Here is a 57,671-nt window from a genome sequence, read left to right on the forward strand (position 1 = left end):
CTGGCTCTGGCTCTGGCTCTGGCTCTGGCTCTGGCTCTGGCTCTGGCTCTGGAGCAGCATCTTTATGCCCAGACACCACTGTCAAATCCATCGATGGATTTTCCGGCGCCGATGGTTCGGGAAGTACTTGCCCAACCTCTGGGCCCACGGTAATACTCCTGCGCACAGGTTCAGCGTCTGCCTCAAGGCCGGCATGCCTCTGAACGACGCTTTCATACTGCTGCGACACGAACCACCATGAGGCCCCAAGAAGCAATACCGCAATCGCAGGCCACCGAAAGCGCTCCAGCCGAAGCCTTTTTCCAGTAGATGCCGTCGCGGAAGGAGGAACCATATCGAGCCAAACACCGGGAGCCACCCGCTTGAGCCGACCAAAACTACCCTGACTCAGGACATGCAGCTTCTTCAGTCTCGATAATGAAAGCAGTTCGGACAGCGCCCCCCCCGACAAATGAACCCTGGGCTCCAGATAGGCCTTTATATCATCCCGGGTCAATGGAGGAAGCGATACATGATGCACGTGGGCAGAATCGAGACGCGACTCCACCTCCCCCCATAACGAGTCAGCACCCGCCATGACCGGAATCGCAGCCACCGAACGATCTGAGGCCACGAAGCCTGACACAAGAAGATTCAGAACATCCGGCTCGACTCTATCGGCGTCATCAACCAGCAGAATCTGTCGATGCCCCCGCCTCAGAGCAGACTCAGACCATCGGAAAAAGCGGTATATGGCTTCCCTGGGTTCGGCGTCCTGAGGCACCCCGGATCTTGCCAACTGTTTCAGATAACGGGACAACGCCTGAGCGCTGGTAAGCGCTGCGGTTGGTATCCTATGAAAATCGAGCCTTGCTGACTCGCTACGAACAAGTTCTGCCAGGACCCGGGTTTTACCAGCCCCCGGCGCTCCGGTGAGCACCAGCGCCATATCGCCAAATCCGCAGAGGTGCCTCAACGTCTCCAACGCATGCTGTCGCATGGCATCCGGAAAGAAAGGCGCATCCATCTCAAGAGGATTTTCCCGCAGACCATACCTTTGCTGAAGCCGGGAGAATAGCCCCCCTCCGTCGGCACTGTTCAAAGTTTCCCGAGTCACACGTCGTCCCTGCTCTCAACCCCCGAAGACTATCATTCCGCCTTCGGCAGAAACGCCTTCAAGGTATCGCGAATGTTGTCTGAGGACGCCGCCTCTGTGACAAAAGCGTCGCCAATGGCTTTGAGCAAAACCAGACGAAGGCGACCATCTACATTTTTTTTATCAACGGACATCAGGTTCATAAAATCCTCATCCGTCATTGCTTCGGGCGCCGCTTCCGGCAACCTGGCACGCTGTATCAACGCAGTGACCCGGGCTTTGTCATCCGATGAGATCAATCCCTCTCGAACGGACAGATCTGCGGCCATCATCATTCCGGTACCGACGGCCTCTCCATGAAGCCAGTTTCCGTAACCGGCAAAGGTCTCTATGGCATGGCCAAAGGTATGGCCCAGATTCAGAATCGCCCGGATGCCTCCCTCCTTCTCATCCTGAGCAACCACCTCCGCCTTGCAGGCACAGGAACGATAGATCGCCTCTCCCAGAGTGTCAGCATCAAGCCCGAGGAGCTTCTCTATGGCTCCTTCCAGCCAGGCCAGAAACGGCTCATCCTGAATCAAGCCGTACTTGATGACTTCGGCCAGCCCCGCGGACACTTCCCTTGGCGGCAAGGTCTTCAACGTATCAGTATCGATGAGTACCGCTTGCGGCTGATGAAACGCGCCCACCATGTTTTTGCCAAGCGGATGATTAACGCCGGTCTTCCCCCCCACCGAGGAGTCAACCTGAGAGAGTAGCGTGGTCGGAACCTGAATGAAGGGAACCCCGCGCTGATAACTGGCTGCGGCAAAGCCCGCCATATCGCCAACGACCCCACCCCCCAATGCAACAATGGTGGTTTTCCGGGTATGACGCTTCTCCAAAAGCGCATCAAATATCAGGTTCAGCGTCTGCCAATCCTTGAACTGCTCGCCATCCGGCAGGATAACCACATCAACGACCTTGCCAGGGAAGCAGCGTTTCACCTTTTCCAGATACAAAGGACCGACCGTATCATTGGTGACAATCATCACCTGCTGCCCAGCCACCCAAGGCGTCAGGTCAATTGAGCCCAGCAACCCCTGACCAATGATGATGGGGTAGCTACGCTCTCCCAGATCAACCTTGAGCTCTCGTAATACCTTGTGCATTCTGCCTTCCCTCTTTTCGCCTCTGCCTTCTATGCCGGGGTGTCTTCGGGTTAATTCGATTAACCAATTGCCGAACGACCAGCCTCGGGCTTTTCCGGTCGGTATACATAACAATGTCGGCCAACTCGGTATACAGCGGGTCTCTCACCGCAAACAGTCGCCTCAACACAGCCTCAGGATCCTCGTTCTGCAGCAACGGCCGGTTTCGGTCCTTACGGGTACGCTCCACCTGCTGCTCAATGGACGTTTTGAGATAAACAACAACGGAGCTCTTTTTCAGCAAACCATGGTTCTCTGCCCGCATGACAGCGCCACCGCCCGTTGCCAACACCACACCAACCTCATTGGACAACTCATCCAGCATAGCGGTTTCCCGCTGCCGAAAGCCCAGCTCTCCTTCAACGTCAAAAATCCAGGGTATGTTGGCACCGCAACGCTCTTCGATAATCCGGTCAGAGTCCAGAAAACGATACCCCAATTCCTTGGCTAACATCCGGCCAATGGTCGTTTTCCCAGCCCCCATGGGCCCAACCAGAACAACTCGTTTGGGCAAAGACATAATTTCCGCTCAACAGGTTTCAGGCGGGTGAGAATAGCACAAGGGCATACAATCCATAAGCAGACAAAAGCCGTCAGAACCCACTGAACAAAAAAAACCGCCGGGGTTAGCGGCGGTTTTTTAAGACGATCCCAGACTTACTGCAGGATGTCGTTCTTGATGATCTTCGGCGTGATGAAGATCAGCAGCTCACTGCGCTCATCAATATGCTCAGTGCGCTTGAAAAGACGACCAAGGTACGGGATATCACCAAGGAACGGGGTCTTCGTGGTCTGAGTTGCAACTTCCGACTGGAAGATCCCACCCAGTACCACTGTCTCGCCATTTGCCACCAGAACCTGGGTAGTCACTTCATTGGTATTGATAGAAGGAATGCCCGCTGTGACTTCACCCCGGGAATCCTGATTCACCACAAGATCCATGATGATCTTATCGTCAGGCGTGATCTGAGGAGTCACTTCCAGGGACAACACCGCTTCTTTGAACGAAACGGAAGTTGCTCCACTGGAAGAGGCTTCCTGATAAGGAATTTCCTCACCCGACTTAATGGAAGCAGACTGCCTGTCAGCCGTGACAACCCGCGGTTGAGAAACCACTTCGGCACGTCCATCGCTCTCCAGAGCAGACAACTCCAAGTCAATCAGGAAGTCGTCACTACCCCAACCGATCGCGAAAGAAGATGCTCCTTCTCCGCTTACACCAAGATCGACACCCAGAGCACCCGGGAACGTAATAGTGTTACTACCACCACCCGCAGCATCCCGGGCTTCCTGAAGCGTGCCAAGCGAGCCGCCAACGGTGAACACGTCATCACCACTCACATCATAGGCTGCACCACCCCAACGGACACCCAAGTCTTCCGCCACGTTGGTTTGAGCCCGGACAATCCTTGCTTCAATGGATACCTGACGCACCGGAACGTCCCAAGTGGCCACGAGGCGTCGAATTTCTTCCAGCTTCTCTGCGGTTTCCCGAACGCTGATGGTATTGGTTCTTACATCTGATGAGACAAACCCGCGGGAAGAGATCAGCTCCTCATCCGCCTGAATGAGTGCAACAACGTCAGCCGCTTTAGCATAGTTCACCTGGATAATGTCCAGACGAACCGGAGCCAATTCAGCAATCTGCTTATTCGTCTCAAGCTCCAGCTTTTCGCGGGCAGCAATTTCTTCCGCTGGTGCGACCAGCAGCACGTTACCAATCTGACGCTTATCCAGCCCTTTGGTTTTGAGAATCAGATCCAGTGCCTGATCCCAGGGAACGTTCTGCAACCGCAGAGTAATACTTCCGCCGACGGTATCACTGGCAACAAGGTTAAGGCCGGTGAAATCCGCGATCAGCTGGAGCACAGAACGCACCTCAATGTCCTGGAAATTCAGCGACAGCTTCTCACCGGTATACGGGAACTTCTCTTCCCGACGCGCCTCGGCCTCTTCCTGAGTCAGTTCCTCAACACTAACCGTAAACTCTCTGCCGGACTGATAGGCGATATAGTCATAATCCCCTTCCGGACGGATTTCGACAATGGCGCTGCCATCTTCCACAAAGGTGTCAATTCGGGTAACCGGCGTCGCGAAGTCCGTTACATCCAGACGCCGACGCAGATCTGCAGGCACAACAAGATCCGGCATCGTCAGCCTGATCCGACCGCCCAACTCATTCAGGTTAACCGTGGCGGTACTGCTGCCAAGATCGACGATGACACGCCCTTCCCCGGCCTTACCACGGCGGAAATCAACCCCAGCCAGGGCATTCCCGCCCTCAGAGCCTCCGGATGCAGAAGTGGCGGCCCGCTGCTGAGCGGCCATCGCGCTGCCACCACCATCGGCCTCCCCTCCAATCGTCATGACCAGAGAATTACTCGTGCGCACGGTGTCGTGAGGTACCAATTCCACCAGGTTAAAAATCAGACGGGTCCGGTCTTTGGTCTCAACAACCGTTACGCTCTGGGCATTACCCGTACCAAGAGGAATACTGCGCTGATTCAGAGCACTGGCTGTATCCTTGAGGTCAACCGCAATTCTGGCCGGACGCTCAATGGTGTAACCGGATGGTTCTGGCGGCGTTCCATCAAACTGCATGGTCACTTCCAGGCGCTCACCCGGCAGCGACGAAAACGACAAGTCTTGCAGCGTGACCGCGCTGGCCAGGCCGCTCCATAACCCGATGGCAATAACGCCCACGCAGACATTGAGTTTTTTGAACATCGCTAGCCTCGACCCTGACCTTGTTTTTTCGTGCATTTTTCTTTCGTTCATACCGTTACCGCTCCTTAGCCCTCATCCAAAGACAGGGAGCGCGGGCGTTCGACCCAACCACCCCGGCCATTCGGAACGATTTCAATCAGCTCAATGCGGGTTTCACCGACCCCCACAATGCGACCATAGTTCTGCCCCATGTAATTGCCGGAACGGACTCGGTGAATCCCTCCGGCATCATCACGGACCAAGGCAAACAAATTGCCTTCAATGCCCTGAAGTGTGCCGACCATGGACAGCGACTTAAGGTCAAAATTCTCCAGCACCTCCCGTGGACGATCCAGATCCGGCTCTACATCACTGACCGGCTGCTCATCTACCATGGTCAACTGCACATCGACCGGAGGCTCAAACGGTGCCCGCCGATCCGCTGCAGAATAACTGAACGCTTCATAAGCCTTGAACTCGGGCAAGGGCTCTACGTGCCCTCGGGGTTTGGCCCGGGTATCCGCCATAAACTTGTCGAGATCTGAAAAGCTGTTTCCCTGGGAACAAGCCGTCAACAAAGACGCCAGACACACACCCAGCCAGGCTTTTCCCGCATGCTTTCCTGTCATGCTCATTCTCCAGCCCGGTAGCGATAAGTACGGGCAACCACCTGCATATCGAGCTGGTCACCGTCTCCGCCAATTGGTTTGATGGTTAAGTCATGCAACGTAACAATACGCGGCAGGCTTGCCACACTGCTCACAAACGATGCCAACTCATGATAGGAGCCAGACACCCGTATATTGATCGGAAGCTCGGAATAGAAATCTCGCTGCTGTTCCGGCTGAAGTTTGACTTCCTGCAATGCCAGGCCGCTTCCCAACGCCGTATTGGTGATATCTTCCAGCAAACCAGGCACCTCGGTTTCACTGGGCAACTGGCGCACGAGAGCCCCGAAGGTCTCTTCCATTTCAGCCATCTGCGCCTTGAAAACCTCCAGGTTGGCCACCTGATACGCCTTTTGCTCATAACGCTGCTTCAGGTCTCTTTCCTGCTGCTCAACCCGGTCGAGCTGCGCATACTGGTCCTTGATAAAAAACCAGTACCCGCCTCCGAGAATCAAACCAAAAACAAGCAAAGCAACAATGGCCTTGACCGGCGCAGGCCAGATACCTGCGTTGTTGAGGTCCAGATCATTAATGTCAAATTCGTTCAGGCTTTTCAGTGAGTCCGCGAGGCTCATTGTTCATCCTCCCCTTCGGGCTCTGGAGTCCGTTGCTGGACAGAGAGATTGAATTGGCTGTAACCGGCCCGCGCACTGTCAGCCGCAGCCACATTCGTCAGATTAGGGTTTGAGAACCAGTCCGACTCATCAAAGTGCCGCATCAGATTAGAAATACGACTGTTTGACTCCGCCATACCGACGATATCCAATCGGTTGCCCGCTTTTTTCAGGTCCAGATAAAACAGTCCATCAGGAAGCGTTCGCACCAACTCGTCGAATACGCGGACGATGACCGGACGCTTGCCCTGAAGATCCTGAATAACCTGCATACGAGCCAGCAGCTCATCACGCTGGCGTTTGAGGTTTTCAATTTCTTTGATCTGTTTATCCAACGCCTTTGTCGCCGTTTCGATATATGCGTTACGGGACTGCTGGTAGGCAATGCGATTGTCCATATCGGACTTCCAGAGAAAAGCCAGACCTGCAGCAATGATCACGGCTCCCAGAATCAGGACCACGAACTGTTTCTGCTTCTCCGCCCGAAGCTCTTCCCGCCAAGGCCTGAGGTTAATTTTTGCCATCAGTCAAAACTCCTCATTGCCAGACCACAAGCAATCATCAATGAGGGGGCATCATTACTCAGTGCAGAGGCATTCACTCGCGAACCAACGGACATGCTGGCAAACGGATTTGCCACCAGCGTTGGCGTTCCGGTTTTCTCCTCAACCATTTCTGTGAGCCCCTGGATGGACGCTGTTCCGCCGGCAAGGACAACATAGTCAACGGCATTGTACTGACTGGCCCCGAAGAAGAACTGGAGAGCCCTTGCCACCTGCTGGACAACCGCTTCACGGAACGGCGTCAAAACTTCCTCATCGTAATCGTCAGGCAAGCCGCCCTGCTTCTTCGCCAGGCCGGCCTCTTCGAGGGACAGGCCGTAGCGACGCTGAATTTCTTCTGTCAGTTGCTTGCCGCCGAAAATCTGCTCTCGGGTATAAACCGTTTTACCTTCGGCCAGAACACTCAGGGTGGTCATGGTCGCACCAACGTCGACAACAGCGACCACCATCTCTTCACCCTGGGAATCCAGCTGCGATTCAATCAGGCAATAGGCCCGCTCCAGCGCATACGCTTCCACATCGACGATCCTGGTGTTCAGGCCGGCAATTTCCAAAGCGTCTTCCCGAATATCAACATTCTCCTTACGACATGCCGCAAGAAGGACGTCAACCTGATCAGGATTGGATTCGGAAGGCCCCTGCACCTCAAAATCAATGGCCACTTCATCGAGGGGATAAGGAATGTACTGATCAGCCTCAAGCGCGATCTGATCCTCCATCTCAAACTCATTGAGACCACCATCCATCTGTATAACCTTGGTGATCACAGCAGAGCCAGAGACGGCAACAGCAACCTGCTTAAGACTGGTGCGAGACTTGGATGCTACACGCTTGAGAACCTCCCCAACCGCTTCCACATCGGTGATGTTTTTTTCAACAACTGCATTGACCGGCAACGGTTCCACCGCATAGCTCTCGACTTTATACCGATCACCATGTTTTGACAGTTCTAGCAGCTTTACCGAACTGGAGCTGATATCCACTCCCAGCACGGCATTGGATTTTTTTCCTGATAATCCGAACACGCGCTCACCCTATACCTGGTTAAATGCACCCGGCGTTGGAACCCCTGAACCACTCCCTGTAAAGGCGATCATTTCAGAGGCGTTCTATGTATTTTTTATGTAAGAGAATTTCTTGTTTTTTCCGTCTACAATGCAAGCTCTCGATTTACGGGAGACATTGCAGACAGCGAGGCGACCGAACCTTCCTAAAGCAATTTCTCAAATAATAGACCTATATCCAACAGTTGTCAGAAAAAAATGTCTCATTTGTTGCGTACATCTCGCGTTTTCGCCTGGTTCTTTCTAACCGGCCTGAGTGTCGCCATCATCATTGCCTCAAGCCTGTATCTTTATCTTCGGCCCAACCTGCCACCAGTTGAACAGCTGCTGGACGTCAGATTGCAAACGCCCCTGAGGGTATATAGCAAAGACAACAGATTAATAGCAGAATTCGGTGAAAAGAGAAGGGCACCGATCACAATAGAACAGATCCCTACAATTCAGTTACAAGCCTTTCTGGCCGCGGAAGACGCTCGTTTTTACGATCACCCGGGAGTCGACATCAAAGGCCTGACGCGGGCTGCCGTGGAACTGATCACGACCGGATCCATCCAGTCTGGCGGCAGCACCATCACGATGCAGGTTGCAAAAAATTACTTTTTGTCACGAGATCGGACCTTCATTCGAAAGTTCAACGAGATACTACTGGCTCTTCAGATTGAACGTGAACTCGACAAAAACCACATCCTTGAGCTCTACCTGAACAAAATCTACCTTGGCAACCGCGCATACGGCATTGCAGCCGCAGCCCAGGTTTACTATGACAAACCGGTTAAGGAGCTCTCGCTCGCCCAGATGGCCATGCTGGCAGGGCTACCCAAAGCCCCCTCAGCCTTCAACCCACTGGCAAACCCTGAGCGGGCACTGATTCGCCGGAACTGGATTCTTGGCCGAATGAGAGACCTGGGCTACATAACTGAAGACGCCTGGTCACTGGCAGCAAACGCTCCGTTAACCGCGACCTACAACACACGCGAAGCGGAAGTGGATGCCGACTATGTTGCAGAGATGGCCAGAGCAGAAATGGTTCGTCGCTTTGGAGAGGACGCCTACACGGAGGGCTATAGCGTCACCCTAACCGTTGACAGCACCCGACAACAGGCTGCCACAGACACCCTGAGATCCGGGCTGGAGGCTTACGATCGCCGCCATGGATTCCGGGGCCCTATTGGCCAGATCGACATTGAGAACCTGACACCGGCAGAGCTGTCTGACCAACTACTCAGCTATTCTCGCATTGAAGCCCTGGTGCCAGCCGTTGTGACCAGCGTAGACGACGAAAAGAACGAAGCCCAGGTACACACCCGACGCTTTGGCCCCGGCATCATGCCATTCGAAACCATGACCTGGGCGCGACGCTACCGCACCGAACGCTATACCGGCCCAGAGCCCAAAGCCCCCTCCGACGTGGTCAGCGCAGGAGATGTCGTCTACGTGAAAATTGACCAACTCCCGCAGGTCACGAACACCGAGGCCGACCCAAGCGAGCAACCAAACGAGGAGACAGCCCCCTCAGAACTGCGCGTGTCACTCACTCAGGCACCGGATGTGGAAGGCGCCCTGATCTCCCTGACCGCGAAAACCGGCGCCATTGAAGCCCTTGCTGGCGGCTACAGCTTCAATCAAAGCAAATACAACCGAGCCACACAGGCTAACCGCCAACCAGGCTCGACGTTCAAGCCTTTCCTCTACCTGTCCGCTCTCGAGAATGGAAGAACGCCCGCCACCATATACAACGATGCCCCAATCGTCTTTGAAGACTCCAGCCTGGAGACCTCCTGGCGGCCACAGAATTCTTCCGGCCAGTTTTATGGCCCCACAACCTTGCGCAAAGGCCTGTACCGTTCCCGCAACCTGGTCTCCATCCGCCTGCTCAGGGACATTGGCATCAACACCACACTGGACTACCTGAAGCGTCTCAAACTGCCGACAGAGAACATGCCCGCCAACCTGTCACTGTCTCTGGGCAGCGGACTTCTGACCCCAATGGATCTCGCACGGGGCTTTGCCGTAGTGGCAAACGGCGGCTACGACGTCCAGCCTTACCTGATTGAGCGCATTGAAGAGGCTGACGGCTCTATCGTTTATGAGGCTCCGGAAACCATACTCTGCGATAGAAACTGCCCAACCTCGCCCCGCCAATCGGAGCCCGTCGACATTGCCGGTGACACAGAGGGAATGACACTTCCAGCAGCCCAGGCTGAAGAAACATCAGATGAACCCAGAGTCATGCCCCGCCTGGCTGACGAACGCTCGGTCTACATCATGCACTCAATGCTGCAGGATGTCGTGAAACGCGGCACAGGCCGGCGCGCCCTCGCCCTTAATCGCAGCGACCTGGCTGGCAAGACCGGCACAACCAACGAACAGAAAGACACCTGGTTTGCAGGCTTCAACCATGACGTTGCTACCACTGTCTGGGTCGGTTTTGACCAGCCAGCCCCCCTTGGCCGCGGCGAATACGGCGCAAGCACAGCCCTGCCCATCTGGGTTGAATATATGAAAGTTGCGCTGAAAGACAGACCAAGCGCCACCATGCCCAGACCCAACGGCATCGCAAACATTCGCATCAACCCGGAAACGGGCGAACGGGCGCGCCCCGGAGAAGACGGCATTTTTGAGCTGTTCAAGCAAGAGGAGGCGCCCGCCCCCCTGCCCGCGCAAGGTAACGGCACACATACAGACAACGGCAACGGCGATGACCTGTCCCGACAGATTTTCTGATCTGTCGGCAAATACCGCCTGACATAAAGGCACAAAAAAACCGACGGGATCTCCGTCGGTTTTTTTATCTACCAGACAACATCTCGATCAGATAATGTCATCCATGGACTTCAGCGGGTAGTGCGCAGGGTACGGATTGCGCGCAACACCGGAATCAACAGCCGCGCGAGCCACGGCCGCCGGAACAACCTCCAGCAGGCGAACATCCATCGGCTTCGGAATGATATAGTCCTTACCAAACGCCAACGCCTCAACGCCATAAGCTTCGCAGATTTCCTGAGGCACCGACTCTTTGGCCAGCTCACGGATAGCGTTGACCGCTGCCACCTTCATCTCTTCGTTGATCGCGGTTGCACGAACGTCCAACGCACCACGGAAGATGAACGGGAATCCAAGAACGTTGTTTACCTGGTTCGGATAATCGGAACGACCGGTCGCCATGATCAAATCATCACGAGTAGCCATGGCCAGCTCATAATTGATCTCAGGGTCCGGGTTTGAACAAGCAAACACGATCGGATTCGGAGCCATCTTCTTCAGCTGATCCGCTCCCAGCAGGTCCGGACCGGACAGCCCCAGGAATACGTCTGCACCGTCGATGGCATCATCCAGAGTGCGCTTATCCGTGTCGTTCGCGAACATCGCTTTGTATTGGTTCAGATCGTCACGACCAGAGTGGATCACACCCTTACGGTCGAGCATGAAAATGTTCTCAGAGCGCATCCCGCAACTGATCAGCAATTTCACGCAAGCACTGGCGGCCGCACCGGCACCCAGACAAACCACCGTTGCTTCTTCGATTTTCTTGCCCTGCAACTCAAGAGCATTGATCATGCCTGCTGCAGTAACAATCGCTGTACCATGCTGGTCATCATGGAAAATCGGCACATTACATTTTTCGATCAGCGCGCGCTCAATCTCGAAACACTCCGGAGCCTTGATGTCTTCGAGGTTGATACCACCAAAGGTATCAGCGATACGCTCAACCGTTTCAATAAACGCTTGCGGGCTTTCGGAATTCACTTCGATGTCAAAAACATCAATTCCGGCAAAGCGCTTGAACAGTACGCCCTTGCCTTCCATAACCGGCTTGCTCGCCAGAGGGCCGAGATTACCCAGACCCAGGATGGCAGTACCGTCAGAAATCACGGCAACCAGGTTACCCTTGGCTGTGTACTTGTATGCATTCTCGGGGTCCTTCGCGATCTCGCGGACCGGCTCGGCAACCCCGGGGCTGTACGCCAGGGAAAGGTCGCGGGACGTCTGGGTCGGCTTGGTGATTTCTACACTCAGCTTACCCGGCCGCGGTTTGGCGTGATATTCAAGGGCTGCTTCTTTCAGATCTTGAGACATTGCCACTGTTCCGTTTGTCACGTTTAAAAGTAAATCCCGCCGATGCAAGGAACCCCCTGACCAGCGGAGCGCGCCATTATGGCGCGCTCGTCCTGAAACGACAAGCCGAAATCGAATATTTTATGATCAGTCAATAGTGCATTTCGCGTATACAAGGTTTTATTTTGCCTCCGGACACAAAAAAAGCGCCCGAAGGCGCTTTTTTTGCAAACTTTCCGATCCGAATCAGGCTTTCTTGCCAGCGATGCGGCCGCCGAAACGCTTGTTGAAACGATCAATACGACCACCGGTGTCCATAACCTTCTGCTTACCAGTGTAAAACGGGTGGCACTGTGAGCAAACGTCCAGCTGCAGATCGCGACCAATGGTAGAGCGGGTCTTGATCACATTACCGCAGGAACAGGTTGCAGTAATGTCTTCGTACTTCGGGTGAATACCTTCTTTCATGGCGAACCTCTTTCGGTCATGCCGCTACCTGGTCATCTTGCCAAAACTCGACACGCTTGCCAGGCACCGCATATTTGAATCAATTAAAAAGACCGGGCACAATCAAGCCCGGCCAGAAACAGACCGCGAATCTTACTGACAAACCCGACCACAGGCAAGTATCTTGGTGCGTTGTAATCCCCGGATGACATGCCTCTGGCCCACATTCGCCCGCTTTCAGGATACGCAGTTACCGTGACAAGGCCCTCCACCGCCCGCATCGCCCTGAATCGCCCGCTCAGGCGACTCTTTGACTACCTGATCCCGGACAATCTGTCGGTCTCCCCCGGCCAACGCGTCAAGGTTCCGTTCGGTCGTCAGATCCTGACAGGCCTTGTTGTTGAAACGGGTGTAACGCCCCCCGGGCACGTTACACTGAAGCCCATTCTCGATATCCACGAACCCTGGCCAGCGCTGCCGGACACCACTTTTCACTTGCTAAGCTGGGCCAGCGACTACTATCAACACCCACTGGGAGAATGCCTGTTCACCGCTCTGCCTCCGGCACTGCGTAAAGGCCGTCCATCACAGAGGAAGCAGGAGGAACACTGGGTCGCAAGTGACGCCTCAGCAGCAGAGCTGCCTTCCAACGCCCATCGCCAGAAACAGCTATTGAACACCCTTCAGGCATCTCCCGGCTTGTCAACAAGCGAGCTGGTCCAGGCGGGCTTTACCCGCTCACAACTCAGAGCACTCCAAGACAAAGCCCTCATACACCAAGCCGACGCAACAACACCCGCACAAACCCACTCCCCGACTGCCGCTCCCCCGCCCAAACTTTCAGGTGCCCAGACAACGGCGGCAGAAGCACTGCCATCCTCCACCAACAGGTTTCAGGCTGCCCTGCTATATGGCATTACCGGGAGTGGCAAGACCGAGCTCTATCTTCATTTCCTGAAGCAAAAGTTACAGGAAGACCAGCAAGCTCTGATCCTGGTCCCCGAAATCAACCTGACCCCCCAAACACTCGCTCGCTTCAGGCAGTATTTCGGCAGCAGAATCGTCGCCTGGCACTCAGCGCTGAGCGACGGCGAACGCCTGGACACCTGGCTGAGAATCCGCAACGGCGAACCTGTCATCCTTATTGGCACCCGCTCGGCTGTTCTGCTGCCTTTTACCAACCTGCGCTCCATCATTGTGGACGAGGAACACGACAGCTCCTATAAACAGGGAGACGGATTTCGCTATTCGGCACGCGATGTTGCCGTTTACCGAGCACACGTAAACCACTGCCCCGTCATTCTGGGCTCCGCCACCCCATCACTGGAATCCTGGCACAACGCCCGGCAGGGTAAATACACCCTCGTAAGACTTGAGCAACGAGCAGGCAAAGCAAAGCCGCCAGAAGTGTCCCTGCTGGACATTCGTAGCAGACCACTGGAAGCCGGCCTCTCTCGCCCGACACTGTCGGCCATAAGAGACACACTAAACCGGGGCGAACAGGCACTGGTGTTCGTCAATCGGCGCGGATTTGCCCCCATCATGATGTGCTTCGACTGCGGGCATATGGAAGAGTGCCCCCGTTGCGACACCCGGCTAACCTACCACCGTCGTGATCGCGCCATGCGCTGTCATCATTGCGATTTCCAGAAGGCCGCCAGCAACCACTGCCCCAAATGCCAGAGCGACAACTTCAAACCCGTTGGGCAGGGCACGGAGCGCACCGAAGACGTGCTGGCCGAACACTTCCCGGAAACCCCGGTTGTCCGGGTAGACAGGGACAGCACCCAGCGCAAAGGCAGCATTCAGTCCATACTGGAGAAAGTGAACAGCGGGGCCCCATGCATTCTTGTCGGCACCCAAATGCTGGCGAAAGGTCATGACTTCCCGAACGTTACGCTGGTGGCGGTGGTAAACGCCGACGGCGGTCTGTTCAGCGTCGATTTTCGCGCGCCAGAACAGATGCTGCAAACCCTGCTGCAAGTCAGCGGTCGCGCAGGCCGGGGCGCCAAGCCCGGAAAAGTGCTAATCCAGACCTGCCACAGCGACCACCCGCTTCTCAAGGCCCTCTGCCATGGCAATTACGCACAACTCGCCGAACAACTCCTGGCAGACCGCAAAGCCGGCGACCTCCCCCCCTTCCGGGCCATGGCCGTGCTGCGCGCGGAATCTGATACCATGCAACGAAGCCTGCAATTGCTGGACAGCATCAAGCCAATGATGGCTGTCGAAGGCATTGAAATCTGGGGACCGCTCCCCGCCGTGATTGCCCGAAAAGCAGACCGCCACCGGGCACAGTTGATTGTCTGCAGCAACAACCGCAAACGGCTAAACCGGGTACTCTCTCGCCTGTGCCAATATCTGGACCAGAGCAAACTGCCCGCCAACACCAAGTGGATTATTGATGTAGACCCTCAGGAAACGGGCTGACAAATCGTGACCCCGTGCATAGTCTGCAAATCTTTACAATCTTTTTCATAATTACCCAATCATTAGCATTTCGTTAGGATTGGTTGTGCTATGCTTTTCAGCACTATAACCAACAAACCTAGAAAAGAACCTGAGGTTGCGGTTCTCGAGCAGGGAATGCGCAGCGAAAAGGCTTTTGCTGTACACAAAAACTGGAGATATATAATGTCAGGGAAATTCCTTGTGCGTGCGTCAGCGTTGTCGCTGGCTCTTATCTTGGCCGCGTGTGGGGGAGATGATAGCTCTACTCCCTTAGCAGGAGGGAGTAATAGCAACGGAGGCGGTGACGAAACTCCCCCGCCTACCCAAGACGTTACAGTTGGCTCAGTCCAACTAATTACGAGCACTCCAACCATAGACTCTGCCGGCCAAGATAAAGCAGTTATCACGGCCTTGGTTCGAGATTCAAACGGAGTACTCGCCCCGGACCTAAATGTCACCTTTCAAGCATCCAATAACGGATCACTCAACGTAATAGAACCTACCACCTCTGCATCAGGCCAAGCCAGCGCGGAGCTATCAACACAAGGTGACGCCCGAAACCGGACAATATCAGTAACTGCGTCCGCCGGATCCATTTCTAACTCCGTAGACGTTTCTGTTTCTGGAACCATTTTGAACCTAACCGGCCCCTCGGCCATAAGCAATGGTGCATCTGCAAGCTATGAAGCGCGCCTGCTTGACTCATCAGGCAAGGGCATCGGGAACACAACGGTCGAAATCACCAGCAAAAACAACACCGTATCAGCCGGATCATTGAGCACAGATTCATCGGGTAGAGTTCAATTTACCCTCAATTCAATTAGTGGCGGCACCGACACCTTATCTGTCTCAGCCTACGAGGGAGAGTCCCGCGTGTCAGCTCAACTTCAGTTAAACATTTCTGCCGACAGTTTCATTTTTGATGACCTCGCTGCAAGTGAAGTTGAAATTGCTCCGTTTGATCAGAGCATATCAATTAATTGGACTCAAAACGGCTCCGCTGTTGTTGGAAAAGAAGTGAAGTTTTCCACTACTCGCGGCTCCCTTTCTGCTCCTTCAGCGATAACCAACGGCCAAGGGATCGCGAAGGTGACAGTCAGCTCCGCAGACATAGGAATTGCTGAAGTTACTGCTACAGCAGAGAGCTCTGAAGGTAGCCAGATTCGAGCAAGTCAGACTTTTGAGTTCGTTTCTTCAAAGCCTTACGACTTGAATGTCAGAGCCTCGAAAACACAGATTTCCACAAATGACGAGGCCAGCATCATCACCACAGTCAGAGACGCAAATGGAAATCGGGTAAAAAATGCTACCGTTGAGTTTAATCTGACGGATCCGACAGGAGGTGAGCTTTCACCGGGAACAGCCAATACTGACAGTCAGGGCAGAGCCATTACAACATACCGCTCAACTGACAGCATCAGCGATAAAGATGGCATATTAATAACTGCAACCATTACTCGTGAAGACACCACAACGGAATCGAAATCGATTACATTAACGGTCGCCGGGCGAGCTCTAACGCTAATTTTGGGCACCGGCAATACCATTTCAGCTCCAAAAGAGACCCTCTATGACATGCCTTGGAGCATCCTTGTGAGCGACGCCAATGGTAACCCGAGCACCAGCCAGTCAGTTCAACTGAGCGTTCTTCCACTTGAGTTCAGCAAAGGAGCCTACATCTGGGATGAGGGCAAGTGGACCGCCGCAACGACGGAAATATGCCAGACAAATTACACTGATGAAAACAACGGGACAGAAATAGCCAACCCAGTGATAGCACCTGCATCCGTTGTCACGGATGAGAATGGCTCATTTGAGTTCAACATCAGATATCAAAAAGAGCAATGCCGGTGGGTCAAAGTTCGCTTGACAGCAACCTCAAACGTAGAGGGATTTTCAAGCTCCAACTCTCGTGAATTCACTCTTCCATGCCTTGCAGAAGATCTGAACAGTGAGAAAGTAGATCCTCCGGGGAATCCAAGCCCGTATAACGAACAAGTTTGCAACTAAGCATACTTTTACAAAAACATTCCGGCCACAAACGGGGCCGGAATGTTCCTCCTAACCCACGTCTTTGCTTGCAGCCGAACTTTCCGCGATAATACGCCCCTTCTATTTCCAACGGGCTCCCAGCCCTGACACCCATTCTTCTGCAACCCGAGTCATCTGACAGCATGAAAGAGACCGTATCCGAGCTTCTCCAGTCTGCACTGGCGGCCTTGCAGTCTGAAGGCACATTGCCGACAGACCAGACCTTCACTCCTCAGGTTGGCAACACCAAGGACAAAACCCATGGCGATTACGCCTGCAACATTGCCCTGGTTGCCTCAAAAGCCGCCGGTTGCCCGCCCCGAAAGCTGGCGGAAGCCCTGGTGGAGGCCTTGCCAGCCAGTGCTGCGGTGGAGAAGGTTGAGATTGCCGGGCCCGGCTTTATAAACTTTTTCATGAGTACCGCCAGCGCTTTCGGAATCGTGAGCACCATTCTGGAGGAAGCTGGCCAGTTCGGGCGTAACAACACTGGCAACGGCGAGAAGGTTCAGGTGGAGTTTGTATCTGCCAACCCCACCGGCCCGTTGCATGTGGGTCATGGCCGTGGGGCTGCCATCGGCGACTGCCTGTGCCGCTTGCTGGAAGCCAATGGCTACGACGTTACCCGGGAGTTTTACTACAATGACGCCGGCGCCCAGATCAACAACCTGGCCCTGTCGGTTCAGGCCCGCGTTAAAGGGCTGACGCCTGACCACGAGAGCTGGCCGGCAGACGGGTACCGGGGCGACTACATTATTGATGTAGCGAACGCTTACCTCGCGGGCGAAACCGTAGTCGCAGACGACCGGGAAGTCACCGCCAAGGCTGACCCGGACAATCAGGAGGCTATCCGAGAGTTTGCCGTGGCTTACCTGCGCCGCGAACAGGACCTGGACCTGAAGGCCTTCGGTGTTCAGTTCGACGTCTATTTCCTGGAATCTTCCCTATACGAAGACGGAAAAGTCGAAGCCACCGTTGAGCGCCTGAAGGCCAACAACTATACCTACGAGCAAGACGGCGCCATGTGGCTGAAAACCACCGAGTTCGGCGACGACAAAGACCGCGTCATGCGTAAAAAGGACGGTGGCTACACCTACTTCCTGCCAGACGTGGCCTACCACCTGGACAAATGGCAACGCGGTTTTACCACCGTGATCAATGAGCAAGGGGCCGATCACCACTCCACGGTAACCCGCGTACGCGCTGGCCTGCAGGCTTTGAACGCAGGAATTCCAAAGGGCTGGCCGGACTATGTCCTCCACCAGATGGTGATGGTAACCCGCTCCGGTCAGGAGGTAAAAATCTCCAAACGGGCGGGCAGCTATGTCACAGTGAGGGACCTCATTGATGAGGTCGGGCGCGATGCCACCCGGTTCTTCCTCGCAGCACGCAGAGTTGACTCCCAGTTGACCTTCGACATTGATCTGGCCCGCTCACAGACCAATGAAAACCCGGTGTATTACATTCAGTATGCCCATGCCCGGATCTGCAGTGTTCTGCGCAAACTGGCGGCCGAGGGTATTCAGAGAGGCATGCACGAGTGCGCAGGTAACCTGAGCCTGCTGACTCTGGACGAAGAGAAAGAGCTGGCGAACCAGCTGGCCAAGTATCCTGAACTGATCGCCAACTCCGCCGCCCAGCGCGAGCCACACCACCTGACTCACTATCTGCGTGAGCTGGCTGGCCAGTTCCACACGTACTACAACGCCCATAAGGTGTTGATTCAAGATACTGAACTGCGGGATGCCAGGGTCAGTCTTTACCTGGCGGTCCGCCAGGTGATTGCCAACGGCCTTGAGCTGCTTGGCGTGAGCGCACCAGAGGAGATGTAATCAGGCCATGGCCAGAGATTACGCCAGGAAAGACCGCCCGTCGGGCAAAGGGGCCGCCAGCAAGCCTGCAGGCAGGCCCCGAAAGTCGAGCAAACCCAGAAGGAGTGAACCCTCGCACTCACAGCACGGCGCGTTGTCTATGAAAAGCATCCTGTCTCTGGCTGCCGTGGGCGGCTTTATTGGCTTTATTATTTACCTGAACACTCTGCCGGGCAGTCCGGACCCGGCTCCTCAAAGCCCGGCTCAACAACAGCAACACACTGAACCCAAAGCGCCTCCGGCGAACACAGCCCGGCAGGATTCACGCCCCAAAGAACAGAACTTCCGGTTCTATGAAATGCTGCCGGAATCGGAAGTGGTCCCCCCGAAAGTGAATGAATACACCCCTGGCCCCGCCGCGCAGGAGTTTGATTACGTGGTGCAGTCGGGCTCTTTCAGGAGTAAGGACGACGCCGAAAGACAGCGAGCCCAGATTGCCTTCCAGGGCCTGCGCGCCCAGGTTCAGCGCATTGATCTGGAAAGCGGCAGCGTTTGGTACCGGGTAAATGTCGGGCCGTTCAGCTCCCGAAGCCAAATGAACTCGGCGGTCGACAAGCTCGTTACCATCAACATTCAGCCCCTGGTACGCAAAATTCCCAAAAAAGGGTAACCCGTCAGAGCAAGACCGGCTCTTGAAATCCAGCCCAATGCCTCCATTAAGCCAAAATACAAATTCAAACAGGCAACTGGAGCCACAATGACCACGATAGTTTCCGTACGCCGGGAAGACGAAGTCGCCATGGGTGGTGACGGCCAGGTATCTCTTGGCAACACCGTCATGAAAGGCAACGCCCGCAAAGTTCGCCGCCTCTACAACGGCCAGGTAATTGCAGGGTTTGCCGGTGGCACCGCAGACGCTTTCACCTTGTTCGAGCGCTTCGAAGCCCAACTGGAGAAACACCAGGGCAATCTGACACGGGCAGCGGTCGAACTGGCCAAGGACTGGCGTACCGACCGGGCTCTGCGAAAGCTGGAAGCCCTGCTCGCCGTCGCCGATAAAACCGCCTCCCTGATCATTACGGGGAATGGCGACGTGATCGAGCCGGAACAGGGGCTGATAGCCATTGGCTCTGGCGGGCCTTTCGCACAGGCAGCAGCCCGCGCCCTGCTTGAGAACACCGATCTCAGCGCCCATGAAGTTGCCGAAAAAGCCCTGGAAATTGCAGGTGACATCTGCATCTACACCAACCAGAACCGCACTCTGGAAGTGCTGCCCATCAAAGACTGACGACCGGAGCGACCATGTCTGCAATGACTCCCCGAGAGATTGTCCACGAGCTCAACAAACACATCGTGGGCCAGGAAGAAGCCAAACGCGCCGTCGCCATTGCCTTGCGGAACCGCTGGCGCCGCATGCAGCTCGACAGCAGCCTGCGAGATGAGATTACACCAAAGAACATCCTGATGATTGGCCCAACAGGGGTCGGGAAGACCGAAATAGCCCGCCGCCTGGCCAAACTGGCAGATGCCCCGTTCCTCAAAGTGGAAGCCACCAAGTTTACCGAAGTGGGGTATGTCGGCCGGGACGTTGAATCCATTATCCGTGACTTGGCCGACATGGCCGTCAAAATGCTGCGTGAGCATGAAATGACACGACACGAGAACCTCGCTCTGGATGCAGCAGAAGATCGCATTCTGGATGCCTTACTGCCCCCGGCCCGGGATTTCAGTGAAGACAGCCAGCGCACCAGCTCTGATTCGTCAACTCGTCAGCTGTTCCGCAAGAAGCTGAGGGAGGGGGAACTGGACGACAAAGAGATCGAGATCGACCTGCGTAACAGCAGCGCCGGTGTCGAGATCATGGCACCTCCCGGCATGGAAGAAATGACGTCTCAACTGCAGAGCATGTTTTCCAACCTATCGTCCGACAAGCGCAAAACCCGGAAGATGAAAGTGTCAGAAGCCATGAAGCGGGTCAAGGAAGAAGAAGCCGCAAAGCTGGTCAACGAGGAAGAGATCAAGCAGAAGGCGATTCAGGCCGTTGAACAGAACGGGATTGTCTTTATCGACGAGATCGACAAAGTCGCCAAGCGCTCCGAGAACACGTCCTCAGATGTCTCCCGGGAAGGTGTTCAGCGCGACCTTCTGCCCCTGATTGAAGGCAGCACCGTCAGCACCAAATATGGCTCTATCCGGACGGACCACATTCTGTTCATCGCTTCCGGAGCCTTCCACCTGTCCAAGCCTTCAGATCTGATTCCGGAACTTCAGGGCCGGCTGCCAATCCGAGTGGAACTTCAGGCATTGAGCCCGGATGATTTCAAGCGGATTCTGACCGAGCCCGACGCCTCTCTGGTGCAACAGTATGAAGCCCTGATGGGAACCGAAGGCGTTAAACTCGTCTTTGCCGAAGACGCCATCACCCGCATTGCAGAGGTGGCCTGGAAGGTAAACGAGACAACCGAAAACATCGGAGCCCGGCGCCTGCACACCGTTCTTGAACGCTTGCTGGAAAGCCTCTCCTACGACGCGGGCGACCAGGTAACCGACACGTTCGAGGTGACAGCGGATTACGTGAACGAGAAACTCGGCGAGCTATCTGAAGATGAAGATCTGAGCCGGTATATCCTCTGACCGCCTCTTAGCGCACAGATACCGCCTCTGTTTCTATGAAAAAGCCGGACGGGGCCCCGTCCGGCTTTTCTATTCCACGCCTCAGCCGCCCCGGCTACTCGGCTTTTGAAAACAAGTGGCCAACGCTGCTTAAACCGGTCGCAATCCGGCCCTTCTCACTCCGAGAGCGCCGCCCCTTGGCCACATACAGTGGCAGCATTTCACCATAAAGGCTCGTGCTGATCGTCCTCTGCTCATCTTCCAGTCGATCCCGGCGCAGAGTGATGCCGTATTTACGCAGCCTGGGCTCCAGTTCGTCCGCTCGTCGCAGCAGATCACGACGGGTCATCTGATAGGCATGCTCGCACACCATTCGCCGGCTTTGAAAACTGAAGACATTCGAGAAAAACAGCTTTGCATCGTCCCGGGTGGGCTCAAAAAGCAGAATGTCCTTGTCAGGATAGTCGCGGGCATACTGTGCAATGCCAGACTGCATTCGTGAATAGACCATGGTGCGGTATGTCTGCGACAGCAGATTTGGCATGCCCGAGCGGGTCAGCTCCCCCGGCTTCATAGTGCCCGCGCGCACGGCTGCGCTGGCATCTATCGGAACCTGAGGATTCACAGCCAGCACCAGATCGGCCCCATCCTCAAACGCAACCGAGGCGTGTAACCCTTTCCTGAGCGTGCCGTCCACGTAGTAACGCCCGTCTATCTCAACCGGAACGTAGAGCCCGGGTGAGGAGGTGCTGGCCTGAACCGCTCGGGAAATCGGCACATGATCATAGCCAGGAGCCCCGAAACAGATGGCCTCGGTGCTTTCGACATCGGCCGCCACCACATAGAGGCTCCGCCGGAGCTGGCGAAAGTCATTCGTGCGCCCAAGCATGGTGAATGCCCGACGTAAATACTCGTGCAGGCCCTCATTATCGAAAAGCCCCGAGGGAGCAGCCTGCGCAAGGATCGTCATGGCTTCCAACAGGCTCTGATCATAAGGGTTGTTCACAAACCGGCTGACCGCAGTGGAGATCAGCCCCGGAACCGCCAGCAGGCGATGACCTATTTCCCGGAAAGCCGGCCGATAGAACACTTCCGGATGAAACGGGTGAACCTCCGCTTCGTTTCGCACAAAAATACGACAAAGCTGGGCGGTGGTCATCTGGTTTGCCAGGTTGGCAGCCACAAAGGAGCCGGCATTCACGCCGACATAGACATCGATACTGTTGAAATCCAGGCCGTCCAGCGCCTCATCCAGAGCCCTCAGGGCTCCGATCTCGTAGATGCCGCCCAGCGGACCGCCTCCCCCCAGGGCAAGACCGATTCGCGGTGCTGGCTTGAGCCCGGTCGCTGTTGTCATCGCCTGTCCTTATCGGATACTGCAGCAGGATTTCAGTGAACCACTAAATTACCAGCTGAATTTAGAGTAAACACACTATAACGCCAGCGATCATCAGGAAACAGCCTGTTCAGCCAGAGCGGCTGTCGACGTACGGGCAGGCCGTAAATAGCGCCCGAACCCTGCATTTCGCAACGCCAGATCGACACAGCTTTTGATCACGTGAGGGGAGTCCAGCAACAACACATCTTCGAGCAGCTGAATGGCCCACTCCCGATCGACGCTGCGGATCACAGACTTCACCTTTGGCAGGCTGGCCGCGTTCATTGACAAAGAATCGTAGCCCATGGCCATCAATAACAGTGCGCCACCCGGATCACCCGCCAACTCACCACATATACCTACGGGCTTACCCACCGAATGCGCATCCTGAGCCACACGCACCAATGCCTGTAACACCGCCGGATGATAAGAGTGGTAGAGCTGGGCCACTCGAGGATTATTGCGGTCTACCGCCAGCAGGTACTGAGTCAGATCATTGGAGCCCACTGACAGGAAGTCGACCCGCTCGGCAAGTTCACGAATCTGGTAAACCGCTGCAGGAACTTCCACCATCACCCCAACCTTGGGCATATGGATGTCGTATCCTTCTTCTCTGACCTCATGATAGACCCGATACACGAGATGCAGCGACTCTTCGACCTCCGAGATGTTACTGATCATGGGCAGCATGATCTGAAGGTTGTTCAGGCCCTCACTGGCCTTCAGCATCGCCCTGACCTGAACCAGAAAGATTTCGGGATGATCGAGAGTAACTCGGATACCCCGCCACCCAAGGAATGGGTTTTCTTCCTGAATGGGGAAATAAGTAAGCGCCTTGTCACCACCAATATCCAGCGTCCGCATGGTTACCGGGTTGGGAGCAAACGCCTCCAGCTGCTCGCGATAATACTCCCGCTGCTCCTGCTCCGAGGGAAAACGGTCCTTGATCATGAACGGCACTTCGGTACGATACAAACCAATACCTTCCGCACCGTGAGAAAGCGAACGCACAACGTCGGTCATCAAGCCGGTATTCACAAGCAACGAAACCCGGTGACCATCGGTCGTCTCGCAGGGCTTATCACGCAACGCCTCAAGGCCACGTACGAGTTCGTCTTCTTCGTCGCAAATCGCTTGATAGAAAGCCCTGAGATCAGACGACGGCGAAGCGAAGATCTGCCCCTCAAACCCGTCCACCACCAATTCGCGGCCATCCAGCTGGTTAACAGGGATATCGACCAGCCCCATGACGGTAGGCACCCCCATGGCCCGAGCCAGGATAGCAACGTGTGAGTTACTGGAGCCCTTCACCGAAACCAGCCCGACCAACTGCCCCTTTGGCACCTCACCTAACATGGCTGGGGTAAGCTCTTCACTGACCAGTACCGTTCTCTCGGGGTACTCCAGATGCTTCTGCTCGCCCTCCTGCAGATGAGAGAGCAATCGGCGCCCCAGATCACGAATATCGACCGCCCGCTCCTGCAGGTACAGGTCATCCATCATTTCAAAATGACGGACGTACTGTTGAACCACCTGCTTCAGAGCCCCCTGAGCCCAGACGCCCTCCTGAATCCGGTTCACGACCTCCCCCGGCAGGGCCTCGTCGCTCAGCATACGCAGGTAGACATCAAACAACGCCTGCTCTTCCGGCCTGAGCTGAGACGCCAGACGATTCGCCACTCGCTCGATGTCTTCCCGGACCGCATCCACCGCTGAACGAAACAGCTCCAGCTCCTGGTCAATTTCTTCGGTTGGCTTTTCAGGGACGGCATCCAGATCAGCAACCGGATAGACCACCACTCCGGTACCAATCGCCACGCCGGGCGCACCGGGAACGCCACCGAAACTGACGTCACGAGCCTCTTCGCCGGTCAGCGACAGTCCGCTGATCACACCGGTTGCCTCACTGTGGGCGATGACTCCGGCCAACTGGGCCGACACCGTTACCAGGAAAGCCTCTTCGCCTTCATCAAAACAACGGGAGCTTTCCCGCTGCTGGACCACGAGAACACCCAGAACACGGCGATGATGGATGATCGGAACGCCAAGAAAAGACCGAAAACGTTCTTCGCCCGTTTCAGGAAAATAGCGGTAGCGAGGGTGGGACGGCGCATCCTCAAGATTGATCGGTTCCTCCCGCGAGCCAACCAGGCCCACCAATCCCTCAGAATACGCCAGACTGACCTGGCCGACGGAATCCTTGTACAGACCCTCCGTTGCCATCAGGATGTAGCGATTGGACGCCGGGTCCAGCAGGTAAACGGAACAGACTTCCGTACCCATGGCCTTTTGCACCCGCGATACAATGATATCCAGTGCCTCCTGCAGGTCGCGGGCACTGTTTACCTCTTGTACTAGACTTCGCAGGATGCTCAGCATGGAGTCAGTCCGTCATTTCTGATGTTCCTTAAAGCGCCGTGGGGTGTCGCTTCGCTGCCACTGTTCCATGTTGTGAAACAGCCGCGGAGCCAGCTCCCTCAGCGCACGTCTGTATACTTCTCTTTTGAATGAAACCACCTGACCCAATGGATACCAGTAGCTCACCCACTGCCACCCATCAAATTCTGGTGAATCAGTGCCATCAACACGCACATGCGCGTCTGGCGACAACATCCTCAGCAGGAACCATTTCTGTTTTTGCCCCACACATACGGGATGTGAGTTATGGCGCACCATCCTCCTGGGGAGCCGGTAACGCAGCCAGCCCCGAGTGCAGCTGATGATTTCCACATCATTCGCACTCAGGCCGACCTCCTCTCCAAGCTCCCGGTACAGCGCATCCTCCGGTGATTCGTTATGCTTGATACCACCTTGAGGAAACTGCCAGGAGTCCTGCCCTATTCGCCTTGCCCAGAGAACTTCTCCCCTGTGGTTGGCCAGAATGATTCCGACGTTGGGTCTGAAACCGTCTGAGTCGATCACGGCACAGTCCTCGCTGTAGTCGGCTGCCAGTTGTTTTCAACCGGCGAAAATTGTCCAAGTTGCTCTCATTCTTACAGAAACCCAAGGTTTCGGCAAACTGGGCTGCCAGGGGCACGTTCGCAGTACGGCGTGGTAGACTGTCGCCTTTGCTTCGGCGCCTGCAATCATGGGAGGGAATGGCTTGACGCTCGCGATTTTTGATCTGGACAACACCTTACTGGCTGGTGACAGCGACCACGCCTGGGGCGAGTTTCTTGTGGAAGAGGGCATGGTGGATGCCGATGACTACAAACGGGCCAATGACCGTTTCTACGAGGAGTACCTGAATGGCGAGCTGGACGTATTCCATTACCAGCGCTTCGTGCTTGAGCCCCTGACACGGCACAACATGGATGAACTTGAGCGGTGGCGCAAAACGTTCATGACCAAAAAAGTGCTGCCAATGATGCAGAGAAAGGCTGAAAAACTGCTTGCTGACCACCGCGAACAGGGCCATACCCTGATGATCATTACAGCCACCAACCGCTTTATCACAGAGCCAATCGCCGAGTTGCTGGGAGTGGATCACCTGATCGCGACGGAACCCGAACTGGTTAATGGCAAATTCACCGGTGAAGTGGCCGGAACACCAAGCTTTCAGGAAGGCAAGGTCGAGCGGCTGAACGACTGGCTGTCCGCTCACGGCCAAAGTCTGGAGGGGGCCTGGTTCTACAGCGATTCCCACAACGACCTGCCACTGCTGCAGAAGGTAGATAACCCGGTGGCAGTCGATCCGGACCCCACTCTGGAGCAGCGTGCGCGGGAGAACGGCTGGACCGTAATGTCTTTGCGGGACTAAGACTCTGGCTCTATCTGCCAGGCCACATCAGAGGCGCCCCTGCGGGATCATTGTCAGACCCTCGCAGGGCAACGCCAGTCATCACAGAAAACCCGTCAGAGAACGGACAAAACAGGATTTGATGTAGTCGGTTTCCGGAATCCCAGGCACAATCGGATGGTCCGGCGCCTGATGCCCCTGCTCCAGTAACTGAACAAACCGGTCAATCTTGCGACCGCTGCCACGAATGATATCGACCAGCTTCTCCTGAGAGAGATGCATGGAGCAAGACGCCGAGACAAGTAACCCGTCACGCTCCAGCAAACGCAACCCCAACTGATTCAGGCGGGCGTATGCCTGCTCACCGGCTTTCTGATCCCGGCGACGGGGAATCAAAGCGGGAGGGTCCAGCACCACGATGTCGAACTTCTCTTTTTCATCCGCCAGCGCTTTCAAGGCCTCAAAGGCATCACCTTCGATCGTATCCACATTTTCCAGGCCATTCAGCCTGGCATTGTGGTGCACCGCATCCAGCGCGGATGAAGACGCGTCCACACAGGTTACCTGAGAGGCTCCAGCGCAAGCAGCCTGAATGCCCCATCCGCCCACATAACTGAACACGTCCAGCACCTTTTTACCCGGCGCATAAGCCTGCAGGCGCTGGCGATTCATGCGATGGTCGTAAAACCAACCGGTTTTCTGCCCACCAGCGAGAGGGACCTCAAAACGGGCGCCATTCTCTTCCAACAATACCGTGCTGGCCTCAGGGCCGTGGGCAAATTCCACGTAGGAATCGAGGCCCTCCACCTTCCGCATCTTGCCATCGTTTTTCAGCACGATGGTCCGCGCCTGGCTCAGACGCTGAACAGCGCGCACAATGGCATCTTTCAGTTGCTCCATACCGGCCGTCGATATCTGGACAACCACCACATCATCAAACCGATCCACTACCAGGCCCGACAAACCATCACTGTCGCCAAACACCCATCGGTAGAATGGCTTTTCAAACAACCGTTCCCGAAGATTCAGGGCAGTTTCCATACGGTCGGTCAGTCGCTTCGGGGTCATCCCGTGACTTGCATCCCGACCGATCAGCCGGCCACAAATCAAGACATGAGGGTTCACAAACGCCACACCCAGCGGTTTGTCGTTTGAGGCCCGGACCTGCACCTGCGCGCCAGACACAAAGTTGGTCAGCGGGCTCCGTCGGGTATCCACCTCGTTGCTGTAGATCCACAAATGGCCAGCACGAAGACGGCGCTCTGCGCCTTTACGCAGATAAAGAACAGGAAATTCCATCAACGATTATTCCTCGGCAGCCACGTGCTCGGCGTAAGCTGCCGCATCCATCAAGCCTTCGAGTTCGCCTTCATCTGCCAGTGTCACCTTGAACATCCAGCCATCACCGTAGGGGTCTTCGTTGACGACTTCCGGCTCATCCTCGAGTTTCTCGTTGATTTCGATAACCTCTCCGGTCACCGGGCTGAATACATCCGACGCAGACTTCACGGATTCCGCCACACCAGCCTCTTCACCACCATTCACCGTAGCGCCAACCTCAGGCACGCCGATATAAACAACATCACCCAGTTGCTCCTGGGCGAAATCGGTAATACCCACGGTCGCCGTGCCGTCTGCATCCACACGCACCCACTGATGAGTTTCGAGGTATTTCAGGTCTGCAGGAATTTCGCTCATGATTCGTCTGTCCTATTAAAGATTTTTCGCGCAGTTTAACCGAAGACCTTCATTCCAGCGAATGCTGAACAGGCGCCCTCTTCTGACCCTGAAGATCCTCGGGCACGAGAATCAGGCTGGAATAGCGTTCCTGCCTCTCAGAATACTGTACCCCGACCACGATCAGTATCCTGAGCTTGTTTCATCCAGCTCAAACTCGAAACGGTCTGCTCGGCGTACTTCCGTTGTGAAATGCCCGGAGGGATCCAGTTCCAGCCAACGGTAGCCCGGCGCCAGCGGCTCCACGGCGAAGTCCTGGGAACCCGTTGCGAACTGGATACAGGTGGACGGTGTGGCGAGCAAGCGGACACCCGCGCGCTGCTGGTCCAGCTCCTGGTGGATATGCCCCCAAAGCACAATCCGAACCTGGGGGTGTTTCTCAATCACCTGCCAGAGGGCGTCTCGGTTTTTCAGCCCGATTTTCTCCATCCAGTCAGAACCGATATCAACCGGGTGGTGGTGAAGGCACACCATGGCCGGCAAGCTGGCATGCTCTGAGAGAGCATCGTCGAGAAAGCGTAATTCCTCACCTGAAAGCTCACCATGTACCTGGCCGTAAACGGAGGAATCCAGCATTACAAACTGCCAGCCACCCTGGATTCTCTGTTTCTGGTCAGAGCCGGTCTCCGACGCAATCGATGAGAGCAATGCAGAATCATCGTGGTTGCCCGCTATCCAGAGCGCGGGACAATCGAACGCTTGCAACTGATCCCGGAAATACCGGTATGCTTCCGGCGACGCATCCTGAGTAATATCGCCCGTGGCGAGGATAAGGTCAGGCTGGCCATGGCTGCGGCGCACTTCTTCAATCACCGCCGACAGGCCTTCCCGGGTATTGACCCCCAACAGAGACCCGTCTGCAGCAGCCATCAGATGGGGATCCGTCAGTTGCAACACGTTGAGTGGGCGGGTCACTGCGGGTTTAGTCATGCCAGGCCTGTTCTGTTCGTTGCAAGCAGTTGATTATTCGGACAAGTGTACGATGGCTAAGTTCAGATTAATCGCTTACAAATGGAGAATGGATCACATTCTGGCCAGCAGCCACTCATGTTTTGCAGTTTTTGACAACCTGACCACAGCGACAACAGCAAATACCTAATACTTTCGACAAATTGAGAAGCAGAACAAAGATTTCCGAAGCCAGTTACTCAATCCCCTCACCGGCGGACCAGGCAGCATGCTCCATCGGCAAATGTCCAAAGCGGAGACAATAATCCAGCCAATCGGCCAGGAAGCCGTTTATCTGAACCTTTTCATCAGGGTGGTGCATAAAACGATTCGGATAATCGTTAACCGGCGCAATCTGGCGTTGCCGGTAACAGCTGATAACTTCCGCCATGAGGGCGTCGTGGTAGACCCTGACAGTCATCCGGGGATTGTTCAGCCAACGACCACTGTTGTGGACCTGCTCCAGCAAAAGTGTCTCGGTAAACCGGGCGGTCTGAAGCACCTCGATCCGGACCCGGCCAAGATACTGGTGCTCCCGATACAGCTCGATTTCACAAACCGGTTGACCATCAGCCTCCAGCTGACGCAGTTTTCGCAATCGCTGATAATTGCCATCACAAAGCGCGCCAAGCTGGCGCAAGTCGGGCACGTAGGCTTTCGGCCGCTTCACCCACTCCGTCATACACGCCACTCCTGACGCAGCCGGTCCCGGTTCAACTGCAACCACTGGACCGCAATAATGGCTGCGGCGTTATTGATTCGTCCATCGGCGATCATGGCAAAGCATTCGTCGGCACTGACCACGTGGCTGAGGATGTCCTCATGCTCATGTTCCACCCCAAAGACGCCGCCAGCCTCTTCAGTACTGACCAGCCCACAGTAAAGATGGATCATTTCCGTGGTTCCACCGGGGGAAACGAGGTAATCACAGATCTTGTCGAGACGGCCAAAGCTCAGCCCTGCCTCCTCTTGCGCCTCCCGCTGAGCAACCTCTTCCGGGCTTTCGCCCGCTTCGTTCATTCCGGCAACAAGCTCGAGCAGCCAGGGTGACTGCGCACGGCCAAGGGCCCCCAGACGAAACTGCTCCAGCAGAACGACCTCATCACGCACCGGATCATAAGGCAGAACGCAGGTGGCATCGCCACGGATAAAAAGCTCACGGGTGAACGTCGGCATGACGCCGCCATCAAAACGCGGATGGGTCAGCCAGAGCTTATCCATTCGGAAAAAACCCTGGAAGACGGTTTCACGTTTTTCGATATTGACGTCGCTGGCGCTGAACTGAAACGGTTTCGGCATCGGTAAATCCGGAATCGAGGTCGGCCTTGAACGATAGCCGGAGCCAGGACCGGGTGCAAGTTAACACCCGGCCACCGCACAATCCCTCGCGCGGCGCTGGCTACCAATCAGACTTTGTCGTAGATCTTACTGCCTGATTCAACAAACTCCCGTGACTTCTCCTGCATGCCGGCATCAATCGCCGAGACCTCATCAATCCCATGCTCCGCGGCATAATCCCGAACTTCCTGGGAGATTTTCATAGAGCAGAACTTCGGCCCGCACATGGAACAGAAATGGGCAACTTTTGCCGATTCCTTAGGCAGGGTTTCATCGTGGTAGGCTCGGGCCGTATCCGGATCCAGCCCCAGGTTGAACTGGTCTTCCCAGCGGAACTCGAAACGCGCCTTGGACAGCGCGTTGTCCCGAATCTGGGCTCCAGGGTGGCCCTTGGCCAGGTCAGCGGCATGGGCCGCAATTTTGTAGGTGATGATCCCGGTTTTAACATCATCCTTGTTTGGCAGCCCAAGATGTTCCTTGGGAGTGACATAGCAGAGCATGGCACAGCCATACCAGCCGATCATCGCCGCACCGATGCCCGAGGTGATGTGGTCATAACCTGGCGCGATATCCGTGATCAACGGGCCAAGGGTGTAGAACGGAGCCTCATCACAGCACTCCAGCTGCTTATCCATGTTTTCCTTGATCAGCTGCATCGGAACGTGACCCGGGCCCTCAATCATGCACTGGACATCATGCTTCCAGGCAATCTTTGTGAGCTCGCCCAGAGTTTCCAGTTCGCCAAACTGAGCCGCATCGTTAGCATCTGCAACCGAGCCGGGGCGGAGCCCATCACCAAGACTAAACGACACATCGTAAGCCTTCATGATCTCGCAGATGTCTTCGAAGTGTTCGTACAGGAAGCTTTCTTTGTGGTGCGCGAGGCACCATTTCGCCATGATGGAACCACCCCGGGAAACGATACCGGTGGTTCGCTTGGCGGTCAGAGGCACATGGTGCAGCCGAACGCCCGCATGGATCGTGAAGTAGTCCACTCCCTGCTCAGCCTGTTCGATCAAAGTGTCCCGGAAAATTTCCCAGGTGAGGTCCTCGGCAACACCCCCTACTTTCTCCAGCGCCTGGTAAATAGGCACTGTACCGATAGGCACCGGGGAGTTACGGATAATCCAGTCCCGGGTCTCATGAATATTCTTGCCGGTGGACAGATCCATGATGGTATCTGCCCCCCACCGAATTCCCCAGGTGAGTTTTTCGACCTCTTCCTCAATAGAAGAAGTAACCGCTGAGTTGCCAATATTGCCGTTGATCTTCACCAGAAAGTTTCGGCCAATAATCATTGGCTCAATTTCCGGATGGTTGATATTGGCAGGGATAATCGCCCGGCCACGAGCGACTTCATCACGCACAAATTCGGGGGTAATCTGGTCTGGCAGGCTTGCCCCAAACGACTGCCCTGGATGCTGATCCTCCAGCAACCCGCGCTCCCGGGCCTCCTGCAGTTTCATGTTCTCGCGTATCGCGATGAACTCCATTTCCGGAGTAACAATGCCTTTGCGGGCATAGTGCATCTGCGACACATTTTGCCCTGCTTTGGCGCGAAGCGGCTTGCGCTCATCCATGAACCTCAGCGGGTCCAGCAGCGGATCGTTCATGCGACGGCGCGTAAATTCGGACGTGTAGCCATCAAGCTGCTCGACGTCCCCACGCTCAGCGATCCACTCAGCCCTGAGGGGGGGCAGCCCTTTTCTAAGGTCAATACTGGCATCAGGGTCGGTGTATGGACCCGAGGTGTCATACACCACCACCGGCGCATTTTTCTCACCACCCATTTCTGTGGGGGTATCGCTCACCGTGATTTCACGCATTGGCACGCGTATATCGGGCCGGCTACCTTCCACGTAAATTTTTCGTGAGCTTGGTAATGGCTTAATGGCAGCGGAGTCTACTTTTGCGGAATCGCTGAGGTAGGATGGTAAATCCGTCATAGTCTGCTCCCGGAGGCTCTGATGGTCGGGTCGCGTATGACGGGGCATGCCAGAACTGTAACTTCTACAGACTTATGGCATGGTTCGTGCGGTCTCAATCCCTACGCCGGTATTATCCGGATCAGGTCGCGGGTTCTGCGCTGCAATCTCAGCCGCTCACCGGTTCATAGTGAGTCAGCACCCCGTCAAGACGCGATGTGTAATTCGCTTTGTCCACACAATATGTGAACTCCACAAGTGTAGAGACGGGAACCATTATTGTCCATAATGGTCCACCAATACCTTTGGGTCAGTGTCGGGCAAACCCGGGCTCTTCACATAGACCTGCCGATTCCTGTGTCCAGTTCACGGATGCCCGGAGATAGCTTTTCAGGAGAAACAATGAAGAAACGTTTACTTCCAGGACTGATCACCCTGCTTGCAGCACAGCCTGCGTTTTCTCTGGACCTGATGGAAGCGTACGAGCAGGCCCTGTCGTACGACTCCGGCATTGCCTCGGCCCAGGCTCAGTTCCAGGCCCAACAGGCGGCCAGCGATGTCAGCAAAAGTACCCTTCTGCCTCAGATCGGCGCCTATGCCGAAGCCAATCACACCGATTTCGACGCCAAAAATGGCCCGGGCGACAGCTACAAGGCGCTCAACTACGGCGTTCAGCTGACACAGCCTCTTTTCCGCGCCGACAACTGGTTTCGCTATGACTCCAGCCAGTTCCAGACCGAAGCAGCGCAGGCCCAATACAACCTGGCCCAGCAGCAGCTGATTCTGGACGTTGCAACTGCGTACTTTAACGTGCTGCGGGCTCAGGATACCGTGGCCACGGCCCTGGCAACAGAAGCCGCCATCCAACGCCAGTATGAACAGGCTCAGGAGCGCTTCGATGTCGGCCTGATCGCCATCACCGAGGTCTACGAGGCCCGCGCAAGCTACGATGACAGCAAAAGCCAGCGAATTGCGGCCGAGAACCAAAGAAACGTTGCCCGCGAGCAACTGGCCCGCCTGACCGGTGAGTACGCGGAAGACCTCGAGAACCTGAGAGAGGCTTTCCCGCTAGGTCGCCCCGACCCCATGAACCCGAGCGCCTGGGAAACAACCGCGCTGGAACAGAACTGGTCGATCCAGGCCGCGTTATCGCAGCTGAATGCCAACGAAGCCAATCTGAAGGTTGCCAAATCCGGCCACATGCCAACTCTGGACCTCGTGGCCTCTTACGGCGAAGCGGAACTGGATGGCGCGAGATCAACACAGCAGGAAGGTACTCAGGGGGTGATTGGCCTTGAACTGAATGTGCCAATTTACATGGGCGGGGGCACACAAGCCGGGGTTCGCCAACAGCGTTCGCTGGTCACAGTTGCCGAACAGGACCTCAACACCGTTCGACGCGACGTCCGGGTAAACACGCGCAGCCTGTTCCTGACCGTAAACAACAACGTTGAAACCGCCTCGGCTCTTGAGCAGACCATCATTTCACGCCGAAGCGCCCTGGATGCAACCCGGGCGGGTTATGATGTGGGCACCCGGAACATCGTGGAAGTCCTGGATGCAGAACGAGCGTACTACGTGGCCCTGAGGGATTACGCCAATGCCCGCTACGACTATGTGATCAATACGCTGCAACTCAAACAGGTCGCAGGCACTCTGAGCCCGCAGGACCTGGTTGATCTGAACAACTGGCTGAGTGAGGGTGCCCGCGGCATCGAAGCCATGGCCGATGAAAACAAGACTCTGGACGACCCTACCCAGTAGGCGCCAAGACTAAGCCCTGGGGCACACGATCCCCGGGGCTACAGTCGCTCAATAATCCCTTCCACGACTTTATCAAGCGCACCGCGGTTCTTTCGGACCACGCTCAACGCCTGTTCACCGTACTCGCGGCGCTTTTCGTCATCAGACATCAAATGGTCCAGGGACTTCGCGAGCGAGGCGGCTTCCGCCACGACCTGCACGCCATGATCCGCCAGCAGACGCTCAAAAATCGTTTCAAAGTTAAATACGTGCGGCCCGGAAAACACGGGAATCCCCCAAGCCGCGGGCTCCAGCGGATTATGCCCGCCCCGCTCAATTAACGAGCCGCCAACAAAGGCCATGTCACTGGCACCATAGAGCATCATCAGCTCCCCCATGGTGTCACCCAGATACACCTGAGCCTGCCCCGGCTCCTGCCCTGAAGAACGTCGTGCGACCACAAAACCCTCTTTTTCAGCGAGCTCAGCCACAGAATCAAAACGGTCAGGGTGCCGCGGTACGATAATGAGCAAAGCTTTCGGATGATGCTCCATGATCAAACGGTGCGCCTCCAGCAGTTGCTGGTCTTCACCGGAATGAGTGCTCCCGGCTATCCAGACAGGCCTTCGGCCCAGTTGCTCGCGAAGCCTGCGTGAAGCCTCACGCACATCATCCGGAATATCCACATCAAACTTGACGCTACCCGTGACCTCAACGTGGGACGCGGCAACCCCAATGCGCCGGAAGCGCTCGGCATCCCGTTCCGCCTGGGCGGCGACCCAGGTAATGCTTTTCATGATCGGAACCGCGAGCCCTTTGACCCGCTCATAGCCCTTGGCAGAACGCTCAGACAGCCGGGCGTTGATCAGAAACACCGGCACCCTGCGGCGTCTGCACTGGCGGATCATATTAGGCCAGATTTCCGTTTCCAGGATGACCAGAATCCGGGGGTTAATGCGATCCAGGTAGCGCCGGATTGCGCCCGGAGTATCGTAGGGTGCATACGCATAAGTTACCCTGTCACCGAACATCTTACGTGCCTGAGCCAGGCCAGTGTCGGTCATCGCCGTCATCAGGATGGTGGCCCCCAGATTGCGGGCCAGCAGGCGGCGAACCAGGGGCCCGGCCGCGATGGTTTCACCGACTGAAACCGCATGCACCCAGATTACCGGGCCGGAGATTTCGGGCACCCACCCCAACCGGGGCTGCCAATCCAGCCTTAGCGCCGGGGCTTTTCGCCCCTGCCACCAGAGCCGAATCAGAATGAACGGCAGCGCAAGGCGGATAAGCTGGGAATAGATAAACTGGAACACGCAGGACTCCCGGCAAAACAGTGCGTTATCATAGGACCAAATTTGTCGAGGGCTTGCATCTTGCCCCCCGGCAAACCGTTTGTCGATCCAGGATTTATAATTTTGAAAAAGAAGTACCGCAAACTACCACGAAACACAGACTATGCAGCATATCGTCATCCCCGGTGGTGGCCAACCTGGCTGGGGATAGCGCTGATGTGGCTGGTGGCTCAGCTACCAATACGCCTGCAGTGGTGGCTGGGAAAAATTGCAGGGCTGCTGGCCTGGAAGCTGGCCAGAAGCAGGCGTCATATTGCCGAGGTAAACATCCGGCTATGCTTCCCGGAGCTGAACCAGCAACAGCAGGCAGCCTTGGTACGAAACACCTTTATTGCCAATGGCATCGGTTTGCTCGAATTGGGAATTGCCTGGTTTCGGAATCCGAAGGCGTTCAGGAAGATGACAACCGTCCACGGCCTTGAGCACCTGGAGAGCGCTCTGAATACAGGGCACGGCGTGCTTCTGCTGGGCGGCCATTACAGCACGCTGGATCTGGGAGGCACCCTGGTCACCGAGTATATCGAAGCGGATGTCATGCAGCGGGATCACAACAACCCGCTGATGAACGCCGTAATGACCAGAGCCCGCGAACGACGCTACGGCAAAGTCCTTGCGGCTCGCGATCTCAGGGGGCTGTTCCGGAGCCTGAAGGATAACCGGGCCGTCTGGTACGCCACCGATCAGGATTACGGCCGCAAAGACATCGTGTTTGCTCCATTCTTCGGAATTCCTACGGGCACAATTACTGCTACATCCCGCATCGCGGAGCGAAGCAAATGCCAGGTCGTCCCCTTCAGCCATTTCCGCCGCGACGACGGTCCCGGCTATGACATCTACTTTCACCCGGCACTGGAGAACTTTCCCAGTGGTAACGACCTTGAAGATGCCACTCGCATCAACGCCACCATTGAGCAGGAAATTCGCAAAGCCCCAGACCAGTACCTTTGGATGCATCGCCGATTCAAGACCCGTCCGGACCGTGACGATCCCGGCTTCTATGGCCGCAAACGAAAGAAGAAGAGGTAACCCTTGAGCAGCAATTCGGGTGCGCCCGCCATCTGGCTGATCACAGACAACAAGCCTGGGCACCAGAACCAGCTGCGAGGACTAGGCAACCGCTTGCGAGTCCTGGCGGGAGCCGAACTCCACTGGATCGCGGCGGCCGACTATCCGGTGCCCACCTGGCGAGCCTTGCTGGGCATTGCCCCGGCGACGGGCCCGGCCCTTCCACCACCAGCGCTGATCGTAGCGGCGGGCACAGGCACTCATCGTTTGCTTCTGGCTTTGCGCAGGCAAAGAAAGGCCCGCACTCTGGTTCTGATGAAACCTGGCTTTCCAATTCGCTGGATTGACGGTGCGATCATTCCCGCTCACGACGGCTTACGCCCGGCACGCAACATTCTTCAGACCGAAGGGGTCATAAATGCGGTGACGCCCCTGGCAGCTCTCACCAGCAAACACGAAGCCCTCGTTCTTGTGGGAGGCCCCTCCCGGCATGTTGAATGGCATGACGACGGGGTATTGGCACAGATCAGTGACCTTATTGCACGCTACCCGCAATGGCGCTGGACCATCAGCAATTCCCGGCGAACGCCAGAGGCGTTGTCTGAACGACTGCAGGAGCTTCAGGGCCCCAAAATCAGCGTGGTTCGCCACGATCAGACTCATCAGGGTTGGCTGAACCACCAACTGGCGGCCTCAAGAGCCGTCTGGGTAACCCCGGACAGCCTTTCCATGGTATGCGAAGCCGTAACCTCCGGGGTGCCAACGGGCCTGCTGGACCTGCCCCTCCGACCAGGCAGCCGGGTGGCTGCAGGCATTAATCAGTTTGTTCGCAAAGGCTTGTCGGCACAATGGGTAAACCACCCTTCGGTCATGGCGGAACACTTAGAAAGACACAAGCGGCTCTGGGAGGCTGACAGAGCCGCCCGATGGGTCATCAAACACTTCCTGAATGTGCAAAAGGAGAAACCGCAGTGAGGATTCTTCAAGCGTTACCCGCGTTGCACAGTGGCGGCGTGGAAAGAGGTACCGTTGAGTTTGCTGCCGAGCTGGTCAAACGCGGGCATGAATCCTTCGTGGTATCCAACGGCGGCCCGATGGCTGAACAGGTCCGGGGTCAGGGCTCTACCCACGTGCACATGCCCATTCATCGCAAATCGCTGGCCTCCTTTGGCCAGATTTTGCCGATGTGCCGTTTGCTGCTAACGCTCAGGCCCGACATTGTCCACGTTCGGTCACGCATGCCGGCATGGATTGTCCACCTGGCCCTGAAAACCCTGGAACCGGACCAGCGCCCAGCGGTGATCTCTACTTTTCACGGCATGTATTCCGTCAACCCGTACAGTGCCATCATGGCAAAAGCGGATCAGGTCATCGCGGTCTCCGATTGCGTCAGGGACTACGTGCTGGAACACTTTCCCGTGCCCGCGGATCGACTGACCGTGATCCAGCGCGGAGTCAATACTGCGGCTTTCCGGGATCGCGCCATCAACGAACAGTGGCAACAACATATCCTCGGCCGCTTCCCGCAACTGGCGGAAAAAAAAATCATCATGATGCCTGGCCGCATCTCGCGCTGGAAAGGACAACTTCATTTTCTGGAAGCCATGGCACGAATTGTGCGCCAGCGCCCGGACTGCCACGGCATTATTGTCGGTGGCGCCGAACCGGGGAAAGAACGGTTCCTGCAGGAACTGGAAAAGGAACGCACCCGCCTGAAACTGACCGACGACGTGACGTTTCTCGGCCAACGAACGGACATGACCAACCTCTATTTGCTCGCAGATGTCGTCTGCCATATGTCCACCAAGCCAGAACCCTTTGGCCGAACCGTGACCGAAGCCCTCGCCTCGGGTACGCCAGTGGTGGCGTACAATCGGGGCGGCGCCGCCGAGACTCTGCAAGCCTGCTTCCGGGAAGGGCTGGTCACTCCCGACGACACCGGAGCCTTCGCCAGCACGGTACTGGGCCTGCTGGACCGGCCGAGGACGGAAATCACCTTGCCGGAGCGGTTTCTCTTGCAGTCACAAACCGAAGCCACACTGGCGGTCTATGACAAGGCTCTCGCATCCAGACCGGAGCATTCCAGATGAATGTCCTGATGCTGATGCTGTCTCCCGGCTCGGCAAACGGAGGCATGGAAAAACACTTTACGGAGCTGGCCAACGGCCTGGCGACCTCCGGCGTTTCCATCACCTGCCTGTCTGCCCCGGAACATCTCCAGCCACTGGGGGAAAGCGTTCACCGATGCCCCATTAAAACCGGCGTATCAAGGTATTCGATTACCCTGCACGCAACGCTGATCAAAGCCCTGCGAACCGGGAAATTTGATCTTGTCCATGCCCAGGGCAGCAAAGCGGCAGCAGCCTTGCAGCGTTTGTCCCCGTTTTTTCCCAGAATCAGGTTCGTTGCCACCATTCACAACTTCAAATCCCGGTACCCGGACGCCCGGCGCTTTTCCAGAATTCTCGCCGTCAGCCACGCACTCGCCGCCGACATCAATCACCCCAAGGCGACGGTCGTGTATAACGGCATCCACCCAATAACGGCTCAGGGCCCGGCGCTCCAGGAAAGCATGGGTAATCATCCGCGGTGGTTGGCGGTCGGGCGCCTGGTGCATGCCAAAGGATTCGATCTGCTCATTGAAGCTTTTGACAAAGCACCGGGCACTCTGGCCATCGCCGGCGATGGGCCAGATCGCGACGCATTGCAGACCCGGATAGAGCAGTTGAAGCTGAATGACCGGGTGACACTTCTTGGCCACCGGACAGACATCCCCCAGTTGATGGCCGCAGCCGATGCCATCGTAATTTCCTCACGGAGAGAAGGGTTTTCTTATGTCTGTGCAGAAGCTCTGCTGGCTGGAAAACCTCTCATTTCCACCGATGTTCCGGTCGCCAACGAATTGCTCCCGCCAGATCACATTTGCCCGACCAACGACGTCTCCGGGCTATCAAGGCTCCTGGCAACACCCATTGGCGAGCTGGAACAAGCCCAGGCTATAACCCGGGACTTTGCAGCCAGGGAACTGACCATCCAGTCCATGATCGAAAAGACCCTGAGGATCTACCACGAGGTGACGTTGAATGCCCCTGGCACCTGATAACCAGCAGACAACCTGCGTAAACCTGGATGGGCTGCACCCGTTTGCTCAGGGAGCCAACCGCTTCTGTTTCTACCACCCGGATGATCCCGACAGGTGCCTCAAGGTAATCCGCCCCGAGAATATTGAAGCCAGGTATCGTCGGCAGTCGCCCCTCAAACGGGTACTGGGAAAAGCTCGTCTGAATGATAACTCACAGGAATGGGCCGCTCACCAGCAACCCGCGATCCGCCAGCTGCTCCGCGCGGGACAGCAAGCGGTGGTGTGGTCTCACCTGCCCCACTTCTATGGCAGTCAACCCACCAGCCTTGGTCCTGCCAACGCGAGCGAGTTAATACGCTGTGCCGATGGCTCAGTGGCCCCTACCCTGGAATCACTGTTACGAAAAGGCCAGGTGCCCGCAGAGTTGCAGGCGGCCATCCATCGTTTTGAAAGCTGGCTTACGGAAACCCGGATTCTCACACGGAACCTGCTTCCTCATAACCTCGTTGTCACCAACCGTTCCGGTCAGCCAGAGCTGTTTCTGGTTGACGGCCTGGGGGCGCCGACCATTCCTCAGGCACTGGCAGCACTTCCAGGCTGGAGTAACCACTACATTGCCAGAAAAATCGCCCGTTTCAGGCTAAGAATGGCATGGGAACGGGACCAACAAGGCCTGTCCTGGGAAGATTTCCAAGGCTTAAGATAAAACCCGGGCGTACCGCATGGTAAGATATTGACCACTTTTATCCGTCAAACTGACAACTTTCACTAACCGGAGTGCACCCATGATTCACCCCGTCATTATGGCCGGAGGCACCGGCTCACGCCTTTGGCCGCTGTCCAGGCAACTGAACCCGAAACAGTTCCTGAAACTGACGGATGATCAGCTGTCAATGCTGCAGCTGACGGTGGCCAGGTTAGACGGGATGGAGTCATCGGATCCGCTCCTGATCTGTAACGAAGATCACCGTTTTCTGGCCGCGGAACAAATGCGCCAGTCCGGTTACCGGGACGCCCGCATTATTCTTGAACCCTGTGGCCGCAATACGGCACCGGCGATTGCCCTGGCGGCTCTGCAACTGCTGAAAAACCGTGGCGACAGCGAAGACCCGTTAATGCTGGTTCTGGCCGCCGACCATCTGATCAAAGACAACGCCGCCTTCCAGGCCGGCATCCGAAAGGCAATGCCTCTGGCACAACAGGGCAAGCTGGTCACGTTCGGCATTGTTCCAGGTCATGCAGAAACCGGGTACGGCTATATACAGCAAGGCCCGGCGCTGGCAGACAGCGGCTTTCAGGTGAACCGGTTTGTGGAGAAACCGGACCAGCAAACCGCCGAAGGCTACCTTGCCTCCGGCGACTACCTCTGGAACAGCGGCATGTTCCTGTTTGGCGCACGCACCTACCTTCAGGAACTGCAAAAACATCGCCCGGACATTCTTACCGTTTGCCAGGCTGCTCTGGACGATGCCAGCGAAGACCTGCACTTCACCCGCGTTAACGAGCGCGTGTTTGCAGAGTGCCCGGAGGATTCCATTGATTATGCGGTCATGGAAAAAACCGACAACGCTGCCGTCGTCTCTCTGGATGCGGGCTGGAGCGATATCGGCTCCTGGTCTGCCCTGTGGGAAGTGAGTGATAAAGATTCAAACGGCAACTGCTTCTCTGGCGATGTGATCGCCCACAACACCCAAAGCACGCTAGTGCGGGCCGACAATCGACTCGTCGCCACGGTGGGCGTAAAAGATCTGGTGATTATCGAAACCAAAGACGCGCTTCTGGTCGCCCACAAAGATCAGGTTCAGGACGTCAAGAAAGTCGTAGAGGCCATTAAAAGCGATGGCCGGCACGAACACATGAATCACCGGGAAGTGTACCGCCCCTGGGGGGTGTACGACTCGATTGACAACGGCAGTCGGTACCAGGTCAAGCGAATTACCGTCAAACCCGGCGCCAAACTCTCCGTGCAGATGCATCACCATCGGGCCGAACACTGGATCGTGGTCAGTGGCACCGCGAAGGTGACCAACGGTGAAAAAACCTATCTGGTCACCGAAAATCAGTCCACATACATTCCAGTCGGCCAGGTCCATTCTCTGGAAAACCCCGGTGTGATTGATCTGGAACTGATTGAAGTCCAGTCAGGGTCCTATCTCGGCGAAGACGATATCGTGCGTTATGAGGATCGTTACGGCAGGTCATGAGCAAGCTCAAGTATTTTCTCATTGCCGGTTTGTTACGTATCGCAGGCTTGCTGCCTCTCGGCCTGGCCCAGTTCATTGGCCGCTGGGGCGGATTGCTGGTTTGGCGTCTGAACGGGCGCTCCCGCAAAACCACGGACGTCAACATTCGCCTCTGCCTGCCTGAACTCTCACCGGCAGAGCAAAAGCGGCTTTCTCGGGAATCTATGGCCCACACCGGCATGACCGCCCTTGAAATCCCACTGATGTGGGAGTGGCCCGTCGACAAATGCTTCGGATTGATTCGCGAAACCCGAGGGCTTGAGCGCGTCGATCAGGCCCTCGCCTCCGGCAAGGGCCTGATCCTGCTGGCGCCGCATCTGGGCAACTGGGAACTTGCCGGACTGTTTTTCTCATCCCGCTATAAAATGGCCGCCTTATACAGCCCGCCCCACCTCAAGGAATTCGAGGACTACATGATCCGCGTGCGTGGCCGACTGGGTTCCGAACTGGTCCGCGGCGACCGGAAAGGGCTGCTCCGGCTGATGGGTATCCTCAAGGAAGGAGGGGTCGCCGGCATTCTTCCTGATCAGTCTCCACGAGGCAAAACCAATGCCTATGCGCCGTTCTTTGGAACCGAAGTTCGCACCATGACGCTGGTTAACCGGCTGATGCAGAAAACCGGCGCCAATGTGTTGGTGACCTTTGCTGAGCGCCTGCCTGACGGCAAGGGGTTCCGGTTGATTGTTGAAGATGCAGTGCCAGGAAATAACGATCCAGACCCGGTGATGGCTGCCACCGCGCTGAACCAATCGGTAGAGAAGGTCATCCGGATGGCCCCGGCACAATACCAATGGGAATACAAAAGGCTCCGGCACCGTCCTCCCGGCAATCCGAACCCCTACTACCCCAACAAAATCTGCCGCTAGCCGACGCGTCACCGGATTGCCATGGATTGGTCATGCCGGTGTCACAGGATCGGTTTACATCTGTTTGCCATACCTTTTGTGTCCGTTTTTCAGGAACGCTGTATGGCAAAACAGAACATTCGCCTTAACCGGTTTCACAAAGCCGGATTCTACGCGGCCAATACCCTCTCTGGCGTGCTTCCCTGGATCTGGTGGTCGCAGCAAAGAGACCGGCTGCTGTCCGAACTGGAAAGCCTGTCACCAGACACTCGTTCAGACATCATGGCACGTGTCCGGTACTACAACCGGCTGCATCAGGCCTTCACGCCAGCGCCGGATGCTGAACCGATCCGCTCTTTCTCACCCCGAAATAAAAGCAGTGCCTATTACTTTGATTTGCGCAATGTCATCCGCTACTTCCCCCGCCAGGCCCGGGTTGCTTACCAGTTAGGCGATGTCACCACAGTTCCGGAACATCCCCGGTTCGTGAAGAGCCGCCCCATCAATGCCACAGGTGACAACGCCCACTCCGTGCTTCTCAAGCTCAATACCGTGCGCCACTACCTCAAGGTCGAAGACAACCTTGCGTTTGAGCAGAAACGCCCGGTGGCCGTCTGGCGAGGCAAATCCAACCACCCGGAGCGAGTAGCGTTTGCCAGACAATGGGGCAACAGCTCACTCTGCGACATTGGCTGTGTCCGGCACAAAGAAACCGAGGACCAGCCTTACCACAAGCCCTTCATGTCGATCCCGGAACAATTGGAACATCAGTTTATCGTCAGTGTTGAAGGCATTGATGTCGCCACCAACCTGAAATGGATCATGGCTTCCAATTCACTTTGCATGATGCGCCGTCCCAGATTCGAAACCTGGTTCATGGAAGGCACGTTGCAGCCCGGCGTCCACTATGTCGAACTGAAAGACGACTTCTCAGACCTGGAACAGAAAATAGCGTACTACCGGGACAATCCCGCTGAAGCGAAAAGCATCATACGCAATGCGCAGCACTATGCCGCACGATTCAGCAACGTTGCCCATGAACGGCTGACATCCTTGCTGGTCATCGATCGCTACCTGAGACTCTCAGGGCAGATCTGAACATCCCCTGACAGGCATCCACGTCAGAGCAAGTGTATACTGGTGCCCGTTTTCAAGACGGACCCTCCGGGCACTGGTATCTTATGTCTCCAAAATCGATCGGCGTGGTGATTACCACCTACAACTCCCCGCTCTGGCTGGCCAAGGTTCTCACAGGCTATGAATGTCAGTCCTTCTCATCGTTTCGGGTGATTATTGCCGATGATGGCTCTACGAAAGACACCCGGGCGCTGATTGATGACTTCAAGGCACGGGGCAAGCTCCAGATCGATCACGTATGGCACGAGGACAACGGATTCCGGAAGTGCCAGATTCTTAACAAAGCCATCCGCGAAACACCGTGCGACTATCTGATCTTTACGGATGGGGATTGCATCCCGGAACCTGACTTTGTCCAGACCCATCACGATCTGGCCCGGCCTGGCCAGTTTCTCTCAGGTGGATACATCAAACTGACCATGCCGGTCTCGGAGAAGATCACCGACGAAGACATCCGTTCGGGCAACATATTCAAGCCGGCATGGCTGATCGCCCACGGCCAACCCCGGAACCACAAACTCTGGAAGTTGTCCCCATCGAGGGCGTTCCGTCAGTTCATGAACCGGATCACCCCGGCTGCGGCCAGTTGGAATGGCATGAACAGCTCCACCTGGACCCGCGATCTCATTGCCGTCAATGGTTTCAACGAGGACATGCAATACGGTGGACTGGACCGGGAACTCGGGGAACGCTTGTGGAATTTTGGCCACCGCTCCCGGCAGATCCGCTATAGCACCGTGTGCCTGCACCTGGACCATGCCAGGGGCTATTCAAAGCCGGAAATCTGGGAAAAGAACAGAGCCATCCGGAAAGCCGTGAAGGATAACAAAACCTTCTGGGCTGAGAATGGCATCGAGAAGAAGCGACCGGCATGAGAACTCTGGTAGTTATACACAGTCTGAAAATGGGTGGCATGGAACGCGTCGCGGTCAACCTCGCCGATGCCTTTGCCGAAGAGGGTCACGAAAGCCACCTGCTGTCCTGCCGGAATCAACCCAACGACCTCAGCCCTTCGCACCCCGGGGTACAGCTCCACTATTTTGATCAGTTCCGGGCACTGATGAAGTCGGTGATCGGTATTCCGGTATTTCTGCTTTCCCGGGTGCTTCTGGGCGTGGTGTTACCCAGATCCCATTTCATGTGGACAGGCTGGCTGAGTGGCTGGCTGCTCAAACGCCGGATCCGGGCTCTGGAAAAGCAATTCGGTCGCTTTGATCGCATCATTTTCCGGGGATTAGGCACCTTCAAGTATTTCTGGTCATTCCGTGATGACCGGTGTCTCTATGTGCTGGAAAACGTCATCCACTATGACCGGCCCTTATGGCAGAAGACATGGGAGTGGCGCCTGGTCTTCCACAAACGCCATCTGGCCTGCGTGTCTTCCGGTGTCATGGATTCTGCGCTTGAGGCTTTCAAAAAAGGCGGAATCGAGCCTGCCAGCCTCAGGGTGATCACCAACCCCTGCCCGGTTAGCCAGATTGCAACGCTGGCAGCAGAGTCTGACCCGGACATTCCCACCACGCCTTACATTCTCAATGTCGCCCGGCTGGTCCCCCAGAAAGGTCACGAACTGCTTCTGGAAGCCTATGCACGCTCGGGGGTCAGCCATAAACTGGTCATCGTTGGCGAGGGGCATCTTCGCAACCAACTGGAAGACAAAGCCCGGAAGCTAGGTATTGAAGAGCAGGTCTACTTTGCCGGCCAACGCAAGAACCCGTATCCGTGGATGAAACAGGCCGACCTCTTTGTTCTGGCGTCTGAATACGAAGGGTTAGGCATTGTCCTGACCGAAGCGCTGGCGTGCGGCACTCCCATTATGTCTGTTGAAAGCCGAGGTGGGGTCACCGACGTCTTTACCGGCGAGTTGGAAGCGTACCTGACACCGAGGACCACGGAGGGATTGGCAGCAGGACTGTCTTCAGTGACACAGCAACTGCCGGTTACGGTAAACCCCGAGTGGCTGGCTCCCTTCCGTAGCCATGTGGTGGTCAAGGCCTTCCTGGAACCCATGAAAAAGAACACGAAAGCCTCCAATGACTGACGCCCCTGCTCCTCTCAACATTCTTGTCGCCGGCATTTACTGGTCTGGGTCCGGCGCTGTCGTGGACTATCTGAAAGGGCACCCGGACTGCGCCGTTCCTCGCGGTGAGTTCACGGACTTCAAGCGCAACGGCCGTATCGGATCAATGCTGGAAGCGCCAACGGCCCAACGTGCAAAATGGCTGGCCCGCAGCCTGTGGGCCGAAACCCGTCTCGGAAAACTGCCGGGGGCACAACTGAAAGCTCTGCGAGGCGCCTCTCCGGCGTCTCTGCCGTTAAAGGAGCAAGTGGCCCACCACCGGCTAAAGCTGGCCTACCTCTCCCAATACCGTCGCCACCTGGCCCGGGGTGGCTCCCAGACAGACAGCTCTCACTGGAATCAATGGTTACAGGCCGTCGGAAAAGCGCAGGTGGGCGGGAAAAGCGCCATTGTCTGGAATCAACCGATCTGGGTCGGCAAGCATGAACACACCTGGCCTGCAGTGTTCAGCCCTTATAAACTCGTTGTCGTCCACCGGGACCCGGTGGATCAGTTTGCAGAAGTGGTTCGCCAGGGGAAAATCGGCAAACGGAAGTCCGACCCGGCTTTCGACGACAGCGAAAAAGACGACATACTTTATGTGCTGAAAGGCCTCAAAGCCAAACTACTCAGCCTTGAGACTCTGGCCAGACACCTGGGGCCAGAGCAGATGCTTCTGATCAACTTCGAACATTTTGTCGAGGACACCCCGGCACAGGCGGAACGGCTCTGCGGGTTTCTGGGGTTACCTCAGGCGCAGAAGGCCGGAGCGCCATTCGACCCCAGCAAATCCATCCTGAACGTCGGCATCGGCCGGGATGAGGCAGTCCAGCGTATGCTGGCGCCGCATCAGTCGCTGGTCAATGAACTCTTCGCACTCCGGGCTCAGCTGGGCAACGAGCAGTAGCTTTCAAGCCGCCCATCACTCACCATGGCAGAGTAGGCTTCAAGCTCCTCTGCCGTGTCTACCTCGAGCCATCCGTTGGACACCAGGCAAGCCTTAACCGGCCATCCGGCATCAATCAAAAACTGGATAAAGCTCGTCATATACATGTTATCGAAGTCTTTACCATCGTACACAGCCGAACGATCCATGGACTCAAAAACGTCCTTGAATGCCTGAACCCGATCACCACGCACCTTGATCAGCCCCATGTACTGGGCCTGCACCTGATCGTAGCTACTCGGCTTCTTACCGAGTTCCGTGACGTTGCCCTGCTCATCCATCCGGAACGTTTCCGCATCATCCAGAGGCTCGTCCATTCTCAACTGCCAGAGGCGTTGCCAATCACGATCAGCCGCCAGACAGAGCGGCGCATCACAATCAAGCAGCGCCTGAAGCACGTTCGGCTGGTACACAATATCGCCATAGCTGATCAGAAGGTCTTCTCCGGGCCGCATACGATCAGCGGCACAGAACAGCGTGCGAACCATGTTGGTAGTGGCGTACTCAGGGTTGATCACCAGGCCTGCTCCCTGGGTGTCCAGATCACCGGCCCGATAGCCACCAATAACGGTGATGTTGTCGGTGATCCCGCACTGCGCCATAGCAACCAGTTGATGATGCAGCAACGGCCTGCCCGCCAGTGCCACCATGCATTTGGGCCGGTCTTCAGTGTAGGGGCGCAACCGGGTACCCTGGCCCGCCGCCAAGATCAGTGTCTGCATGGTTTACCTCTGAATATTCCAGTAAATAGATGTTTGTCGGCATCGCGGAAAGGAACCTCCCGCTCCGGGTGCCACATGATACCGGCCCAGGCCAGCCGATGGTGCAGGAGAGCCTCCACCTCACCCTCGGCACTCAGGCATTGGGGAATCAGCGACTCTGCGACACCCTCTGCCGAAACTCCCCAATTATGGAAGCTGTTGACCTCCTCAAATGCACGAAAAAGCGCATCCGTCGTCGCTGTGCAAACCACCGGATGACGCACCGCCGTGTGGCCGGAAACCGGGACGAGCTGCCCTCCAAGCCAGACATTCATCATTTGCAGCCCCCGGCAGACACCGATCACGGGAATGTCATGGGCGTGAGCCCAGGATAACAGCTCAGCCTCCGTGTGATCGCGTTCAGGCGCCACGTTACTGGCACCGGGCAAAGAACCAAGGTCATTCCCCCCCGAGAGAATCACCCCCTCCAGACCAACCTCACTGGCCCACCGCCGGATATTGGAAAGCCGATTGGGAACGGGAACCGGTATAAAACCGAGGCTTTCCAGAAACCGGAACCACTGCTGATCCAGGCAGTCCCGCAGCTCCCCATACGCAGGAACAGTGTCGACACGCTGGCTGATGCCAATTCGCATTCTAACGTATCACCTCAATTCGCTTGTTCACCGGGTCCAGCTCAAGAGCGCCCGCGCTGGCCAGTGTTGCGTATGTGCCCTCTCCCACACCTATGGCAGCGGGGAGGCCAAATTCCGCCGCCCGGATGGCCATATGGGAGTTCGCGCCACCGTACATGGTAATCAGTCCGGCAATGCCATGGCCAAAAAGCCAGTCATAACCGGGATCGGCCTGGGGGATAAGGGCTATTTTTCCTTCCAGGCCAGGGTTACTGTCCCGGGAGATGCCCTGAAGGTCCACACAGTCTGCCGCCACTCGTTGTTGACCAACGAAATTAGCCTGGGCCTCTGAATACACAAATGAGTAGAAATCCGCTTCCGAGAACAGTAGTGGGGGCAGCTCCACCATCGCGGCACCACGAAGTACCGCCTCACCTTCCCGGGCATGCCCTGCTAACCACGAGCCCACTTCTTCCGGAGCAATATGACCACCTCTCAGGATACCCAATGCCTCCAGAGGAATCCCGGCCAATTGATCACGATCCAGCCCATGGCTCTCTCCAAAACGTGCCAGGCACTCCAACGCCAGGGACAGATGGCGAGTAAAGACAAACTTAGCCCGCTCCCTTCCCTCAATAGCCCCCCTCAGGAATCGCTCAAGGGAAGCCATGTCCACCGGCAGCCCCATGGCGATCAAGGCCTCTGAAAACGCAGACTTCTCTTCCTCCCAGGCCGACAACGCCCCAACGTTGTGCCCGGGCTCATCGGCCCTGGCACGCGCGACCGCTGGCGCAAGATACTGATCCGGATTCTGCGCATAAGATGGCGAGGTGATGTCGTAGGTGCCAGGCCGGAGGTGGCCGTACCGCCCCACCAACTCGCCCATGGACATGTCATCACGGGCAACGGCTGTTACATCCTCGGTGAAGCGGTGGGATACTGTCCGGATGGAATTCATGAACTCATCAACCGCAACCTGCGACAACACCCCCGTGTGCACCGCCGATTTCAGCAGTGTCACCGCAATAAAACCGCTACGGGCCAGGTGTGAGAACACCAGCGTTCCATCTCGCCGGCATTCGTCCAGAAGCGTAAAAACCTGTTCCAGGCTGGCGCCCGGCGCCTGAGCGAAGCGCTCAAAGCGGTGTTCAACGTCCTGAACGAGACTTAGGTCAGCCTCGGTTCTGGCGATGGCACCAGCGGTGATGGTTCTGAGCCCATCCTCCAGTTGCTGAATGTCCGTTGCCGGGAAATCGCCCTCTTGTGCCAGTCGCTCTCGCCAACGTTCGAAGTCCAGAGCGATGCAGGTGGGCACGACATCAAACTCCACCTTATCGTGCAAGTGGGGGTGGCGCCGGAGCCAGTCCAGATAGAAATCGACAAGGCGCCCCGCCAGATCGTCATCCAGTGTTTTCGGTATAAACGAGTTGAAGCTGGCCCGGATATCAATGTAGGGGTGCCCGGCAAACATTCTCAGCAAAGGCTGGGGACGAACGTCCCGGTAACCGTATTCCGCACGCTGCGTTGCCCAGACTTCGTCCAGTATCAGGTACCGGTACAGGCTCGATGCCAGACGCCCTGGCCGGGTCCCGATAATCTCGGCTGGGTTCCAGTCCGGCATTACCCCGAAGTAAGCCGGTTTACCCACCACGAATGGGCCTGGGGTCTGCAACTGGCGGAAACGATCGACCGCACTGGCCAGCAGGAGGTCGGAGCTGTCGCTCTCACTCAACTCATGCTGAACCGCAATCGGGCGCACCTGAAGTACATGAATATGCCCACCTTCAGTAATCGCGAATTCGATATCCAGGGAGTCAAAGTCCAGGAGGTCTTCCACTTCTCTCAGAGCCGGCATCAGGCCCGCCAGATTCTCCGGAATCACAACCTGATCGGCCGGCCTTCCTCTGCGCACAACCAGGGTTTTGTGTTCACGACTGGCACCACTCGTGATCGACTCAGTACTGCGAGTGGTATCGTCATAGTTCACCACATAATACGGCGCACCCGACGAGAGAGTTTTGGTAAACGCAACACCACTGGCGACGACCTTCTCAAGCATCGGCTGTACCAGAACCTGGTTATCGGGATGGCCGTCCGGATAGGACGCGATCACCTCCTCAATGGCGGACAACAAGGCTTCGGAATCCTGTCGTTCCACGTTCAGAATGCTGGTATAGGCCCCCGCATTGGAAACGCCAAAACCATCCTCAGACAGCGCACTACTTCGGACCACAAGCCTGGGGTACTGCGTGAGTTCAGCCGAGATTCTGGCCATCACCGCTCCGGAACTCTCCTGCCAGTCTGCAACCGTAAAGCTGACCTGATCTTCAATCCGGCTGCGGGTCACAACGCCCTGTAAACGATGCAGCGTCTGGGCTTTGGTGCCCAGTATGAACCGGCTTAAGTCGTTGGCGTCGTTCATTTCGGCCCATTCGCCACCCACATCCACCGCCGTGATCTGAAAGCCACGGATACGCAGGTATTCAAGCAGCTGGCTCAAACTGCCAGTTTTCAGTGATTCCGGTATCGACGAACTGGAGACAAGATAATCGGCAACACGGCCCGACAAGCGCACCAGCCCCACAAATTCCGCATCTGCCAGATCCTCCGGAATATCCCGCCCCAGGCGGGTCACCATGCCGTCGTGGAGATTGACCTTCTCACACCGGGCCAGGTCTTCATCTGAACGCCCCTCATACCGGCAGCGCCAGTTAGTATCCACCAGCATCGCAATATCGGTTGGTGCGGAGGACAGCGACTCAACGGCCGAATCCCTGAAAAGAATATCGGCATAAGACACATAATGTGTGTAGCGGGAATCCAGCGGCGCCTCCAGCAGTGATGCCGCAGCGCCCGTGCTCTCCCAGTGGGGGTTCACCGAGTAGTGCAGGTCGGGATAGCGCTCAAGCACCGCATCCAGCTGATACCCACCCACAAAATGCGTTTCCGGTGTCACAACGCGCATCGCCTGCAGCAACCAGTCCAGAACTCGACGGCGCCCGGCGGCACCGCGGAGAACACTGTGTTGCTCGCCTTTGAACGGCTTGCCCGCCCCCAGGATAATCAAGCGTGTGGCGGAATGAACGTCTGTAGTTTTCACGGGCAATGACCAAAGCAAAAGAATGGTAAGTGGGGCGACAACGTTAAAACTGGCTGACAAGCTCGGCGAGCGAGCCCCGTTTCAGGTCGGCGTCTTTGAAATCAAAGGCGGATTCACTCCAGTCGCTGACAAACACAAAATCGAGGCCTGCTCGTCTGGCAGACTCAAAGTCATACTGACTGTCTCCGATGAAAACCGCCGGGGAATCCACCACGCCTTCGCGCTCAAGAGCGGCCAGAATGTCGTCTTTGGTTGACGGGCTGCCGTAGATACCGCCATCAAACAGGGCATCAAGACCACGTTGCCGGAAAACCGACCGCAGTTCCTCCTGGTCACCTCCGGAAACGATAAACCAGCGGGCCGGTTGTGTCAGGGCCCTCAGACGATCAAGGCCCGGGGCAACCTCGCAAGACAACAGCCCCTGCTCCACAAAGCCTGCATAATCCGCCAGCAAGCGATCAAGCTCTTCCTTTTCGTAATCCTTACGCCCCACGATATCGGTCAGAAAACGCTGAAACTTAACGTACCTGGACACGCCCCCATTCTGAACATGGTAGTCCACCAGTTGCTGAGCATACCCGGCACCGTATGGCTCCGCGGCACGAAAAAAAGCATCCGTCTTGATGCGATTTGAGTTCAGAACAACGCCATCGCAATCAAACAACCAGGTTCTGTAACCCATCAAATCAATCATGATGTCACTCTTCTCACCAAAAGGCCCCGGTGTGGAGATTATCCCTCACGCCTCAGGCTCTGTAACACAGGCAATGCCGAAACATGAACGCAACCAAGCTGAGCTGGAAACGGCACTCCAAGCAACATTGCGATGGCAAACCGATGACACCCTGCACCGGAGAAAACCGGTTCCCCGCCGGGGGCCAGGTGCATCAGGATACCTCCGACCTCTCTGAAATTCTCCGGATGCAACTCCCCCTGTGACGCAAGCACGCCACGGCTCCGGGCATCCTTCCAGATCGCTTCCAACGCGTCAAAGCGCCGGACAACATCCTCCAGAGTCCGGCATTTGTCGGTGATCCCTGTGGGTGAAACCCGAATACGGCTCATCATGAACTCAATAGCACCGGCTTCCTCCCAGGACTGACCGTCACGCCAGTGTGCCCAGCAGTATGAGAGTTTGGGATGGCGATCAAAAGACTGCTCGAGATCCCTCGGCCACTCTTTCACCACCCGGCCAGACAGTTGGCGGGACCCGGTTCCCATTCTCGCCGCCAGATCGGCCGCCTCAATGTAACGAGAGCAGGCCGCAGGGTCGATCCATACCCGCTCAGCATAACGCGGTGCATCCGGACCATACCGGAGGCGGTTCAGGGTGTCCGTTTTGAAAGCCCGGACTCGATACTTAAGCGCCAAAGAACAACTCCCGGGTTTCCCGAATCATGCGATCCATACCAAACGACTGTGCAATCCACGCCCGCAGTTCTTCAGGCTGGAAACAAGTGTCACCATGAATAATACTCGTGATCGCTGTCGCCATGGCATCGACATCATCAATATCCACCAACATGCCATACCGGCCGTTGTCGAGCAGCTCCTCACTCCCTGGCACCCGGGTCGATACAACCGGAACACCGAGGCTCAAGGCTTCGTTCAGTACGTTCGCCATCCCTTCATTTCTGGAACAAAGAAGAAACAGATCAAGGCTCCGGAAGAACGAAGGCATATCAGACTGATAACCAAGAAAATGGATACGCCCGGACTCCGGGCGAGCCTGGATGCCCGCCTTGATCTCAGCTTCAAACTCGCCCTGCCCGACATGAACAACATGAACATTGGACGGCAGGCGGGCAACAATGTCCGGCAACAGGTCAAACCCTTTCTGAGGGCTGAACCGGCCGGCACACCCTATCACCACACTGTCTTCCGGCAGGCCCAGATGCTCCCTGATCGACAGATGCGGACCATCTTTCGGGGGCAGTTCAAAACCGTTATAGATTCGCCGGACTCGCTCTGGCCGAAACAACCGGTTGTGCCGAAGCATCGAGTCACGCAGCGAATCGCTGTTGACCATAAGAATGGCGTTCATCAGTCGAAAAATCAGGAAAAACTTGATGGGGCTTTTGACCCGGCGGGCAATCCCCAAGTATAGAATGACGTTCCCGACACCTGCCAATTTTGAAGAAAGTGTCACCAGCCACCAGTCTTTCTTCAGGGCCGCAAACACGGCATCTGGTCGAACCCGCTTTAAAAGCCTGACATAGTTTGCAACGACAAAAATATTGAAGTCACCTCCGCGAGAGGGAACCTCCACAACCGTGACATTCTCCAGCCCCTGAAACCGGTCCGCAAAAAAGCCTTTCAGCAAAACAACGTAGACAGCCACGCCTTGCTGGCCGAGGAGACGCGCACGTAACAGAACGTTTTTCTCAATCCCCCCCCAGACTTTGGAAGGACAAAACATCACCGCTTTTTTCATCAACCCTTACCTTTCCTTCGAGCCCGCAGATGACGTTTTAAGTCTCGCCGCGCAAAGCTGAGGTTCTCAAGCCTGTGAGCCACCCGCAGCCACAGGGATGCCCTCTCCTCCTTCGTCAGATAGTTCCGGGCTTCAGGGCAACTTCGCAAAAAACGGTCCAGCTCCCGAGCTTTCTGAAGTCTGGGCAAAAACCGGGGCCGCTTCAGGCGAAAATCGATAAACACGACCTCCCCATCATCATCGATCAGGAAATTAGCCAATTGTGCGTCGGAACGAAGGTACCCCTGGTTGTGCAACATTTTCAGGGCCCTGAGAACGGCTGGGGCATCCGTACCGCCTGGGCGCCGTCCCTCCACAAAGCGGTAACAGACAAACGAATCCGTCACCATGCCATAGTGACGCAACTCGCCAGCAATCACTGGCTCGGGGGCTCTAAGGCCCATCGCGGCCATTTGCTCCAGGTGCCGGAAGGTTCGCAGGGCATCGCTACCCCGAAACAGGCTGAGAAGCCGCTCCCAACGTCGCTGATGCCGAGCCCGCGGGACCTTCAGAAGCAGCCTCTGCTCAGCAATCTGAACCTGAGCACTCAAAGTCCGCCAGTTGTCCCGGAAAACCTGCTCTCGCTCCAGTTCCCCATCACGGATAGCTTTACCAAGTAACAAAGCCGTGTTTTTGTCTTCTGTCGACAGCAGCCGCCAGGGGCCAAGCTGATAAAACCGGAAAGTCATCAGAACAGGACCCTGTTTACGGCACCGTAGGCCTTTTGAAGCTCCAACAGGTACCCCTCCAGACCAAGCGTCATAACATATTCAAAGCGCGCGTCACCCTTGATAAAACCGTTCGACCAGAGCCGGTGCATGATTCGGTACTGTAAGATCGGATCATGAGTCTTGATGAAGGAGCGGGTGTAATCGGTCTCTTCATTCCCCTTCTCCCGATAACCGGCAAACCTTCCCGAAGACAACATCAGGTCTGTATTGAATACATGGATCGCTGAAGGCCTGAATCGCAGCAAATCCAGCAAGGCGTTTGGCCCTGCATTCAGATGAGTATCAGGCAGAAACCACTGCAGGGATGTCAGCTGTCTCAGGTTGTCAGGGGCAGGACGGAAAAAGGAACAACCTTTCCGGTTATGACATACACCCCAACGAAGCTCCGAAAATACCGGCGCAAAATCAGCCCCGGCCAGAGTCTCGGCCTGAGTGTTATTATAATAGCTGACGTCGATCCGCTTTCCCTGAAAGCGAGGATCTCGTCCCCGCTCGCCGCCCCGGTACCCAAACTTGACCACCACATCATATCCGTCAATATCAGGGCCGGACTCCACCTCTGAAGCCACGGGACCTACCACCGCAATTCGGCGACCCCGGATCAGATGAGCAAACTCAGGGTCAGCAAGAGAACTTCCCCAGGCAAGCCCGTCTGCACCACCGTCATGGGCGCCCGACATCAACGCTGAAAACCAGCGTGCCTGTGAACAGCGTTGGGCCGGGCAACCTGACGTCTCCATCATCCCCAGCCACTCAGCTGCCCGGTGGGGCTCTCCCAGTTCCAGACTGGCGTAACAGGCCATGGTCCGTTCAGACAGACTTGCACCAGGCGACGAAGCGTCTTGTATCATCCGGAGCAGCGCCTTGTCGCGGAGCGTCGCTGCCGGCTGAAACAATCCCAGGCCTATGCAGAACCTGAACAAATCGAGCCAGCCAGACGCTGGCAGCAGAGAGAGGTCCAGCGAGTCGGCAAAGGCCTCGACGCGCTCACTATCACCCGCTGCAAGTTCCGGACGATGTGCAGCGCTAACGTCCAGCAGTTCCCGCCAGAAGCCCCGAAGCGACTCCGTCATGGGGTATCCAAGTCGACGAAAGGCCTTGCTCAGGCGCGCCAATGTTTCCTGCTCTGGACGGAACGTTGCGCTATCCTGAATATAAGCGTCCTTCAGAACCTGGTAACGCCACCACCGGTCTCTACGTTTTCGACGATCAGTCAGATAGCCAAGCATGCTCAATCACATCGCATATATAGACTGAGTCGGCAGCTCATGTCGGGTTGGTGTTACAGCCAGCAATTCTCGCGCCCCCGTTGTTGCCTGGTACTGTGCCAGCAAGTCTTTCATTTCACGGGTGCGCGGATCATCCGCACTGTACCCGTCAAAACCGGCCAGAAGGACTCTGGCGGCATCTCCGCTGGCCGCAATAGCCAGGGCATAAGCGACCACCAGTGAGGTCGGCAAAGTACAGGAGCGTTCACCGAAAACAAAAGTTCCGGCCTCTACCTGCAGACCAAAATCCAGTACTTTCTTGCCGGCAAGAGACGCCTTCAGATCAGTGCTCAGAGCTGACCACGGCGTGATAAGAGGTTGAGGCAGTCGCGCATGTGCCTGCTGATCTGCCAGCAACCTGACCGGGTGACAGGCCACTCGAAAATCGATCAGCGAAGAATCAACTTCTGCCTGGGTATTCAAGGCAATAACGACCGGTTTTGTCCTGCGAATAAAACACTCAATGGCTCTGCGATGGCGATGAACGCCAGGCCCGGTGCCAAGCAGCAATACTTCCCGGCCTTGCAATACCTCACATGGTTTCCAGGTGCCGCGTTCCGACTCTCTGAAGAAATGCCTTGCCGTATCAAGGGCATCAAAACTGAATTTCTTGCCACCGTTAATCCTGAGATGCTCAATCACTGCCAGCACGTCCTCTTCGCTGTACCGGGAGTCGCTCAGCATTTCCTGAATATAGGTGGGGTGAATGCCGTAACGGCCGGCCAGGTAATAGTAGGGGTTCGTCCCCCAGCCATAGAGCTCCTGCATCGGCCGAAAATCTGTCTTGATCACCTGCATGAGCGGGACGATTGATATCGTCGCCTTTCTGGCGCTGGCGACCTCAATTGCGAGTTCCTCAGTCCGGGCATTCCCCGGCCCACGCCCCATGCCGGTCACGGTAGCATCAACCCAGGTGACTCCCGCATCCATAGCCGACAGTGTATTCTGCAGCGCCATCCGCAGGTTATCGTGGGTATGGATGCCAATCTCACCCTGCCAGTAGCGCCGGAGCCAGGACACAATTTCACAGGTTTTCTGAGGCCCCATACTGCCCAGACTGTCGGCAAAGTAAAGCACATCAACCGGATACCCTGTACAGGCCTTGGCCAGGGCCTCGATTTCAGACTGCTCACGATCGGCAACCTGCATCAGATTATAGCCAACCCGATATCCTCTATCCCGAAGCCACACGCTTGCTTCAAGCGCTTCTTCAAACTCGTGGACATGGCAGGCAATGCGGACAAGATCAACTGGGGAACTATCTGATGAGGCAGGAAACAATGACGCCAGAGGCCCTGATGCCGGGCCAGCACCAACCAACTCGGAGGCGTTTACCATGACGCCAACACTCAGGCCCTCAGGCAGCTGTAAACTGGCAAGAAACTCATCGGTTGTGTATGCGCAGGCGCCTTTGAAGCCATCTCTGTGCAGAGACCGGAGCCCCATTTCAACGACATCCACCCCAACGGCAGACATTGCTGCCAGGTAGCGGCCGATCAGTGCTGCGTCAAAATCCCAGTTATTGTAATAACCACCATCCCTCAAGGTGCAATCAATCAGGGTTATCTTTGCTGGCTTCATAGGATTCTCCTAGGTTAGTCCGGTACCAGCAGAAAGCATCGCCTCGGCAATCAGGAAGTCATCCTCCCAATCAATGTCAAAGCCCTGGATCTTATCCAGCACGTACTTGAAAGGGCGCTCACCAATTCTGTCTGCATTGGTTCGATATACTTCTGCAGGGGCAAGGAATACGGCACTGTTAACCTCGTAGAGCGGCTCGAGGGTCTGAGTACGGGGCCACTTTTCAATCGCCCGGTCATAATTGACAGGCCCCGCCTTATCCCATAGAAAGCCCCGAATCTCCGTAACCGACATCAGCGAGTCGTAGCCCTCCTCCCGCCGCCGCCGGTACTCACCAATCATCTGGTCATAAGCCTCAGCATTGAGGAACGGGGAAGTCACATGGGTCCACAGAATATCGCCGTCAGGAATCTGCTCAC

50 protein-coding genes and 1 riboswitch (1 of these 51 running past the window's edge) are annotated in these 57,671 nt (G+C 56.2%); of the genes, 20 read left to right on the plus strand and 30 right to left on the minus strand.

Annotation, left to right across the window (positions count from 1 at the left end; translation table 11 throughout):
• From K325_RS18125 to K325_RS0115870, 8 genes are all read right to left on the minus strand, one after another.
• Window positions 1-1,096: ATP-binding protein (locus K325_RS18125; protein ID WP_228128473.1), on the minus strand; the 1,096-nt coding region annotated here is incomplete at its 3' end.
• A gap of 32 nt (window positions 1,097-1,128) precedes the next feature.
• On the minus strand, window positions 1,129-2,226 hold the full coding sequence (gene aroB / locus K325_RS0115840; protein WP_029655245.1) for a 3-dehydroquinate synthase: 1,098 nt from the start codon (window positions 2,224-2,226) through the stop codon (window positions 1,129-1,131).
• Window positions 2,195-2,785, minus strand: a complete 591-nt coding sequence (aroK, locus tag K325_RS0115845; RefSeq protein ID WP_029655246.1) for a shikimate kinase AroK — start codon at window positions 2,783-2,785, stop codon at window positions 2,195-2,197. The genes aroB and aroK overlap by 32 nt, the downstream gene beginning before the upstream one ends.
• A gap of 137 nt (window positions 2,786-2,922) precedes the next feature.
• Window positions 2,923-4,992 (minus strand): type IV pilus secretin PilQ, encoded by a 2,070-nt coding sequence (locus K325_RS0115850; protein ID WP_211218168.1) that lies wholly within the window; start codon window positions 4,990-4,992, stop codon window positions 2,923-2,925.
• 65 nt (window positions 4,993-5,057) lie between these two features.
• Window positions 5,058-5,600, minus strand: a complete 543-nt coding sequence (locus K325_RS0115855; protein ID WP_029655248.1) for a pilus assembly protein PilP — start codon at window positions 5,598-5,600, stop codon at window positions 5,058-5,060.
• 2 nt (window positions 5,601-5,602) lie between these two features.
• A complete protein-coding gene (locus K325_RS0115860) occupies window positions 5,603-6,214 on the minus strand; it encodes a type IV pilus inner membrane component PilO (protein ID WP_029655249.1) in 612 nt (203 codons plus the stop codon).
• Window positions 6,211-6,777 carry a PilN domain-containing protein gene (locus tag K325_RS0115865; RefSeq protein ID WP_029655250.1) on the minus strand — a complete coding sequence of 189 codons (567 nt, stop codon included), beginning with the start codon at window positions 6,775-6,777 and terminating at the stop codon, window positions 6,211-6,213. Before K325_RS0115865 ends, K325_RS0115860 begins: the two co-directional genes overlap by 4 nt.
• Window positions 6,777-7,841: a pilus assembly protein PilM gene (locus K325_RS0115870; RefSeq protein ID WP_029655251.1), complete on the minus strand. Its 1,065-nt coding sequence runs from the start codon at window positions 7,839-7,841 to the stop codon at window positions 6,777-6,779. The genes K325_RS0115865 and K325_RS0115870 overlap by 1 nt, the downstream gene beginning before the upstream one ends.
• 237 nt (window positions 7,842-8,078) lie before the next feature.
• On the opposite strand from K325_RS0115870, the gene K325_RS0115875 reads away from it, so the two are divergent.
• Complete coding sequence (locus tag K325_RS0115875) at window positions 8,079-10,604, plus strand: penicillin-binding protein 1A (protein ID WP_029655252.1); 2,526 nt, start codon at window positions 8,079-8,081, stop codon at window positions 10,602-10,604.
• Between the two features lie 87 nt (window positions 10,605-10,691).
• Here the strand turns inward: K325_RS0115875 and K325_RS0115880 are convergent, their stop codons facing one another.
• Entirely contained in the window at window positions 10,692-11,957 is a 1,266-nt protein-coding gene (locus K325_RS0115880; RefSeq protein ID WP_029655253.1) for a malic enzyme-like NAD(P)-binding protein, read from the minus strand.
• Window positions 11,958-12,182: 225 nt separating this feature from the next.
• Window positions 12,183-12,404: a 50S ribosomal protein L31 gene (gene rpmE, locus K325_RS0115885; RefSeq protein WP_029655254.1), complete on the minus strand. Its 222-nt coding sequence runs from the start codon at window positions 12,402-12,404 to the stop codon at window positions 12,183-12,185.
• Window positions 12,405-12,593: 189 nt separating this feature from the next.
• Between rpmE and K325_RS0115890 the strand changes: the two genes are divergently transcribed.
• From K325_RS0115890 to hslU, 6 genes are all read left to right on the plus strand, one after another.
• Entirely contained in the window at window positions 12,594-14,813 is a 2,220-nt protein-coding gene (locus tag K325_RS0115890; protein ID WP_051146683.1) for a primosomal protein N', read from the plus strand.
• A gap of 90 nt (window positions 14,814-14,903) precedes the next feature.
• Window positions 14,904-16,844 carry an Ig-like domain-containing protein gene (locus K325_RS0115895; protein ID WP_228128475.1) on the plus strand — a complete coding sequence of 647 codons (1,941 nt, stop codon included), beginning with the start codon at window positions 14,904-14,906 and terminating at the stop codon, window positions 16,842-16,844.
• Between the two features lie 164 nt (window positions 16,845-17,008).
• Window positions 17,009-18,694: an arginine--tRNA ligase gene (gene argS / locus K325_RS0115900; RefSeq protein WP_029655257.1), complete on the plus strand. Its 1,686-nt coding sequence runs from the start codon at window positions 17,009-17,011 to the stop codon at window positions 18,692-18,694.
• 7 nt (window positions 18,695-18,701) lie between these two features.
• Complete coding sequence (locus K325_RS0115905) at window positions 18,702-19,343, plus strand: SPOR domain-containing protein (protein WP_029655258.1); 642 nt, start codon at window positions 18,702-18,704, stop codon at window positions 19,341-19,343.
• Between the two features lie 87 nt (window positions 19,344-19,430).
• On the plus strand, window positions 19,431-19,961 hold the full coding sequence (hslV, locus tag K325_RS0115910) for an ATP-dependent protease subunit HslV (protein ID WP_029655259.1): 531 nt from the start codon (window positions 19,431-19,433) through the stop codon (window positions 19,959-19,961).
• 14 nt (window positions 19,962-19,975) lie between these two features.
• A complete protein-coding gene (gene hslU / locus K325_RS0115915; RefSeq protein ID WP_029655260.1) occupies window positions 19,976-21,307 on the plus strand; it encodes an HslU--HslV peptidase ATPase subunit in 1,332 nt (443 codons plus the stop codon).
• 94 nt (window positions 21,308-21,401) lie between these two features.
• Here the strand turns inward: hslU and K325_RS0115920 are convergent, their stop codons facing one another.
• From K325_RS0115920 to K325_RS0115930, 3 genes are all read right to left on the minus strand, one after another.
• Entirely contained in the window at window positions 21,402-22,643 is a 1,242-nt protein-coding gene (locus K325_RS0115920; RefSeq protein WP_029655261.1) for a patatin-like phospholipase family protein, read from the minus strand.
• Window positions 22,644-22,736: 93 nt separating this feature from the next.
• Entirely contained in the window at window positions 22,737-25,043 is a 2,307-nt protein-coding gene (gene ptsP, locus K325_RS0115925; RefSeq protein ID WP_029655262.1) for a phosphoenolpyruvate--protein phosphotransferase, read from the minus strand.
• A gap of 12 nt (window positions 25,044-25,055) precedes the next feature.
• Window positions 25,056-25,586 (minus strand): RNA pyrophosphohydrolase, encoded by a 531-nt coding sequence (locus K325_RS0115930; protein ID WP_029655263.1) that lies wholly within the window; start codon window positions 25,584-25,586, stop codon window positions 25,056-25,058.
• Between the two features lie 181 nt (window positions 25,587-25,767).
• Between K325_RS0115930 and K325_RS0115935 the strand changes: the two genes are divergently transcribed.
• A complete protein-coding gene (locus tag K325_RS0115935) occupies window positions 25,768-26,424 on the plus strand; it encodes a histidinol-phosphatase (RefSeq protein ID WP_029655264.1) in 657 nt (218 codons plus the stop codon).
• 81 nt (window positions 26,425-26,505) lie between these two features.
• Here K325_RS0115935 and K325_RS0115940 read toward each other — a convergent pair whose 3' ends face one another.
• The 6 genes from K325_RS0115940 to thiC all read right to left on the minus strand — a co-directional run bounded on the left by K325_RS0115940 (window position 26,506) and on the right by thiC (window position 32,372).
• Complete coding sequence (locus tag K325_RS0115940; protein WP_029655265.1) at window positions 26,506-27,702, minus strand: class I SAM-dependent rRNA methyltransferase; 1,197 nt, start codon at window positions 27,700-27,702, stop codon at window positions 26,506-26,508.
• A 6-nt stretch (window positions 27,703-27,708) separates the two neighbouring features.
• A complete protein-coding gene (gcvH, locus tag K325_RS0115945) occupies window positions 27,709-28,101 on the minus strand; it encodes a glycine cleavage system protein GcvH (protein WP_029655266.1) in 393 nt (130 codons plus the stop codon).
• Window positions 28,102-28,263: 162 nt separating this feature from the next.
• On the minus strand, window positions 28,264-29,070 hold the full coding sequence (cpdA, locus tag K325_RS0115955; RefSeq protein WP_029655267.1) for a 3',5'-cyclic-AMP phosphodiesterase: 807 nt from the start codon (window positions 29,068-29,070) through the stop codon (window positions 28,264-28,266).
• Window positions 29,071-29,284: 214 nt separating this feature from the next.
• A complete protein-coding gene (locus tag K325_RS0115960) occupies window positions 29,285-29,770 on the minus strand; it encodes a DUF1249 domain-containing protein (RefSeq protein WP_029655268.1) in 486 nt (161 codons plus the stop codon).
• Window positions 29,767-30,387 (minus strand): NUDIX domain-containing protein, encoded by a 621-nt coding sequence (locus tag K325_RS0115965; RefSeq protein ID WP_029655269.1) that lies wholly within the window; start codon window positions 30,385-30,387, stop codon window positions 29,767-29,769. The genes K325_RS0115960 and K325_RS0115965 overlap by 4 nt, the downstream gene beginning before the upstream one ends.
• Window positions 30,388-30,494: 107 nt before the next feature.
• Entirely contained in the window at window positions 30,495-32,372 is a 1,878-nt protein-coding gene (gene thiC / locus K325_RS0115970) for a phosphomethylpyrimidine synthase ThiC (RefSeq protein WP_029655270.1), read from the minus strand.
• Between the two features lie 81 nt (window positions 32,373-32,453).
• Window positions 32,454-32,567: riboswitch (TPP riboswitch) on the minus strand.
• Between the two features lie 186 nt (window positions 32,568-32,753).
• On the opposite strand from thiC, the gene K325_RS0115975 reads away from it, so the two are divergent.
• A complete protein-coding gene (locus K325_RS0115975) occupies window positions 32,754-34,115 on the plus strand; it encodes a TolC family outer membrane protein (protein ID WP_029655271.1) in 1,362 nt (453 codons plus the stop codon).
• A 38-nt stretch (window positions 34,116-34,153) separates the two neighbouring features.
• Here the strand turns inward: K325_RS0115975 and waaA are convergent, their stop codons facing one another.
• A complete protein-coding gene (waaA, locus tag K325_RS0115980) occupies window positions 34,154-35,407 on the minus strand; it encodes a lipid IV(A) 3-deoxy-D-manno-octulosonic acid transferase (RefSeq protein WP_029655272.1) in 1,254 nt (417 codons plus the stop codon).
• Window positions 35,408-35,509: 102 nt separating this feature from the next.
• On the opposite strand from waaA, the gene lpxL reads away from it, so the two are divergent.
• The 11 genes from lpxL to K325_RS0116035 all read left to right on the plus strand — a co-directional run bounded on the left by lpxL (window position 35,510) and on the right by K325_RS0116035 (window position 46,724).
• Window positions 35,510-36,472, plus strand: a complete 963-nt coding sequence (gene lpxL / locus K325_RS0115985; protein WP_084694269.1) for an LpxL/LpxP family Kdo(2)-lipid IV(A) lauroyl/palmitoleoyl acyltransferase — start codon at window positions 35,510-35,512, stop codon at window positions 36,470-36,472.
• 3 nt (window positions 36,473-36,475) lie between these two features.
• A complete protein-coding gene (locus K325_RS0115990) occupies window positions 36,476-37,426 on the plus strand; it encodes a mitochondrial fission ELM1 family protein (RefSeq protein WP_029655274.1) in 951 nt (316 codons plus the stop codon).
• The gene (locus K325_RS0115995) at window positions 37,423-38,541 is read left to right on the plus strand and encodes a glycosyltransferase family 4 protein (RefSeq protein ID WP_029655275.1); all 1,119 of its coding nucleotides are present in this window, start codon (window positions 37,423-37,425) and stop codon (window positions 38,539-38,541) included. Before K325_RS0115990 ends, K325_RS0115995 begins: the two co-directional genes overlap by 4 nt.
• The gene (locus tag K325_RS0116000) at window positions 38,538-39,551 is read left to right on the plus strand and encodes a glycosyltransferase (RefSeq protein WP_029655276.1); all 1,014 of its coding nucleotides are present in this window, start codon (window positions 38,538-38,540) and stop codon (window positions 39,549-39,551) included. The genes K325_RS0115995 and K325_RS0116000 overlap by 4 nt, the downstream gene beginning before the upstream one ends.
• Complete coding sequence (locus K325_RS0116005; RefSeq protein ID WP_051146684.1) at window positions 39,535-40,239, plus strand: YrbL family protein; 705 nt, start codon at window positions 39,535-39,537, stop codon at window positions 40,237-40,239. Before K325_RS0116000 ends, K325_RS0116005 begins: the two co-directional genes overlap by 17 nt.
• Window positions 40,240-40,318: 79 nt before the next feature.
• Window positions 40,319-41,737 carry a mannose-1-phosphate guanylyltransferase/mannose-6-phosphate isomerase gene (locus K325_RS0116010; RefSeq protein WP_029655278.1) on the plus strand — a complete coding sequence of 473 codons (1,419 nt, stop codon included), beginning with the start codon at window positions 40,319-40,321 and terminating at the stop codon, window positions 41,735-41,737.
• Window positions 41,734-42,642: a lysophospholipid acyltransferase family protein gene (locus tag K325_RS0116015; RefSeq protein WP_029655279.1), complete on the plus strand. Its 909-nt coding sequence runs from the start codon at window positions 41,734-41,736 to the stop codon at window positions 42,640-42,642. The genes K325_RS0116010 and K325_RS0116015 overlap by 4 nt, the downstream gene beginning before the upstream one ends.
• A 102-nt stretch (window positions 42,643-42,744) precedes the next feature.
• On the plus strand, window positions 42,745-43,719 hold the full coding sequence (locus tag K325_RS0116020; protein ID WP_029655280.1) for a glycosyl transferase family 90: 975 nt from the start codon (window positions 42,745-42,747) through the stop codon (window positions 43,717-43,719).
• An 83-nt stretch (window positions 43,720-43,802) separates the two neighbouring features.
• A complete protein-coding gene (locus tag K325_RS0116025) occupies window positions 43,803-44,633 on the plus strand; it encodes a glycosyltransferase family 2 protein (RefSeq protein ID WP_029655281.1) in 831 nt (276 codons plus the stop codon).
• On the plus strand, window positions 44,630-45,799 hold the full coding sequence (locus tag K325_RS0116030) for a glycosyltransferase (protein ID WP_029655282.1): 1,170 nt from the start codon (window positions 44,630-44,632) through the stop codon (window positions 45,797-45,799). The genes K325_RS0116025 and K325_RS0116030 overlap by 4 nt, the downstream gene beginning before the upstream one ends.
• Window positions 45,792-46,724 carry a sulfotransferase gene (locus K325_RS0116035; protein WP_029655283.1) on the plus strand — a complete coding sequence of 311 codons (933 nt, stop codon included), beginning with the start codon at window positions 45,792-45,794 and terminating at the stop codon, window positions 46,722-46,724. Before K325_RS0116030 ends, K325_RS0116035 begins: the two co-directional genes overlap by 8 nt.
• Here the strand turns inward: K325_RS0116035 and K325_RS0116040 are convergent.
• The 10 genes in view from K325_RS0116040 to K325_RS0116085 are tightly spaced (at most 43 nt apart) and all read right to left on the minus strand, a layout consistent with a single transcriptional unit that may run on beyond the window.
• Entirely contained in the window at window positions 46,703-47,485 is a 783-nt protein-coding gene (locus tag K325_RS0116040) for a phosphocholine cytidylyltransferase family protein (protein ID WP_029655284.1), read from the minus strand. The two genes, K325_RS0116035 and K325_RS0116040, sit on opposite strands and share 22 nt — an antisense overlap.
• Window positions 47,473-48,120 (minus strand): gamma-glutamyl-gamma-aminobutyrate hydrolase family protein, encoded by a 648-nt coding sequence (locus K325_RS0116045; protein ID WP_029655285.1) that lies wholly within the window; start codon window positions 48,118-48,120, stop codon window positions 47,473-47,475. The genes K325_RS0116040 and K325_RS0116045 overlap by 13 nt, the downstream gene beginning before the upstream one ends.
• Before the next feature lies 1 nt (window position 48,121).
• On the minus strand, window positions 48,122-51,199 hold the full coding sequence (locus K325_RS0116050; RefSeq protein WP_029655286.1) for a PEP/pyruvate-binding domain-containing protein: 3,078 nt from the start codon (window positions 51,197-51,199) through the stop codon (window positions 48,122-48,124).
• Between the two features lie 43 nt (window positions 51,200-51,242).
• Entirely contained in the window at window positions 51,243-51,893 is a 651-nt protein-coding gene (locus K325_RS0116055; protein ID WP_029655287.1) for an HAD family hydrolase, read from the minus strand.
• A 38-nt stretch (window positions 51,894-51,931) separates the two neighbouring features.
• Entirely contained in the window at window positions 51,932-52,570 is a 639-nt protein-coding gene (locus K325_RS18130; RefSeq protein WP_029655288.1) for a hypothetical protein, read from the minus strand.
• On the minus strand, window positions 52,560-53,633 hold the full coding sequence (locus K325_RS0116065) for a glycosyltransferase (protein WP_029655289.1): 1,074 nt from the start codon (window positions 53,631-53,633) through the stop codon (window positions 52,560-52,562). Before K325_RS0116065 ends, K325_RS18130 begins: the two co-directional genes overlap by 11 nt.
• Window positions 53,633-54,361, minus strand: a complete 729-nt coding sequence (locus tag K325_RS0116070) for a protein kinase family protein (RefSeq protein ID WP_029655290.1) — start codon at window positions 54,359-54,361, stop codon at window positions 53,633-53,635. Before K325_RS0116070 ends, K325_RS0116065 begins: the two co-directional genes overlap by 1 nt.
• Window positions 54,361-55,632, minus strand: a complete 1,272-nt coding sequence (locus tag K325_RS0116075) for a hypothetical protein (RefSeq protein WP_156836614.1) — start codon at window positions 55,630-55,632, stop codon at window positions 54,361-54,363. Before K325_RS0116075 ends, K325_RS0116070 begins: the two co-directional genes overlap by 1 nt.
• Window positions 55,633-55,638: 6 nt before the next feature.
• Complete coding sequence (locus K325_RS0116080; RefSeq protein WP_029655292.1) at window positions 55,639-57,252, minus strand: aldolase catalytic domain-containing protein; 1,614 nt, start codon at window positions 57,250-57,252, stop codon at window positions 55,639-55,641.
• A gap of 9 nt (window positions 57,253-57,261) precedes the next feature.
• A protein-coding gene (locus K325_RS0116085) for an acylneuraminate cytidylyltransferase family protein (protein ID WP_228128476.1) crosses the window boundary here: on the minus strand, window positions 57,262-57,671 show its 3' portion. Its footprint extends 292 nt past the window's final position; only the last 410 of its 702 coding nucleotides appear in the window; the start codon falls outside the window, past its right edge; the stop codon is at window positions 57,262-57,264.

This window comes from Marinobacter daepoensis DSM 16072, from assembly GCF_000421165.1.
In the GTDB taxonomy this organism is placed as follows: domain Bacteria; phylum Pseudomonadota; class Gammaproteobacteria; order Pseudomonadales; family Oleiphilaceae; genus Marinobacter; species Marinobacter daepoensis.

Bases quoted from the DNA above. Each gene is read 5' to 3' on its own strand.
- aroB (WP_029655245.1), bottom strand. From the start codon at position 2,226: ATGCACAAGGTATTACGAGAGCTCAAGGTTGATCTGGGAGAGCGTAGC.
- aroK (WP_029655246.1), bottom strand. From the start codon at position 2,785: ATGTCTTTGCCCAAACGAGTTGTTCTGGTTGGGCCCATGGGGGCTGGG.
- K325_RS0115850 (WP_211218168.1), bottom strand. From the start codon at position 4,992: ATGTTCAAAAAACTCAATGTCTGCGTGGGCGTTATTGCCATCGGGTTA.
- K325_RS0115855 (WP_029655248.1), bottom strand. From the start codon at position 5,600: ATGACAGGAAAGCATGCGGGAAAAGCCTGGCTGGGTGTGTGTCTGGCG.
- K325_RS0115860 (WP_029655249.1), bottom strand. From the start codon at position 6,214: ATGAGCCTCGCGGACTCACTGAAAAGCCTGAACGAATTTGACATTAAT.
- K325_RS0115865 (WP_029655250.1), bottom strand. From the start codon at position 6,777: ATGGCAAAAATTAACCTCAGGCCTTGGCGGGAAGAGCTTCGGGCGGAG.
- K325_RS0115875 (WP_029655252.1), top strand. From the start codon at position 8,079: ATGTCTCATTTGTTGCGTACATCTCGCGTTTTCGCCTGGTTCTTTCTA.
- K325_RS0115880 (WP_029655253.1), bottom strand. From the start codon at position 11,957: ATGTCTCAAGATCTGAAAGAAGCAGCCCTTGAATATCACGCCAAACCG.
- rpmE (WP_029655254.1), bottom strand. From the start codon at position 12,404: ATGAAAGAAGGTATTCACCCGAAGTACGAAGACATTACTGCAACCTGT.
- K325_RS0115890 (WP_051146683.1), top strand. From the start codon at position 12,594: ATGCCTCTGGCCCACATTCGCCCGCTTTCAGGATACGCAGTTACCGTG.
- K325_RS0115895 (WP_228128475.1), top strand. From the start codon at position 14,904: ATGCTTTTCAGCACTATAACCAACAAACCTAGAAAAGAACCTGAGGTT.
- argS (WP_029655257.1), top strand. From the start codon at position 17,009: ATGAAAGAGACCGTATCCGAGCTTCTCCAGTCTGCACTGGCGGCCTTG.
- K325_RS0115905 (WP_029655258.1), top strand. From the start codon at position 18,702: ATGGCCAGAGATTACGCCAGGAAAGACCGCCCGTCGGGCAAAGGGGCC.
- hslV (WP_029655259.1), top strand. From the start codon at position 19,431: ATGACCACGATAGTTTCCGTACGCCGGGAAGACGAAGTCGCCATGGGT.
- hslU (WP_029655260.1), top strand. From the start codon at position 19,976: ATGTCTGCAATGACTCCCCGAGAGATTGTCCACGAGCTCAACAAACAC.
- K325_RS0115920 (WP_029655261.1), bottom strand. From the start codon at position 22,643: ATGACAACAGCGACCGGGCTCAAGCCAGCACCGCGAATCGGTCTTGCC.
- ptsP (WP_029655262.1), bottom strand. From the start codon at position 25,043: ATGCTGAGCATCCTGCGAAGTCTAGTACAAGAGGTAAACAGTGCCCGC.
- K325_RS0115940 (WP_029655265.1), bottom strand. From the start codon at position 27,702: ATGGAATTTCCTGTTCTTTATCTGCGTAAAGGCGCAGAGCGCCGTCTT.
- gcvH (WP_029655266.1), bottom strand. From the start codon at position 28,101: ATGAGCGAAATTCCTGCAGACCTGAAATACCTCGAAACTCATCAGTGG.
- cpdA (WP_029655267.1), bottom strand. From the start codon at position 29,070: ATGACTAAACCCGCAGTGACCCGCCCACTCAACGTGTTGCAACTGACG.
- K325_RS0115960 (WP_029655268.1), bottom strand. From the start codon at position 29,770: ATGACGGAGTGGGTGAAGCGGCCGAAAGCCTACGTGCCCGACTTGCGC.
- K325_RS0115965 (WP_029655269.1), bottom strand. From the start codon at position 30,387: ATGCCGAAACCGTTTCAGTTCAGCGCCAGCGACGTCAATATCGAAAAA.
- thiC (WP_029655270.1), bottom strand. From the start codon at position 32,372: ATGACGGATTTACCATCCTACCTCAGCGATTCCGCAAAAGTAGACTCC.
- K325_RS0115975 (WP_029655271.1), top strand. From the start codon at position 32,754: ATGAAGAAACGTTTACTTCCAGGACTGATCACCCTGCTTGCAGCACAG.
- K325_RS0116000 (WP_029655276.1), top strand. From the start codon at position 38,538: ATGAATGTCCTGATGCTGATGCTGTCTCCCGGCTCGGCAAACGGAGGC.
- K325_RS0116005 (WP_051146684.1), top strand. From the start codon at position 39,535: ATGCCCCTGGCACCTGATAACCAGCAGACAACCTGCGTAAACCTGGAT.
- K325_RS0116010 (WP_029655278.1), top strand. From the start codon at position 40,319: ATGATTCACCCCGTCATTATGGCCGGAGGCACCGGCTCACGCCTTTGG.
- K325_RS0116015 (WP_029655279.1), top strand. From the start codon at position 41,734: ATGAGCAAGCTCAAGTATTTTCTCATTGCCGGTTTGTTACGTATCGCA.
- K325_RS0116020 (WP_029655280.1), top strand. From the start codon at position 42,745: ATGGCAAAACAGAACATTCGCCTTAACCGGTTTCACAAAGCCGGATTC.
- K325_RS0116025 (WP_029655281.1), top strand. From the start codon at position 43,803: ATGTCTCCAAAATCGATCGGCGTGGTGATTACCACCTACAACTCCCCG.
- K325_RS0116030 (WP_029655282.1), top strand. From the start codon at position 44,630: ATGAGAACTCTGGTAGTTATACACAGTCTGAAAATGGGTGGCATGGAA.
- K325_RS0116035 (WP_029655283.1), top strand. From the start codon at position 45,792: ATGACTGACGCCCCTGCTCCTCTCAACATTCTTGTCGCCGGCATTTAC.
- K325_RS0116040 (WP_029655284.1), bottom strand. From the start codon at position 47,485: ATGCAGACACTGATCTTGGCGGCGGGCCAGGGTACCCGGTTGCGCCCC.
- K325_RS0116045 (WP_029655285.1), bottom strand. From the start codon at position 48,120: ATGCGAATTGGCATCAGCCAGCGTGTCGACACTGTTCCTGCGTATGGG.
- K325_RS0116055 (WP_029655287.1), bottom strand. From the start codon at position 51,893: ATGATTGATTTGATGGGTTACAGAACCTGGTTGTTTGATTGCGATGGC.
- K325_RS0116065 (WP_029655289.1), bottom strand. From the start codon at position 53,633: ATGAAAAAAGCGGTGATGTTTTGTCCTTCCAAAGTCTGGGGGGGGATT.
- K325_RS0116070 (WP_029655290.1), bottom strand. From the start codon at position 54,361: ATGACTTTCCGGTTTTATCAGCTTGGCCCCTGGCGGCTGCTGTCGACA.
- K325_RS0116075 (WP_156836614.1), bottom strand. From the start codon at position 55,632: ATGCTTGGCTATCTGACTGATCGTCGAAAACGTAGAGACCGGTGGTGG.
- K325_RS0116080 (WP_029655292.1), bottom strand. From the start codon at position 57,252: ATGAAGCCAGCAAAGATAACCCTGATTGATTGCACCTTGAGGGATGGT.